Genomic DNA, 56020 nt, shown 5'->3' with positions numbered 1-56020 from the left:
GTTGGTGCTATGTGGACGGTTCGATCGTCTGACGCGTGGGTACGTCAACCCGGCGCCGGTAGTTTCCAATTGGACGCCGCAGACCCCTAGCCACTGTGCGTACTCATATGCTTACCATGAGTGACAGTCCCGGGTGGGGCCCGGGCGACAGGGCAGAATGGATCGCGATAGCGTCACCGGCGAACGACGTACCGCGTGGCTCCGGGGGGATGCTCCCTCCCGGTCCCCCGAAAGAGCTTGTGCCACCTTGGAGGTGAGGGTGTCCCAGATCGCAGGCGAGCCCGGGACCCAGGACTTCGTGGAAGTCCGGCTGCCCGCTGCAGGTGCCTACCTGTCCGTGCTGCGTACGGCCACGGCCGGACTCGCGGCGCGCTTGGACTTCACCCTCGACGAGATCGAGGATCTGCGCATCGCAGTCGACGAGGCCTGCGCGATCCTGCTCCAGCAGGCCGTGCCCGGTTCCGTCCTCAGCTGTGTCTTCCGGCTCGTCGAAGATGCACTCGACGTCACGGTCTCGGCCCCCACCACCGACGGACGCGCACCGGAGCGCGACACCTTCGCCTGGACGGTGCTCTCGGCACTCGCGGGCAAGGTCGACTCCACGGTCGCCGAGGACCGTACGGTCACCATCAGCCTGTACAAACAGCGCGGCGCGGGACCCGGGCCGGCGTGAGGAACGGGGACGGGCCGGTGCGTAACGAGGAGCTCAGCCCACAGACGCCCTCGGGAGGGCGCGCGGTCCCGGCCGAGCCGGCGACGCCCGCCCCCTCGGGCATCCCGGAGCAGCAGGCCCGACCCCACCCGGTCGATGAACCTGTCGACGGGCCGGCGGAGGTGGGGGGCCTGGTAGGCACGGCGGAGGCGGCGGCGGAGCAGGCAGAGCGGGCGGGCCATATGAGCGAGCACGGGCAGCACTCCATGGAGCACGCGGAGCACGGACGCCACGATCCGCGCGACCGCAGTCATGCGCGCTCGATGTTCATCGAGCTGCGCAAGCTGCCGGACGGATCGGCCGAGAAGGCGGAGCTGCGCAACCGGCTGGTGCGCATGCACCTGCCGCTGGTCGAGCACCTGGCGCGCCGCTTCCGCAACCGTGGCGAGCCGCTCGACGACCTCACCCAGGTCGCCACGATCGGTCTCATCAAGTCGGTGGACCGGTTCGACCCGGAGCGCGGCGTCGAGTTCTCGACGTACGCCACCCCGACGGTCGTCGGTGAGATCAAGCGGCACTTCCGCGACAAAGGGTGGGCGGTCCGGGTGCCCCGGCGCCTCCAGGAGCTGCGGCTGTCGCTGACGACGGCCACCGCCGAGCTTTCCCAGCAGCACGGCCGGTCCCCGACCGTGCACGAGCTGGCGGAGCGCCTGGCCATCTCGGAGGAAGAGGTCCTGGAGGGCCTGGAGTCCGCCAACGCGTACAGCACGCTGTCGCTGGACGTGCCGGACACCGACGACGAGTCGCCGGCGGTCGCGGACACGCTCGGCTCCGAGGACGAGGCGCTGGAGGGCGTGGAGTACCGGGAGTCGCTGAAGCCGCTCCTGGAAGACCTTCCGCCGCGCGAGAAGCGGATCCTGCTGCTGCGCTTCTTCGGGAACATGACGCAGTCGCAGATCGCGCAGGAGGTCGGCATCTCCCAGATGCACGTCTCGCGGCTGCTGGCGCGCACGCTGGCTCAGCTCCGCGAAAAGCTTCTGGTCGAGGAGTAGCCCCTACGCTCCGTACTGTCCCTGCGGCGTTACGCGTCGCGGGGACCGCGGATGCCCAGCGCCCGGTTCGTCTCGGGGTTGACCAGCAGGACCAGCGCCGTCACCGCCACCGCCGCGAGCGCGATGCCGGCCGGGATCAGCAGCGAGCCCTCGGAGTTCAGGAGGGTCCAGGCCACCGGCAGCGCCATGATCTGCGTGATGATCGCGGGCCCGCGGCTCCACGCGCGGCGCTTGAGCAGCCCGCGCGCGGCCAGCAGCGGCAGCAGCGCCAGGGCGATCAGGGTCACGCCGCCCATCTCCGCCTGCTCGGGCTTGTCGGGGCTGCCGAGCAGCCCCATGACGAGCATGTACGCGCCACCTGCGACCAGGGCCAGGCCCTCCAGCGCGGCGAGCCCGGCGGCGGTGGTCAGCCGGCTGGGGCGGGGGCCGGCGGCGGATTCGGGAGTCTGCTCATTGCTCACCCCTGCAGCGTAACGGCCTGCCTCCGCGGACCAGGTCTGGGCCGCGTACTCCCTACTGGGTAGTCTGGCGCTCATGCGTGCACTCCTCGTGGTCAATCCGGCAGCTACCACCACCAGCGCACGCACCCGCGATGTCCTGATTCATGCGCTCGCCAGCGAGATGAAGCTGGAGGTCGTGATCACCGAGTACCGCGGTCACGCCCGCGACCTGGGCCGGCGGGCCGCGGAGAGCGACGACATAGAGCTCGTCGTGGCGCTCGGCGGCGACGGGACCGTGAACGAGGTCGTCAACGGTCTCCTGCACGAGGGCCCGGATCCGGACAGGCTTCCGCGCCTCGCCGTCGTGCCGGGCGGCTCCACGAACGTCTTCGCGCGCGCGCTGGGCATCCCGAACGACGCGGTCGAGGCGACCGGCGCCATCCTGGACGCGCTGCGCACCCGCAGTGAGCGCACCGTCGGTCTCGGCCTGGCGGCGGGTACCCCGGGCACGGAGGACGAATCAGTTCCGGCCCGCTGGTTCACGTTCTGCGCGGGATTCGGCTTCGACGCCGGAGTGATCGGAAGAGTCGAACAGCACCGGGAGCGCGGAAAGCGTTCGACGCACGCCCTTTACGTGCGCCAGGTGGTACGCCAATTCCTGACCGAACCGCACCGCCGCCAGGGATTGATCACCTTGGAGCGCCCCGGTCACGACCCGGTCGAAGATCTTGTGCTGTCCATAGTCTGCAACACGTCCCCCTGGACCTACCTGGGCAATCGTCCGATGTACGCGTCCCCCGAGGCCTCTTTCGACAAGGCCCTGGACGTGCTGGGGCTGAGTAAGTTGTCCACCCCCGCCGTAGCCCGTTACGCGACCCAGTTGCTGACCTCGACGCCCGAGCGCGGGCCGCGCGGTAAACATGCGGTGACATTGCACGACCTGACCGACTTCACCTTGCATTCGAAGGCCCCGCTCCCCTTCCAGATGGACGGTGACCACCTAGGACTGCGTACGAGCGTGACGTTCACAGGCGTTCGCCGTGCACTGCGTGTGATTGTGTGAGCGGAACGCGCAAAAGTCCTTTAACTCGAACGTACGGGCTGGGTTACACCCCATAGAAGTACGGCTGTGACCTACCCGACACCGAGGAATCAAAAAAAACTTTCCGGAAGGGGTTGTATCCGGTGCCGAGGTTTGCGAATCTCTACATGGCGATCGGGACGGCCCGCAACACCAGCCTCCGCTGAAAGCCAGAACCCCTCCTCATACACAGGACCCACACCAGGCGACTGGCAGTCGGCCCTTCACTTGCGGGGGGATTCGTGAAAGCGTTCACATTCACAAGCAACGTGCTTGTAATACCAAGGAGAGGTAGCAGCCATGGACTGGCGTCACAACGCCGTTTGTCGTGAGGAAGACCCGGAGCTGTTCTTCCCCATCGGCAACACCGGTCCTGCGCTGCTGCAGATCGAGGAAGCCAAGGCCGTCTGCCGCCGCTGCCCCGTCATGGAGCAGTGCCTGCAGTGGGCGCTCGAGTCCGGCCAGGACTCCGGCGTCTGGGGTGGCCTCAGCGAGGACGAGCGCCGCGCGATGAAGCGCCGCGCCGCCCGCAACCGGGCGCGAAACGCGACCGCCTGAACCACCACCCCGCACGAGCCTGAGCTTGGCGGCGCGTACAGCGTGTACGCACCACCCGCCCCCGAGCCGCAGCGCGCAGTACCCCCGATGCGCATAGCAACGTGAGCTTTGAGCCCCGGACCGTACCCTCGGTCCGGGGCTCGCCGCTTTTCCCGGCCCGGTGCGGCGTTAGTTGTCGTTACTCGGCGTTACTTGTCGGCGCGTACGGGAACGTCGAGAACGACCCGGGTGCCGCCCTCGGGACCGGGGACCATGTCGAAGGTCCCGCCCAACTCGCCTTCCACCAGCGTCCGTACGATCTGCAGTCCCAGATTGCCGGTGCGCTTCGGGTCGAATCCCTCGGGCAGTCCGCGGCCGTCGTCCTGGACGGTGATCAGCAGCCGGGCGTCCTTGCGGTCGCCGCCGCGCACGGCGGCCACCTCGACCGAGCCGTGATCCCCCGGCGCGAAAGCGTGCTCCAGTGCGTTCTGCATCACTTCGGTGAGGACCATCGCCAGCGGCGTCGCGACCTCGGCGTCGAGTATGCCGAAGCGGCCCGTACGGCGGCAGTTGACCTTGCCCGGCGAAATCTCGGCGACCATCGCGATCACGCGGTCGGCGATCTCGTCGAACTCCACACGCTCGTCGAGGTTCTGCGAGAGCGTCTCGTGGACGATCGCGATCGACCCGACCCGGCGCACCGCCTCGTTGAGCGCCTCGCGGCCCTGCTCCGAATCCATCCGGCGGGCCTGGAGGCGCAACAGCGCCGCCACCGTCTGGAGGTTGTTCTTCACCCGGTGGTGGATTTCCCGGATGGTCGCGTCCTTGGTGATCAACTCCCGCTCGCGGCGGCGCAGTTCCGTGACGTCCCGGCACAGTACGAGCGAGCCGATCCGGGTGCCCTTCGGCTTCAGCGGGATCGCGCGCAGCTGGATGACCCCGCTGTTTCCCTCCACCTCGGTCTCGCGCGGGGCGTAGCCGCTGGCCAGTTTGACCAGGGCTTCGTCCACCGGGCCGCGGGACGGGGCGAGTTCAGCGGTGGCCTGGCCGAGGTGGTGGCCGACGAGGTCGGAGGCGAGGCCGAGCCGGTGGTACGCGGAGAGGGCGTTCGGCGACGCGTACTGGACGATGCCGTCCGCGTCGAGCCGGATCAGCCCGTCGCCGGCGCGCGGCGAGGCATCCATGTCGACCTGCTGGGCGGGGAAGGGGAAGGACCCGGCGGCGATCATCTGGGCCAGGTCCGAGGCGCTCTGGAGGTACGTCAGCTCCAGGCGGCTGGGCGTGCGTACGGTCAGCAGGTTCGTATTGCGGGCGATCACCCCCAGGACGCGGCCTTCGCGGCGTACGGGAATCGACTCGACCCGGACCGGGACCTCCTCCCGCCATTCCGGGTCGCCCTCGCGCACGATCCGGCCCTCGTCGAGGGCGGCGTCGAGGAGGGGGCGGCGGCCGCGCGGGACGAGGTGGCCGACCATGTCGTCCTGGTAGGAGGTGGGGCCGGTGTTCGGCCGCATCTGCGCGACGGAGACATAGCGCGTCCCGTCGAGCGTGGGGACCCACAGGACGAGGTCGGCGAAGGAGAGATCGGAGAGCAGCTGCCACTCCGAGACCAGCAGGTGAAGCCACTCGAGGTCGGTTTCACTCAGAGCGGTGTGCTGGCGGACGAGGTCGTTCATGGAGGGCACATGTGCGAGCGTACCCGCGCTCTGTGACAACCCCATGGCCGCGGCGCCTGGGAGGGACCCTCAGCCCTCCTGGCACCGCAGCCCGGAGCTGCTCCGGCCGTGCGCGGGTGTGCGGTCCCGCGCGGCCGTCAGAGGCCACGACGCAGTCAGGGCAGAGAGCGCCGGTGCCTCGTTCCACCCTCCTGTGCGGGGAGGGAGGAGTCTTTACCTGTTCATTGTGGACTAGACCATTACCTTGTGTCTATGGCCGTACCCAGTCAGATTAACGCTCGGTTGCCGCCACGGCCGACCAGGCACGCATGGCATGCCCGGCGACCGCCTCCAGCTCCTCCCTCGTCGCGCCGTCGCGCGCCTGCTGCGACATCGAGGCGTGGGCCGGGGCGTCGACGCCGGGCCGGGTCGGGGAGCCCTCCGACATCGCGGACGTCGTGGCGTTCCTGGCCTCCGACGACGCCCGCTGGATCACGGGCCAGTGGCTGGACACGACGGGCGGCTCACTGGCCTGAGAGTGAGGAGAGGGGAGGAGGGGCCGGTAAGCAAAAGGTGACGATCGGCGGGGCTCGGCCGACCATGGAAATACGGGCATCCGCTTGACGAAGACCACCGGGCACACGGCCCAGCCTCTGCTAGATTGGTCTATACCACAATACGGTCCCCCTCTCAGATCGGCAGGCTCAGCGTGGAAGTTGTCATCGTTCCGGACGCCAAGACGGGCGGCGAGCTCATCGCGGCGGCCATCGGCCGACTGCTGAGCCACAAGCCCGACGCGCTGCTCGGCGTGGCTACCGGCTCTTCCCCGCTGCCCATCTACGAGGCCCTGACGGCCAAGGTGCGCGCGGGCGCCGTCGACGCGTCGCGGGCCCGGATCTGCCAGCTCGACGAGTACGTCGGCCTGCCCCCGGGGCACCCCGAGTCGTACCGCTCCGTCGTGCTGCGCGAGGTGGTCGAGCCGCTCGGTCTGACCGAGGCGTCCTTCATGGGCCCCGACGGGTCCGCCGAGGACATCGAGGGCGCGTGCGCGGCGTACGACCGCGCGCTGGGCGAGGCCGGCGGTGTGGACCTCCAGCTGCTCGGCATCGGCACCGACGGGCACATAGGCTTCAACGAGCCGTGCTCCTCGCTCGCTTCCCGCACCCGGATCAAGACGCTGACCGAACAGACCCGTGTCGACAACGCGCGTTTCTTCGACAACGACATCGACCAGGTGCCCCACCACGTCATCACCCAGGGCATCGGCACCATCCTGGAGGCCCGCCACCTGGTGCTGCTGGCCACCGGTGAGGGCAAGGCGGAGGCCGTGGCGCAGACCGTCGAGGGGCCGGTCGCCGCGCTGGTTCCGGCCTCCGCGCTCCAGCTGCACCCGCACGCGACGGTGGTCATCGACGAGGCGGCGGCGTCCAAGCTGAAGCTCGCCGACTACTTCCGCGCCACGTACGCGGCCAAGCCGGCCTGGCAGGGTCTGTAGAAGGCGACGGCAGACGAAAGTGCCGGGGTCCCCCCAGTGGACCCCGGCACTTTCCGTATCTCCGTAGGTTCAGACGCCCGCGACGACCTCGGCGGCGGCCAGACCGCACACCCGCGCGGCGCCGTGCGTCGCGATGTAGAGGCCGCCGCGCGGCTGCGCCTGCGGCACGCCCATCTCCACCACGACCGTGTCGGGCCTGGCGGCGGTGAGCGCCTCCAGCGCGACCGCCATCCACGGGTGGCGGTGGGCATCGCGTACGACCGCGACGATCCGGCGCTCCCCGGCGGCCCGGACCACCTGCTCCGGCGTGAAGCCGCCGCTGGTGTACGTGTCCGTCGCGGTGCCCGGCAGCAGGCGCGCCAGCTCGGCGGCCACTCCCCACGGCGTCTCGTCGCCGACGGCGATGTTCGGGACCGGCCTGAAGGCCGCGACGTACGGGGCACAAGTGACGGGCTCGAACGCGGCGTTCCGCGTGATCCGCAGCGCCCGCCGCGCGGCCACCAGGCCGACGTCGGCGCGAAGGCCCGTGCCGGCGCCGGGCGCGGTCCCCTCCTGTGAAGCCGCGCCCGGCCCCGGCGCCCCCCGGGCCCCCCTGGTCTCCCGCGTCCAGCTCGCGAGCGCGCGCACACGCGCGGCCGCGTCGGCCAGTCGCTCCTCCGGCAGTACGCCGTCCCGCACGGCCGCGACGAGCGCGTCGCGCAGCCGCAGCACGGTCTCGTCGTCCGCCAGGCCGCCGCCGACACAGATCGCGTCGGCGCCGGCGGCGATCGCCATGACGCTGCCGAGCTCGATTCCGTACGTCCCGGAGATCGCCTGCATCTCCATGCCGTCCGTGATGATCAGCCCGTCGTAGCCGAGCTCCTCGCGCAGCAGACCGGTGAGGATCCGCGGGCTCAGAGTGGCCGGACGGGCCAGATCGAGCGCAGGCAGCAGGATATGCGCGCTCATGACAGATTTGGAGCCCGCCGCGATCGCCGCCCGGAAAGGCACCAGCTCACGGGCGTGCAGTGTGTCCAAGTCCACGTCGATGGCGGGCAGTGCGTGGTGCGAATCGACGGCGGTGTCGCCGTGGCCCGGGAAGTGCTTGGTGCAGGCGGCGACACCGGAGGCCTGGAGTCCTTCGACGTACGCCGCGGTGTGCCGGGCCACGAGCTGCGGGTCGGCGCCGAAGGAGCGTACGCCGATGACCGGATTGCCCGGATTGGAGTTGACGTCGGCGGACGGCGCCCAGTTGAGGTTGACGCCGCATTCGGCCAGTCTGCGGCCGAGTTCGCGGGCGACGTCCCGGGTGAGGCCGGTGTCGTCGACGGCGCCGAGCGCGAGGTTGCCGGGGAACGAGGAGCCGTGCTGGACCTCCAGGCGGGTGACGTCACCGCCCTCCTCGTCGATCGCGACGAGCACGTCGTCCCGCTCGGCGCGCAACTGGGCCGTGAGCGCCGCCAATTGCGCGGGGGAGGCGATGTTGCGGCCGAAGAGACCGACCGAGGTCAGGCCCTCGCCCACGCGGCGCAGCAGCCAGTCGGGGGCGGCTGTGCCCTGGAAGCCGGGCTGGAGGACGGCGAGCGCGTCGCGCGTCAGCGTGTCAGTGCCAGGTGCGAAGGTCGTCATGGGAGGCGTTAACCCTTCACTGCGCCGGAGGTGAGACCCGAGGCCATCTTCTTCTGGACGATCATGAAGAAGACGACGACCGGGATGGCGATGAGCGTCGAGGCGGCCATCAGGGCGCCGTAGTCCACACCGCGGGAGGTGGTGAAGTTCATCAGCCACACGTTGAGGGTGTATTTGTCGTTGTCCTGGAGGACGACGTAAGCGAGGAGGTACTCGTTCCAGGCGTTGATCAGCGAGAAGATCGAGGCGGCGGCGAGGCCGGGGGCGAGCAGCGGGAAGATGACGCGCCAGAAGGCGCCCATCCTGCTGCAGCCGTCCACCATCGCGGACTCCTCCAGCTCCTTGGGGATGTTGATGACGAAGCCGCGGATCATCCAGGTCGCGAACGGCAGCGTGGAGACGAGGTAGATGATCGTCACGCCCCAGTACTCGTTCAGCCCGCCCAGGTCGTTGAGCTGGATGTAGATGGGGATGAGCATCGCGGTCGGCGGGAGCAGCTGTACGACCAGCAGCACCATCATGAAGGCCCTGCGGCCGAAGAAGTGAAAGCGGCCGATCGCGAAGGCGGCGATGGTGGAGAGCACCATGGCGCCGACGACGGCGGTGACGCAGATGATGAGGCTGGACTGGATCGCCGTGCCGAAGTTCGGCATGTTGACGGCCCGTTGGAAGTTGTCGAAGGTGATCGACGAGGGCCACAGGGTCTGGTCGTAACTGCGGATCTCGGCGTTGGGCCGCAGTGCGCTGATGACCAGCCAGTACACCGGGAAGGCCATGGCGACGAAGGCCAGCAGCCCCACGACGTTGAAGACCGTCCGGTGCTTCTTGCGGTCGGGTCGCAGGACTTGGGGCGTCACCTGGGGCGTCACCTTGGCCGTCACCTGGGTGGTGGAGACGCTCACTCGACCTCTCCGATCTTGAGCAGCTGGCGCAGGTAGTACACGGCGACTCCGGACAGCAGCAGGACCGTGATGAGGGAGATCGCCGCGCCCTGGCTGAAGGAGTTGGACTCGAAGGCCTTCTCGAAGGAGTAGAGGCCGAGGAGCGCGTACTCCGGTTCCGGCTTGTTGCCGCGGATCAGGAAGACCTGGCCGAAGACGTTGAAGTCCCAGATCACCGACAGGGTCGCGACCATCTGGAAGACCGGCTTGATGACCGGCCAGGTGACGTAGCGGAATACGCCGCCGGTGCCGGCGCCGTCGAGGGACGCGGCCTCTTCGAGCTCCTGCGGGACCTGGGTGAGCGCGGCGTACAACGTGATGGTGACGAAGGGGACGGCGCCCCAGACCACGACGGCGCCGATGATGGTGAAGCCCTGGGTGGAGTCGAGGAACCAGTTGTGGCCCTGGAAGTCCAGGCCGAGGTACTTGCTCAGGACCATGTTCAGTACGCCGTAGTCGGAGTCGGCGAACCAGCGGAAGATCGAGGTCGCCACGAGCAGCGGCATCGACCAGGCCGCGATGAGCGCCGCCGTCAGCATCAGCCGCGCCCAGGTGGACATGCGCTGCATGACCATGGCGAGACCGAGGCCGATCACCATGGTGGAGACCACGCAGGCGGCCATGAAGACGATCGTGCGTACGACGACGGCCCAGAACTCGCCGTCGCCGAGGATTTCGGTGAACTGGTCGAATCCCACCCACGGGGCGGCTTCCCCGGTCCACAGCTCGCGGCGGCCCACGTCCTGGAAGGACATGATCACCGTCTTGGCGAGCGGCCAGAGGAAGACGGCGGCGATCGCGACGAACGCGGGGGCTATGAGGAGGTACGGCAGCAGGGCGCCGGCCTTCCGCGGCCTGCGTCCCGGGGCCTGCTTCACGGTTGCCGGGGGGTCTGCTGCCCGCTTGTCCGGCCGGGGGTCCGGGGGTGGCGCCCCGGGAGATTGCAGCATGTCGGCGGCACTCAATGTGCTGGCCTTCCGTTCGGACCGGGTACCGGAGTACGGGGGCGGCGGATCCCGGAGGAACAGGAACCGCCACCCCCGTCAGCGATCAAGGAACTCTGAGACCCTGGGTCGCTGGCTCAGGACTCTTCGTTGATCAGCTTGTCGATCTCCGCGTCGGCCTTCTTGGTGGCCTCCTCGACCGACTTGCCCTTGATGATGTCGAGCAGCATGACCTCGAGAATTTCCTTCTTCTCGATGGCGGTCCAGTTCGGAGCGATCGGCGTGAACCAGGCGTCGGGGACGGCGTTGGCGATCGGAGCGGTCTCCGGCTTAGCCTTCAGCGGCTCAAGCTGCTTGGTGTTGTTGGGCAGGATGTTCTTGGCGGCGAGGACCTCCTGCGACTTCGCGCTCGTGAACATCGAGATCCACTCCTCGCCGAGGTCCTGGACCTTGGACTTGGAGATGGTGGCGAGGTCGGAGCCGCCGATGAAGGACGGCAGTGCCTTGCCGTCCGGGCCCGGCATACCGGCGACGACGATCTTGTCCTTCAGCTTGGCGTTGCCCTGGGCCTTGGGGTCGATCACGCTGCCGGCTTCCCAGCCGTTGCCGTAGAGAAGAGCGGTCTTCTCGTTGGCCATGACGTTGGCGTGGTCCTGCTCGTCCTTGGTCTTGTCGCCGTTGTTGTACTTCTCGACCAGGTCCGTGAAGTGCTTGATGCCCTTCTGCGCCTCGGGGGTGGAGAGCGTGGACTTCCACTCCTTCGCGCTCTCGTCGTACTTGGCTATCTGGCCGCCGTACGCGGCGACGTACGACATGGCGGCGTACCAGTAGCGGCCCGGCAGGTAGAGCGGCGAGAACGCCTTGTCCTTGCCGTACTTCTTGCCGACCTTGTCCAGGGCCTTGGTCAGCTCCGCCTCGGTCTCGGGGAGCTTGTCCGAGCCGGTGCCGGCCTTGAACATGTCCTTGTTGTAGAGCGCGACGCGCGCACCCGCGTAGTACGGGACGCAGTACTGCTTGCCCTCGAAGGAACAGGTGTCCTTGAGGCCCTTGATCCAGGTGTCCGAGTTCTCGTACTTCTTCGGGTCGATCTCGCCGAGAGCGCCGTTGAGGATGTACGTCATCGTCTCGGTGTTGCCGAGCTCGACCACGTCCGGGAACTTGTCACCGGCGAGCGCGGCGTCCAGCTTCTTGGCCTTGTCGCCCCACTGCTGGTACTGGACGTTGACCTTTGCCTTCGGGTACTTCGCCGTGAACTGGGCGTTGACGTCCTTGACGAGCTCCGGCCAGGTGCTCTGAGCGTCGACCATCAGCCAGACGGTGAGCGTCTCGTTGCGCTCCTTGGGGTCCTTGGAAGCGTTGGAGTCTCCGGAACCACACGCCGCGACCGAAGCCATCATGGCCGTCGCACCAATTGCCGCGATGAGCTTGCGCTTCACGCCACCCTCCTCAGGGATGCAAGAGAATCCCCACACCGCCCGGGAGTTGCGTCGGATCGCGGCTCGGAAATCCGTCTCGGAAACCAAGTCGCTGCGCAGGGATCGCCCGTGGGGCTGGGACCTGGCCTTAAATGGTTTAGACCAGTACCGGGAGCTTGGCCTAGACCTTTAGGGGTGTCAAGGGTGTATAAGAAGGGCTCTCGCGTCCGTTATCGGACCGACACCTGAGCAAGACTTGGACAGGGACAACGGCCGACGGCGAGGCCGTGCCACCATGTGAGCCGCGACAGTCGGAGGAGCCGGTGACGGCAGCAGCACAGAAGTCGGGAAGGCGGGTCATGGCCACGGACGGGGGCGGTACGGAGACCGAGGGCGGGGCGGCGGCAAGCCGTACCGCGCGCGTGCCCAAGTACTACCGGCTCAAGCGGCATTTGCTGGACATGACGGAGACCATGCCGCCCGGGACCCCGGTCCCGCCGGAGCGGACCCTGGCCGCCGAGTTCGACACCTCTCGTACGACGGTGCGCCAGGCGCTCCAGGAGCTGGTCGTCGAGGGCCGGCTGGAGCGCATCCAGGGCAAGGGCACCTTCGTGGCCAAGCCGAAGGTCTCGCAGGCGCTGCAACTGACGTCGTACACCGAGGACATGCGGGCACAGGGCCTGGAGCCCACCTCCCAGCTCCTGGACATCGGTTACGTCACGGCCGACGACACCCTGGCCGGCCTGCTCGACATCTCGCCGGGCGGGCGGGTCCTGCGGATCGAGCGGCTGCGGCTCGCGAGCGGCGAGCCGATGGCCATCGAGACGACGCACCTGTCGGCGAAGCGCTTCCCGGCGCTGCGCCGCTCGCTCGTCAAGTACACCTCGCTCTACACGGCGCTGGCGGAGGTGTACGACGTACGCCTGGCGGAGGCCGAGGAGACGATCGAGACGTCGCTGGCCACCCCGCGCGAGGCGGGACTGCTCGGTACGGACGTGGGCCTGCCGATGCTGATGCTGTCCCGGCACTCGATCGACGGGAACGGCGAGCCGGTGGAGTGGGTGCGTTCGGTGTACCGGGGCGACCGCTACAAGTTCGTGGCGAACCTGAAGCGGCCGGCGACGGACTGACGCGGCGGCCGGCCCCGAGCGGCCGGGGGTCCGGGGGTTGCCCCCCGGGACAGCACAGCGTGGCGAACCTGAAGCGGCCGGCGACGGACTGACGGACTGACGTACGACTCTGGTACGGCCCTGACCTGCGGTGGTCGGGCCGTGTCCGTACCGATATGCGGACAGGGGGTTACGGACGGCGGTCACAGGACCTAGATTTCGCGCACGTTACGAGAAAGATCGCGCGAGGGGACGGATCGTCATGCCGGAGTCGCAGTCGACAACGCCAGCCCAGAGACAACGGGCCCTGTCCCCGAAGTCCATAGCCATATGGGCCTCGGTGGCCCTCGTCGGCGCCATAGCGTGGGCCGTACTCGCCCTCTCGCGCGGTGAAGAGGTCTCCGCCGCGTGGATGCTGGCGGCGGCCCTCGGCTCGTACGCCATCGCGTACCGCTTCTACTCGCGGTTCATCGCCAACCGGGTCCTGAAAGTCGACAAGAACCGGGCCACACCCGCCGAGCGGCTCGACAACGGTGTCGACTTCCACCCCACCGACCGCCGCGTCCTGTTCGGCCACCACTTCGCCGCCATCGCGGGCGCGGGCCCGCTGGTCGGTCCCGTACTCGCCGCGCAGATGGGCTACCTGCCCGGCACGATCTGGATCATCGTCGGCGTCATCCTCGCCGGCGCGGTCCAGGACATGGTGACGCTCTTCTTCTCCACCCGCCGCGACGGCCGTTCGCTCGGCCAGATGGCGCGTGACGAGATCGGGCCTTTCGGCGGCGCGGCGGCGCTCGTCGCCGTCTTCGCCATCATGATCATCCTGCTCGCGGTGCTCGCACTCGTCATCGTGAACGCGCTCGCGCACTCACCGTGGGGCGTCTTCTCCATCGGCATGACGATCCCGATCGCCCTCTTCATGGGCGTCTACCTGCGCACGCTGCGCCCCGGCCGCGTCAGCGAGGTCTCGATCATCGGCGTCGCGCTGCTGCTGCTCGCGATCGTCTCGGGCGGCTGGGTCGCGGAGTCGTCGTGGGCGGACACGTTCACGCTGGAGCCGGGCACGCTCGTCATCTGGATGATCGTGTACGGCTTCCTGGCGTCCGTCCTCCCGGTGTGGCTGCTCCTCGCCCCGCGCGACTACCTCTCCACTTTCATGAAGGTCGGCACGATCGGCCTGCTCGCGCTGGGCGTCTTCATCGCCCTCCCGACGATGAAGATGCCCGCGGTGACGGAATTCGCGACCAGCGGCACCGGGCCGGTCTTCGCGGGCTCGATGTTCCCGTTCGTCTTCATCACCATCGCGTGCGGCGCGCTCTCCGGCTTCCACTCCCTGGTCTCTTCGGGCACCACGCCGAAGATGGTCCAGAAGGAGACGCAGATCCGGATGATCGGTTACGGCGCGATGCTGACCGAGTCGTTCGTCGCGGTGATGGCGATGATCACGGCATCGATCATCGACCCCGGCCTGTACTTCGCCATCAACTCGCCGCTGGGCGTGATCGGGGACAACGTCCAGGCGGCGTCCCAGGCGGTCACCAACCTCGGTTTCTCCATCTCGCCCGAGGCACTGGCCCAGGCGGCGAAGGACGTCGAGGAGCAAAGCCTGCTGTCGCGCACCGGTGGCGCGCCGACGTTCGCGCTCGGCATGGCGGAGATCTTCTCGGCGGTCGTCGGCGGCACGGCCATGAAGGCGTTCTGGTACCACTTCGCGATCATGTTCGAGGCGCTGTTCATCCTCACCACGGTGGACGCCGGAACCCGCGTCGGGCGCTTCATGCTCCAGGACACGCTCGGCAACGTCTACAAGCCGTTCCGCCAGGTCAGCTGGAAGCCTGGCGTCTGGTTCGCCAGCGCGGTCGTCGTGGGCGGCTGGGGCTACTTCCTGTGGGTCGGCGTGCACGACCCGCTGGGCGGCATCAACCAGCTCTTCCCGCTGTTCGGCATCGCGAACCAGCTGCTGGCCGCGGTCGCACTGGCCGTCTGCACGACCCTCCTGGTCAAGTCCGGCCGCCTGAAGTGGGCGTGGGTCACGGCGGTCCCGCTCGCCTGGGACGTGGCGGTCACGCTCACCGCGAGCTGGCAGAAGATCTTCTCGGACGACGTGAAGGTCGGCTTCTTCGCGCAGCGCGACAAGTACCAGGCGGGCATCGACTCGGGCCAGGTGCTGCCGCCCGCCAAGAACATGGACCAGATGCACACCGTCGTCACCAACTCGACGGTCGACGGCGTGCTGTGCGCGCTCTTCGCGACCCTCATCGTGGTGGTGCTCGCGGACGCCGGCCGGGTCTGCTTCAAGGCGATCCGCGACCCGGAGAGCGTGAAGCTGCACGAAGCGCCGTACGTCGAGTCCAAGCTGGTCGCCCCCGCGTCGATCATCGCGACGAAGGAGGAGAAGGCCGAGCTGGTCGCGGCGGGTGTCCGACCGGAGGGCGGCAACAGCAAGGAGACGGCGCCGACCGGGACGGGGACGTCCGCATGACCCTGACGGACGTACGGCGCGCGGCGGGCCGGATCCGCTGGTACGTCCGCGAGTTGACCGGCGAGTCGGCGTACGACCGGTACGTCGCCCACACGAGGTCCTGCGACCCCGGGGCGCCGGTCATGACCCGGCGCGAGTTCGAACGCAGCCGCACGGACGCCCGCGAGGCAGACCCCCGCGAGGGCTTCCGCTGCTGCTGAACGGTTCGTACGGGCCGCCGCGCCCCCTTCGGGGGATGCGGCGGCCCGTCGCCGTCAGCGCACCCACTCCTTCAGGGCTTCGGTCTCCAGGGTGATTTCCACCGGGCCGGGCAGCGCCACGGGCTTCCCGAACGGGACGGTGTGCGCGTTCTCGTACCGGACGCCGTCGGGCTCGCTGTAGACGGTCACCTCGCAGGTGTCCCGGTCGATCAGCAGGTAGACCGGAATGCCGGTCTGGGCGTAGGCACGCGGCTTTTCCACCCGGTCGCGCTGGTCGGTGTCGGTGTCGTACGACGTGACCTCGACGACCATCAGCACGTCATCGGGATCGGCGTACTCGCCCTGGCCGACAAAGGCGCCGCTGGGCGCCAGCGAACCGTCGGGCCGGGCACGGCCCTTCCGGTATGCCTGCACCTTCAGTCCCTGGTCCGGATAGAGCCACAGCTCGGGCCGCGACTGCAGGCAGATGCGCGTCAGCCACTGAATGGTCCGTCCGTGGTCTCGTCCGGCCAACCCCTGCTCTTCAGCCTCCCGTCGATGAGCTCCAGCCGCACGCCCTCGGTCGTGCGGGCCAGTATGCGCGTGGCCTCGTCGAACTCTTCGGGGAGCAGGTGGGGCCGGTCGGCGATGGCTGCCATATGGCGTACCTCCTTGTGTTCACGACGATATCGGCACGCTGTGACAGCGCCTTACCTCTTCTCGTGGGACACAACATGTGGGGGCTGCATCATCCAACCGCCCCCACATGTATGCTCATGCTCGCTGTCGCCGCAGGGGAATCCGGTGCGAATCCGGAACTGTCCCGCAACGGTGTGACTGGTGCGCTTTTGCGCACCCAGGAGTCCGAACACCTGCCGACGGCGTATCCGGCTCGACCGAACCGGATACCGACACGTCCGGGCCTCGCGGTTGGGCCGGTGGACGCTACGCGGTGTGCCGCCCTTCAGGGGTGACGTGTGCCCGTACGCCCCCCTCTCCCCCCGCCGGCCCCGAGCCGAGCGAGGGAGAGCACCCCGTGACCATCGCGCCAGCCGATCCGGCAACTGCCACGGAATCGACGGAGTCGGTCCAGTCGCCAGAGGGAGCCGGGACCGCACTCCTGCGGACCCTGACCGACCTCACCGCCGACCTCCCCGACACCGACCCGGGCAGAGTCGCCGCAGCCGCCCTCCGCGGCCGCAACGCGGCGTCGGACGCGGCGGAGCTCCGGGGTCTCGCCACCGACGCCGCCGCCGGGCTCATCTCCGAGGACCCGGCGTACTCCCGCCTCGCGGCCCGCCTCCTGACCCGCACGATCCGGGACGAGGCGGCGACCCAGGGCGTCCGTACCTTCTCCGATTCGGTCTCCGTCGGGCACCGCGAGGGCCTGATCGCCGACCGTACGGCCGACTTCGTGACCGCCCACGCGGCCCGCCTCGACGCCCTCGTCGATACCGCCGCCGACGACCGCTTCGGCTACTTCGGCCTGCGTACGGTGTACAGCCGCTACCTCCTGCGCCACCCGATCACCCGTCAGGTGATCGAGACCCCGCAGCACTTCATGCTGCGCGTCGCGTCCGGCCTGGCGAAGGACAACTCCCCCGCCGCCGCCGACGAGGTCGCCGCGCTGTACCGCCTGATGAGCCACCTCGACTACCTGCCGTCGTCGCCGACGCTCTTCAACTCCGGTACGCGACACCCGCAGATGTCCTCCTGCTACCTGCTGGACTCCCCGCTCGACGAGCTCGACTCGATCTACGGCCGCTACCACGAGGTCGCCCGGCTCTCGAAGCACGCCGGCGGCATCGGTCTCTCGTACTCCCGCATCCGCGCCCGCGGCTCCCTGATCCGCGGCACGAACGGCCACTCCAACGGCATCGTGCCCTTCCTGCGCACCCTCGACTCGTCGGTCGCCGCCGTAAACCAGGGCGGCCGCCGCAAGGGCGCGGCCTGCGTCTACCTGGAGACGTGGCACGCGGACATCGAGGAGTTCCTGGAGCTGCGCGACAACACGGGTGAGGAGGCGCGGCGTACGCACAACCTGAACCTCGCGCACTGGATCCCCGACGAGTTCATGCGCCGCGTCGACGCGGACGCCGACTGGTCGCTGTTCTCGCCCTCCGACGTTCCCGAGCTCGTCGACCTGTGGGGCGACGCGTTCGACGCGGCGTACCGCAAGGCGGAGGCGGACGGCCTGGCCCGTACGACCATTCCCGCGCGCCAGCTGTACGGCCGGATGATGCGCACCCTGGCGCAGACCGGGAACGGCTGGATGACGTTCAAGGACGCGTCGAACCGTACGGCGAACCAGACGGCCGAACCCGGCTCCGTGGTCCACTCCTCGAACCTCTGCACCGAGATCCTCGAAGTGACGGACGACGGCGAAACAGCCGTCTGCAACCTCGGTTCCGTCAACCTCGGTTCGTTCGTTCTCGGGAACGGCGAAATCGACTGGGAGCGGCTGGACGAGACCGTCCGTACGGCCGTCACCTTCCTCGACCGCGTGGTCGACATCAACTTCTACCCGACCGAGCAGGCCGGCCGCTCCAACGCCAAGTGGCGCCCGGTGGGCCTGGGCGCGATGGGTCTCCAGGACGTCTTCTTCAAGCTGCGCCTGCCCTTCGACTCCCCCGAGGCACTGGCCCTCTCCACGAAGATCGCCGAGCGCATCATGCTCGCCGCGTACGAGGCGTCCTGCGACCTCGCCGAGGTCAGCGGCCCGCTCCCGGCCTGGGAGAAGACCCGCACGGCCCGCGGTGTCCTGCACCCCGACCACTACGGCGTCGAGGTCACCTGGCCGGAGCGGTGGGACGCGCTGCGCGCCCGTATCGCCAAGACCGGAATGCGCAACTCCCTCCTGCTCGCGATCGCGCCGACCGCGACCATCGCGTCGATCGCGGGCGTGTACGAGTGCATCGAGCCGCAGGTCTCCAACCTCTTCAAGCGCGAGACGCTCAGCGGTGAATTCCTCCAGGTCAACGCCTACTTGGTGGAGGACCTGAAGAAGCTCGGCGTGTGGGACGCCCAGTCCCGCGAGGCGCTGCGCGAGTCCAGCGGCTCCGTCCAGGGCTTCAGCTGGATCCCGGAAGAGGTACGAGCCCTCTACCGCACCGCGTGGGAGATCCCGCAGCGCGGCCTGATCGACATGGCGGCGGCCCGTACGCCGTACCTCGACCAGTCGCAGTCGCTGAACCTCTTCCTGGAGACGCCGACGATCGGGAAGCTCTCCTCGATGTACGCGTACGCGTGGAAGAAGGGGCTGAAGACGACGTACTACCTGCGCTCACGCCCCGCGACGCGCATCGCCCGCGCGGCCGGCTCCGGCGCGACCGCTGCCGCCGCTCCCTCAGCCCCCATCCCCGTGCAGCAGGCCGCCGCTCCCGACGCGGACGCGATCGCCTGCTCCCTTGAGAACCCCGAGTCCTGCGAGGCGTGCCAGTAATCATGAGCGAAAAGAACCTTCTCGACCCGGGCTTCGAGCTGACCCTGCGCCCCATGCGCTACCCGGACTTCTACGAGCGCTACCGGGACGCGATCAAGAACACCTGGACGGTGGAGGAGGTGGACCTCCACTCGGACGTCACCGACCTCGCCAAGCTCTCACCCGGTGAGCAGCACATGATCGGCCGGCTGGTCGCGTTCTTCGCGACGGGCGACTCGATCGTCTCCAACAACCTGGTGCTGACGCTCTACAAGCACATCAACTCCCCCGAGGCGCGTCTCTACCTCTCGCGCCAGCTCTTCGAAGAAGCGGTACACGTCCAGTTCTACTTGACCCTTCTGGACACCTACCTCCCCGACCCGGACGACCGCGCGGCGGCGTTCGACGCGGTGGAGGAGATCCCGTCGATCCGCGAGAAGGCGCAGTTCTGCTTCAAGTGGATGGACTCGGTCGAGAAGATCGACCGGCTGGAGACGAAGGCCGACCGCCGCCGCTTCCTGCTGAACCTGATCTGCTTCGCGGCGTGCATCGAGGGGCTGTTCTTCTACGGTGCGTTCGCGTACGTGTACTGGTTCCGCTCCCGCGGCCTGCTGCACGGCCTGGCGACGGGCACCAACTGGGTGTTCCGGGACGAGACCATGCACATGAACTTCGCGTTCGAGGTCGTGGACACCGTCCGCAAGGAGGAGCCGGAGCTCTTCGACGACGCCCTCCAGCAGCAGGTCACGGACATGCTGAAGGAGGCCGTCGAGGCGGAGCTGCAGTTCGGCCGCGATCTGTGCGGTGAGGGCCTGCCCGGCATGAACACCGAGTCGATGCGCGAGTACCTCCAGTGCGTCGCCGACCAGCGCCTGGAGCGCCTCGGTTTCGCCCCGGTGTACGGCTCGCAGAACCCGTTCTCCTTCATGGAGCTCCAGGGCGTCCAGGAGCTGACAAACTTCTTCGAGCGCCGCCCGTCGGCGTACCAGGTCGCGGTCGAGGGCTCGGTCGCCTTCGACGACGACTTCTAAGCCGCGAGCGGGCGGTCGCGCCTGGCGTCGTGGAGGATCGTGCCCCACCAGAGAAGCTGGTCGAGCATGACCTTCGCGGCGCCGTTCGGCTCCTCGGGGTTCTTCAAGGTCCCGTCGGGGCTGAAGAGCTCGTAGTACCGGGGGAACGAGACGTAGTCGCGGACCGTGTGGGCGTGCAGCTCGTTGAAGACCTGGCGGAGTTGCTCGATGGCCAGGAGACCGCCGCTGCCGCCGCTGTAGCCCACGAAGCCGATCGGCTTGGCCTGCCACTCCGTGTAATGCCAGTCGATAGCGGCCTTCAGCGAGGCCGGGAAGCTGCGGTTGTAGTCCGGCGTCAGTACGACGACCGCGTCGGCGGCGGCGAGCCGGCGGGTGAGCGGCTCCATGCTCGCGGGGCGGGGCAGGTCGGGCTCCATCGCCGGCGGTACGGCCGGCAGCTCCAGCGGGAGCGGTGTGTCCGCCAGGTCGATGAGGTCTACGTTGAACCGCCCGTGCCGCTGGGCCTGTTCGACGAACCAATCGGCTACGACCGGGGCGAACCGGCCCTCCCTGACGCTTCCGACGATCACCGCGAGGTTGAGGGGGGTCTCGGTGTGAGTGGGCATGGCTGTGCTCCTTGTCCGGCGTACGAAGAGTGGGAGCGACCCGTCGGGGTCACGTCCATCAATCTGCCGGGCGGAGCCATGACCAGGAAGGCCGGGCCGGGACTGGTAGTGGCAGGGCCACGATCCGTGTCGTACCCCGGTGTTACGTTCGGCGGGTGAGCGACAACGAGCTGGGCCTCTTCCTGCGCATCCGCCGCGAAGCCGTCACACCTGCCGAGGTGGGACTGCCCACCGGAGCCCGCCGCCGCACACCGGGCCTGCGCCGCTCCGAGCTGGCCACGCTCGCGGGCGTCAGTGTCGAATACGTGACGCGTCTGGAGCAGGGGCGCGACCGCCGGCCCTCCCCGCAGGTGCTGTCCGCGCTGGCTGACGCGCTGCGGCTGGCCCCCAGCGAGCGCATCCACCTGCACCGCCTCACCAAGGGGGCGGACGCGGGGTTCAACTGCATGGGCGGTGCGTCACCCGTCCGTACGGTGCGCCCCACCGTGCGGGCCCTGCTCGACCGCCTCGAACCCGCTCCGGCCGTACTGATCAACCGGATGAGCGAGATCCTGGCCTGGACCGAGGGTTACGAGCGGCTGGCGGGCCCGGTCGGCCTGCTGGACGGCAGCCCGCCGAACCTCGCCCGCTTCGTGTTCACCGACCCCCGGGCGCGCACGGCGTACCCCGACTGGGACCACGCCGCCGACGAGCAGGTCGCGGCCCTCAAACAGGGACCGTTCCGGGCGGACCGCCATGTGGCCCTGCTCGCCGACGAGTTGAGCGTGACCGTCGGCCCGGAGTTCACCGGGCGCGTGGGCACCGTGCCCGGCCTCCCGAAGTCCAGCGGCGTCACGCGGTTCGCACACCCCGATGCCGGTGAGCTGAGGCTGGCGTACGAGACGCTCGAACTGCCCGCGGACGACGACCTGCGGCTGATCGTTCACCTGCCGGCCGACGACAGCACGGCGGCCGCGCTGGACCGCCTCGCCGGCCGCCGGCCGGGCGCGCTGCGGGCGGTTTCGAGCTGAGGTGACCGGCGGGGGTTTTCGGCATCGCGCAGTTGCCGGTCGATCCGGCGCTCCCTGGCGTGGCCGATGAACGACGGGAGGGTGAGGAGGACGAAGAGGGACAGGACGGTCAGGTAGTTCAAGAAGGTCTCCATGGCCTCCACTCTGGTCTTCCCGGCCAAGAAAAGTCAGTGGCAGGACTGTCATGAAACATCGAATTACTGCCACACTGGCCGCATGCTGAAAAACGTGGCCGTAGCGCTCGTCGACGGAGTCAACCCCTTCGAACTCGGCGTGGTCTGCGAGGTGTTCGGGATGGACCGGAGCGATCAGGGGCTGCCGGTCTACGACTTCGCGGTCTGCGCCGCCGAACCGGGCCCGATCGCCGCCCGTTCCGGCGCCTTCTCCATCTCCGTACCGCACGGACTCGACCGGCTGGACAGCGCCGATCTCATCGCCATCCCCGCCGACCAGCACTGCGAGGCCCGTACCTACCCCGAGCCGCTGCTCGACGCCCTGCGCCGGGCCGTCGACCGCGGGGCCCGCGTGCTCAGCGTCTGCTCGGGCGCGTTCGTGCTCGGCGCGGCGGGGCTGCTGGACGGCCGCCGCTGCACGACCCACTGGCGGCACTCCGCGGAGCTGGCCCGCCGCCATCCGCGGGCCAAGGTCGAGCCCGATGTGCTGTACGTCGACGAGGGCTCGGTCATCACGTCGGCCGGGACCGCCGCCGGCATCGACGCCTGCCTGCATCTCATCCGCCAGGAGCACGGGTCCGAGGTCGCCAACACCATCGCCCGCCGCATGGTCGTCCCGCCGCACCGCGACGGCGGCCAGGCGCAGTACATCGAGCGTCCGCTGACGCACGTGCGCTGCGACACGGTGGGCGGGGTGCTGGCCTGGATGGAGCGGCACCTGGACCAGGAGATGACCGTGGAGCAGCTGGCGGACCGGGCGCACATGGCGCCCCGCACGTTCGCGCGGCGCTTTCTCCAGGAGACGGGCACGACGCCGTACCGCTGGCTGCTGCGTCAGCGGGTGCTGCTGGCGCAGGAGTTGCTGGAGGCGACGGACGACACGGTGGACGCGATCGCGGGGCGCGCGGGGTTCGGGAACGCGGCCGCGCTGCGTCATCAGTTCGTACGGTCACTGGGGACGACGCCGAACGCGTACCGGCGTACGTTCCGGGGGCCGGCGCTGGCCGCGTAGGGCCGTGGCCGGACCCCCGGAAGCCGGCTCAGGAGACGCCGCAGCTGGACGCCGACCAGAAGCGGCTCGCGCGGTGGTCCACGTGGGTGTGGTCGCTGTGTCCCGGGTAGCCCGGGCCGAGGATGCCGTTGAAGCCGTGGTTACGGGCCTGCTTGGCCAGGGTGCACAGGGAGTGCGGGCCGGCTCCGAGGTCGGCGGCGTCGCCGTACAGGTGGCGGCTGCTCGACGCCCCGCCGACCGCGTCGTTGCACGCGTGCGAGCGGAAGCCGCTGGTGACGGTGATCGGCTGGTCACCCAGCGCGTGCCGCAGCGCCTCCAGCTTCCACATGGTGCGCAGGGCGTTGGACTTGGCGGTGGCGGCGCTCACCGCGCCGCCCTCCCAGGTGCTGTTGCAGTCGTTGAGTTCGGCGTAGGTGAAGTGGACGGGCGTGCAGTCGTCGTCCTGGAGGGCGTAGAGCTTGCTGAAGGTGGCCGATCCCGCGACGCCGTCCGCCGGGAGCCCGTACGCGGACTGGAAGCGCTTGACGGCGGCGGTGGTCGCGGGGCCGTAGTCGCCGTCGATGGCGAGCACCGCACCGTATCCGGGGTAGCCGCCCAGCCGGATCTGGAGCTGGGTGACGTCGCCTCCGGTGGCGCCCTGGGACAGGGTGCGGGACCACGTGTAGCAGCCGTCGGCCTGCGCGGTGCCGGCGGTGGCGACCGTACCGGCCAAGGCGGCAACCATGAGCATGACAAGACAGAGGATGGATCTCGCCGTACGTCGGAGCATTGGACCTCCATGCCGAGGAGCGGAGGAGCGGGGGCAAGCCCGAGACTGACGCGCCGCTGGACGCGCGTCAACAGGGCGGCTGCCAGGGTCATTTGTCGGACCAATGGCAGTCGCCCTGTTGACGACGGCGGAAAGATCAGTCGTTCGGGACGGTCTCGTAGCGGGGAGTGCCCTCGGCCATCTGCTTCAGCGCGTCCTTGCGGTCGCGCTTCGAGAGGCGGTCGATGTACAGGTAGCCGTACAGGTGGTCCGTCTCGTGCTGGAGGCACCGCGCGAAGTAACCGGTGCCGCGCACCTTGATCGGGTTGCCCTGGGCGTCCTGGCCGCGCACCACCGCGTAGTCGGGGCGGGCCAGTTCGGCGTACGCCGTCGGAACGGACAGGCAGCCCTCGTTGGCCTCGTCGAGCTGGCGCTGCTCCTGCGGAAGCTCTTCCAGGACCGGGTTGCAGACCACGCCGACGTGGCGCACGCCGTCGTCGTCCGGGCAGTCGTACACGAAGACCTTGAGGTCGACACCGATCTGGTTGGCGGCCAGGCCGACGCCCTCGGCCGCGCGCTGGCTGGCGAACATGTCGTCGATCAGCGCGGCGAGCTTGTCGTCGAACTCCGTGACGTCCTTGCACTCCTTGTGGAGGACCGGGTTCCCGACGACGGTGATGGGGCGGGCGGTGCCGCGCTCGCGGTACGCCTGCTCGCGCTCCTCGGTGTTCTCCGTGTCCACGACGAACCCGTCGTTGATGACCTGCTGGTCCGTCTGGTCCGTCTCCTGCTGCGACATGTCCGCCGTACGCCTTCCTCAAAAACCCCGAAAACTTCATCCAATGCCCGTACAGCCTACGGCCAGGCTTCAGCAGACTTCTTCGAGATCCCGCCACTCACGGCTGTCGGGGCTGTCGGCGACCCACCCGTCGAGCAGCCCCCGCACCAGCCCCGCCGGCGCCGCGATGCCGCACTCGCGCTCCGGCAGCCACAGCTCACCGGCGGTGCGGTGGCCGAGCGGCCCCGGATGGCCGGGCTCGCTGTGGTCGTGCGGGTCGAGGTGCTCGCCGTCGCCCTCGTCGCTGGGCATCTGCGACTCGGAGCAGGACCGGCACAGCAGCCGTACGGACGAGGACCAGTCCTCGGCGGCGAACCCCGCGTCGGCGGCCAGCCGCTCAAGGGCGTCCCGGTCGGACTCGGTGGCGGCCTCCAGCAGCACCACCCACGTCGGCACCGGCGAGGGAGCCCACAGCTCGATCTCGTCGAATACGGGGAACGACGGACCGGCGGCGGTGACGCGCTCGCCGTGCGGTACGCCGTCGTGCAGGACGACCTCACCCCAGCGCCGCCCGGAAGACGGCAGCGGAATAGACAGCACCTCTATCCGGGCCGGGTCGAGCCTGCGGCCCCACACCACCTCGGCCTCACCCTCCGGCGAGAGACGGACGGCGGCGCTGCCCAGCTCCATGCCGTGCGGCTCGCCGCTCTCGGTGGGCTCGCCGGGCACCTTGAGGCCGTACGCCTGCCAGGCGCGGCGCGCCAGCGGCCAGTCCTGGAGGGCGGTGGCCGCGATGCCGACGTTCCACCAGTCCGGGGCGCCGGTCTCCCGGTCGAGGAGGGCGACGGCGCGCAGCCCGGCGGAGCGTGCCTGCTCCCAGTCGTGCCGGAACTTGTGCAGCAGCGCGAGATTGAACCAGGACTCGGACAACCACGGCTCCAGGTCCGCCGCGCGTGTCAGCAGCGCTCCCGCATCCTCGTACCGACCGTCACCGATCAGCGTGAACGCGCGGTCGGTGGCCTGCCGCCACGAGGCGGATGGCCGATGCCGTACCTTCCCGAAGATCTTCACGATTCCCGCCTGTCCCGCCTGCCGGTCGCTGAAGGTCAGTCCCCCCGGACGCCCTCTTCTTCCTCTTCTTCGCATCCAACCATGCCGGGTCACAGGGCCGCTCATTACCCATGGGTTACCCAGGTGGGGACGGGGTCAGACCGCCCCGGGACAGGACACGCGCCAGGGATTCCACGACCTCGGGCTGATAGTCGCGGCCGGTGCCGAGGCGCAACTGCTCCAGGGCGCTGAGCGGCCCGCCCAGTCCACCCCCGCTTTCCCCCGACAGATCGTCGTATGCATTGACGGCGCGGACGATCCTGGCGGAAAGCGGCTGCTCCCGGTACGGGTCCGCCTGCCGCTCCACGACCACGGCAACCTCGGCGGGGACTCCGGTCTGGCGTACGACCGCTCCCCCGAGGAGTGCGATACGCCGCTGCTCGGCGGCCGGGAGGGAGGCGGTGGCTCCTCCCTGCACCGGGTCGAGGAGGGAGAGCTGGCCGATGTCGTGCATGAGGGCGGCGTACTCCAGGACAGTGAGGTCCGGCTCGGAAAGCCCCAGCTCACGCCCCACGGCGCGGCTGAGCAGGGCGACGCGGCGGGCGTGCCCGTGGGGCGTGTGTCCGGCGATCTCGGTGGCGCGGGCGAGCGAGGTGATGGTCTGGCGGTACGTCGTACGGACGGCGGCGTACCGGCCGAAGGACAGCTGGGTGAGCAGCAGCGGCACGCAGAAGACGGGCAGCGCCCAGAGCCCGGCGACGGCCACACCGAGCGCCATGACGGCCCCCGTCGCGCAGACGGCCGACCCGATCCCGAGCAGCGCCCGCAGCCCGTCGCGCAGAAGCGGCCCGTACGGGTAGCCGGTGCGGGCGCGGGCCATGGTGGCGGCGAGGACGGCGTCGCAGAGAGCGGTGAGCACAAGGAGGAGCAGGAGAAGGAGTGCGTGGTACGGGCCGTGGCCGACCCACTTTCCCCACAGCCCGGAGTTGTACAGCGGCTGGAAACAGACGGCGGCGAAGGCGACGGTGAGGACACGCCGGGCCACGTGATCGAGGACCGGCCCGTGCCCGGCGGCGATGTGCGGCACCGCGCCGGCGAGGGCGGCCGCGACGACGACGGCGACGACTTGGAGGGCGCCGTGGGTGGTGGGGTGCCCGGCGATCTGGCCGAGCAGGGCGTACGCGAGGGCGCCGGCGGCGCCGAGCGGCGCGGGCTCCCGCTCGGCGGGCAGCGCGGCGGGACTCCCCCGTACGCCCCACCGGGAGAGCTCTCCGACGGTGATGAGTGCACCGAAGGCGAGGGCGATGCCGGGTTCGTCGATCCCGTACCAGAGGGTGTCGCCGAGGGCGTAGACGGCGAGCGCGACGGCGGCGCCGTACACGAGCCACAGGGCAAGCGCAGGCCTCATGCGGCACGCTCCGCGACCGGGGCGCTGCCCCAGACCCCGCTCCTCAAACGCCGGAGGGGCTGGACAGTGCGGCCGCATCCAGCCCGTCCTGCGCTCACCCGGGCCCGCCCGGGTGAGCGTGCCGGGACGCAGCCACGGTGGGCGTCGGATCGTCGCCCGTGCGCGTCGGCGGGACGTTTCCTCTCGGGCCGGACTGTTCGTCCGAAGTGACCTGGGGATGCCAGCCCTGCCGGGCCAGCGCCCGCGCCAACGCCGCCACCATCAGCGGATCGAACTGCGTTCCCGCGCACCGCTCCAGCTCCCGCAGAGCCGTCCCCACCGGCCGCGCCCGCCGGTACGACCGCGTGGACGTCATCGCGTCGAACGCGTCCGCGACAGCGACCACCCTGGCGAACTCCGGGATCTGGCCACCCGCCAGCCCGTACGGATAGCCGCTCCCGTCGAGCCGCTCGTGATGGTGCAGGATCGCCGCCCTCGCCTCCCCGAGGAAACCGATCCCCCGGACCATCTCGTGCCCGTACTCAGGATGCAGCTCGATGACCCGGCGCTCCTCGGGCGTCAGCGGCCCGTCCTTGCGCAGCAACCGTGTCGGGACGCCCAGCTTGCCGACGTCGTGCAGGATCCCGGCGAAGCGCAGCACCTCGATGCGGTCCTCCTCCATGCCGAGCTCGCGCGCGATCATGACCGACGCGCGGCCGACGCGTTCGCTGTGCCCGCGCGTGTACCGGTCCTTGATGTCGACGGCCTGCACGAGGGCGCGGATGGTGGCCTGGTGGGCGGCGCGCTCACGGTGGTACTGCGCGAAGACCCAGCAGGAGATGTACATCGGCAGCAGCACGAAGAGCGCGGCGAGCGGCCCGTACGGACTCCTCCACAGCACGGCCATCATCAGCCCGGCCAGCCCCTGCACACAGTGCGGCGGAACGGACCGCAGCAGCAGCCCACGCCAGGCGGTACGCACGGGCAGCCGTTCGGCGGTGGCGAGGATGCCCCCGTCGAGGGCGGTCAGCACCAGGCAGAAGGCGAGGACGGCGGCCCCGGCGGGCAGCAGGACGTACGGAAAATGGGGCGCGGCCGACGGACCGGCCGCTCCCCCGCCCAGCGACGCACCGCCGTCCAGGAACACGCAGACATGCGCCGCGCACCACGCCGCAAGCGCGAGCTGAGCCGCCCGCCACGCCCGCCGCACCGCGCGCGGCCGCCGCTCGACGTGGCCGACGAGCGCCCCCGGTACGGCGACGAGCGCGGCGGCCGGCGGCGGCAGCAACAGCACAGCGGCGAGCAGCACCGGAAAGAACGAGCCCGCCCCCACCCGCACCGCGCTCACGAGAAACGGCCGGCGCCCGAGCAGCTCGCAGGCGGCGTAGAGCGCGGCAAGCAGCGCGGCTGTCCCCCACGGGGTGCCGGCGCCCGGCAGCAGGGCGGGGAGCGTGCAGCAGGCGGCCGCGAGCAGCGCACACAGGATGTACGCGCGCGCCGCCACCGAAAGGGCTCTCACCAGCTGGCTCCTGTTGTCCCGCGTACACCCGCCACAATTCGTGCGCCAGGCTAGCGAGTGGAGCGGAGCCGGAGACGACGAAGCGGCCGATTAGCACCTTCGAGTGATAATCAGCTGACTTCGCGACAAGCGGTGAGAAGAGGGAACGGCGGGGAGGCTACGCCTCGTTGGCGGCGGCCGGCAGATCGGCGGCGGCCGGGGCCGTGGTCGGCGCGGTGGCCGCAGTCGGCGCGGTCGCCGTAACGTCCTGCTCGGGCACGGCCTGCCCGGACCGGATCAGGTCGATCCGCCCCATGACCTTGGACCGCAGGTCGGCCGGTACGTCGTCACTCCCGCAGCAGCGCTTCACCAGCTTCTTCACGGCCTGTTCGAGACCGTACTTCTCCAGGCACGGGGAGCACTCCTCGAAGTGCTCCTCGAACTTGGTGCAGTCACTGTCGGGCATCTCGTGGTCGAGGAACTCGTAAAGATGATCCAGGACCTCTGAGCAGTCAGTCTCGTGCGGCTCTCCGCAGCTCATGAGCCCGAACCTTTCCCGTCGTTCGACTCTCCGGCACCCGCCGGAACCAGCCCGCGGTCACGCGCGTAGTCCTCGAGCATGCCGCGCAGTTGACGGCGGCCCCGGTGCAGCCGGGACATCACCGTGCCGATGGGTGTTCCCATGATGTCCGCGATCTCCTTGTACGCAAAGCCCTCTACATCCGCGAGGTAGACCGCGATGCGGAACTCCTCGGGAATCGCCTGCAGCGCGGACTTGACGTCCGAGTCGGGCAGGTGGTCGAGCGCCTGCGACTCGGCGGAGCGCAGGCCGGTCGACATGTGCGACTCGGCGCGCGCGAGCTGCCAGTCCTCGATCTCCTCGGCGCCACTGCGCTGAGGCTCCCGCTGCTTCTTCCGGTACGTGTTGATGAAGGTGTTCGTCAGAATGCGGTAGAGCCACGCCTTCAGATTCGTACCTTCACGGAACTGGTGGAAGGACCCGTATGCCTTGGCATACGTCTCCTGCACCAGGTCCTCCGCATCGGCCGGATTGCGCGTCATGCGCAGTGCGGCCGAGTACATCTGGTCGAGGAAGCCCAGGGCGTCGCGCTCGAAACGCGCGTTGCGCTCGACGGTGCTCTCCTCCGCCGCCTGGCCACCGTCGTCGGTCCCTGTGTCGGTCCCAGTGACCGGACCCACCTCCTCCAACGCCGTGGCGGGGCCGAATGCGGACCCGCTCGAATCGGAGGATAGACGACGATCCTGCCCGGCCGCCGCCCGGCGAGGGGCGGTCTTGGCCGCGCTGAGCACCGTCCACTCCAGGTCAGCGGTGTTCGAGCGGCTCGGGCAGATGGTCGATCCCATGCGACGGACTCCCTCTCCACGTACGTGCGGTGTATGTCGACGCACGCAATAACAGAGGTGTCGCGCGCATCATTCCCGCAACCGGTCGATCCAGTTCCCCACGGCGTCCGTGATCGTCTCCACCACCTGGTCCGGGCTGACCCCGGCCTTCTTCGGTACGGCGAATCCGTGATCCCCGTACGGGACCTCCACGAGGTCGTACGCCCCGTCCGGGAACTCCTCGGGCTTCCCGAAGGGATCGTTACCGCCCTGTACGACCAGGGTGGGGACCCCGGCGCCCAGCAGCTCGTCCGCCCTGGACTTCTCGGGCCGCCCCGGCGGGTGCAGGGGGAAGCTCAGCGCGAGTACGGCGTGCGCGCCCAGCTCGACGGCGGTACGGCAGGCGACGCGCGCCCCGGCGCTGCGTCCGCCGGCGATGACGGGCAGCCCGGGCTTGACCAGAGCGGGCCACAGCCCACGCCACCCGGCGTCCAGGGTCTTGGGCGCGGGCGCCACCTTCTTCCCTGCCACCCGCCAGGGCTGCTCCACGAGCGCGACGGTCACTCCGCGCGCGGGCAGCGTGGCCGCCAGCCCCTGAAGATCGCGTGCCTCGATGCCCCCACCGGCCCCATGACTGACGGCCAGCACGACCCACGGTGCGCCGGGCTCGAACCAGGTGATCCGCGCCGCCCCAACCTCGGTATCAACCATCTCACTCTGCGTCACGCCCCCATCCTGCCGGACGGGATCAACCGGCGCCTGCGGCGCTTCGGGAAGGGGCGGGTGGAGGAACAGCGCCGCAGGCACCGCAGCCGCACCGCACCCGCACGCCCCCCAGGGTCAGAACAACGTCTCCACCTCCGGCGCCGCCAGTTCCTCCACCAGCTCCGGCCCGTTGTTGCGGACGTTGCTCACCGCCGTGGTCACCGGATACGCCCGCATCAGCCCACCCGGCGGCGGCGCCAGCAGCGACCGTACGTCCTCGACGTCCGTACGGCCCGGATCCAGCCACGCGTCCCACCGGTCCGGCGTCAGCATCAGCGGCATCCGGGGATGAATATCGGCCAACGATCCCGGCCCGGAGGCCGGCGCCACCGCGAGCGGCGACTTCTCCGCCTCGGTCGTGATGACGGAGCACGTCACCCACCACGCCTGCGGATGCCCCTCCGGCAGCGTCGGGTCGCGCCAGAAGTCGTACAGCCCGGCCATCGCCATGACCGACCCGTCCGTCGGCGTCACGAAGTACGGCTGCTTTCGCGGCCGCTTCTTCTTCCCCTGCTCCTCCAGCTGCCGCTCGCCGGCGCCCGTGACCCACTCGTAGTAACCGTCGGCCGGAACGAGACAGCGCCGCGAGACCAGCAGCTGCCGGAACGACGGCTTCTCGTGCACCGTCTCCGCCCGCGCGTTGATCATCCGCGCCGCGCCCTCGGGTGATTTCGACCACGAGGGTACGAGCCCCCACTTCAGCGTCCTCAGCTGCCGAACCGGACCCTCGTCCCGCGCGTCCTTCACAGGACGCTCCAGAACCACGTGGACTTCCTTCGTGGGAGCCACGTTCCAGTCCGGAGCGAGCGCCTCCTTGGGGTCCCACTTCCGCACACCGAACAGCCCGACGAGATCCTCGGGCCTCCGGCTCGCTGCATACCGTCCGCACATAAGTGCCAGACTGCCACGACTGCCCAGACCTCAAGGAGCCGCCAGGAAAATGGACAGCACCCATCTCGGCGACCTGTGGGACCGCGTGTTCGGTACGCAGCCCGATCCCGGCCAGTGGCTCGTGATCACGACCGCCCTCGTCGCACTCACCGTCGTCGTCCCGCGCGTCATATGGCGGGTGGCGCGCAACGCCATCACCATCGCCCACGAGGGCGGCCACGGCCTGGTCGCCCTGCTCACGGGCCGCAGCCTGGACGGCATACGTCTTCACTCCGACACCAGCGGCCTGACCGTCAGCCGGGGCAAGCCGACCGGCATCGGCATGATCCTCACGGCCGCCACCGGCTACACCGCGCCCTCGCTCCTGGGCGTCGGCGGCGCCTGGCTGCTCGCCGCGAACCACATCACGCTCTTCCTCTGGATCGCGACGGCCCTGCTGCTCGCGATGCTGCTGATGATCCGCAACGCGTACGGCGCCCTGACGGTGATCGTCACCGGCGCGGCCTTCCTCCTTGTCTCCTGGCTGACGACCGCCGAGGTCCAGGCCGCCTTCGCGTACACCGCCGTCTGGTTCATGCTCATCGGCGGTGTCCGTCCCGCCTTCGAGCTCCAGGCCAAGCGCCGTCACGGCGGCGCCCCCGACTCGGACGCCGACCAGCTGTCGCGGCTCACACACGTACCGGCCGTGCTGTGGCTGTTCTTCTTCCACACGGTGTCGGTCTGTGCACTGCTGGGCGGCGGACGCTGGCTGCTCAGGCTGTAATGGCCGTAAGGGCCGAAACGGCTGTCACCACTCGTCAGGCGTCGTCAACAATCAGTTACGACCGGGTTTCGCCACATTTGATCAAGATCCGGGTTCGCCGCGAGCCACTAAAGTGATGGCCATGACCGAAAGCCCCGTGCACCCCGCCCTCTGGCCCGCCCCGCGCGCGGGCGAAGCCGTCGACGCGACCGTCACCGTGCCCGGATCGAAATCGGTCACCAATCGCGCTCTCGTCCTGGCCGCCCTCGCCGCCGAGCCCGGATGGCTTCGCCACCCGCTGCGCTCCCGCGACACGCTGCTGATGGCGGACGCGCTGCGCGCGATGGGCGTCGGCATCGAGGAGACCGTGTCGTCCAGCTCGTCCGCCACGGGCGAGCTCGACGGCTCCGGCGAGGCCTGGCGCGTCATCCCGGCGGGGCTGCACGGCCCGGCCACCGTCGACGTCGGCAACGCCGGCACCGTGATGCGCTTCCTGCCGCCCGTCGCGGCGCTCGCCGACGGCGACATCCGTTTCGACGGCGACCCCCGTTCCTACGAACGCCCGCTCGGCGCCGTCATCGAAGCGCTGCGCACGCTCGGCGCCCGTATCGACGACGACAGCCGCGGCGCGCTCCCCCTGACCGTGCACGGCAGCGGCGCCCTGGACGGTGGAGCGGTCGACATCGACGCGTCCTCGTCCTCGCAGTTCGTGAGCGCGCTCCTGCTGTCCGCCCCGCGCTTCAACCAGGGCGTGGAGGTACGTCACACCGGCGCCACCCTCCCGTCCATGCCGCACATCCTGATGACCGTCGACATGCTGCGCGCGGTCGGCGCCCAGGTGGACACCCCCGAGTCCGGCGGTGAGCCCAACGTCTGGCGGGTCTCCCCCGGCGCCCTGCTCGGCCGCGACCTGACCATCGAGCCCGACCTGTCCAACGCGCAGCCGTTCCTCGCCGCCGCGCTGATCACCGGCGGCCGCGTCACCATCCCCGACTGGCCGGAGCGCACCACCCAGCCGGGCGACGCGCTGCGCGAGATCTTCACCGAGATGGGCGGTTCCTGCGAGCTCACCGAGCAGGGCCTGACGTTCACCGGTACGGGCACGATCCACGGCATCGACGTGGACCTCGGCGACGTCGGCGAGCTGACCCCGGGCATCGCGGCCGTCGCCGCGCTGGCCGACTCCGAGTCCGTACTGCGCGGTGTCGCGCACCTGCGCATGCACGAGACCGACCGGCTGGCCGCTCTCACCCGGGAGATCAACGCGCTCGGCGGCGACGTCACCGAGACCGAGGACGGCCTGCGCATCCGGCCGCGCCGCCTGCACGGCGGGATCTTCCACACGTACCACGACCACCGCATGGCGACCGCGGGCGCGATCATCGGCCTCGCCGTCAAGGACGTACAGATCGAGAACGTGGCGACCACCGCCAAGACACTGCCCGACTTCCCGCAGATGTGGACCGGAATGCTCGACGGAAACTGACGGGGCCTGACGACATGCGCCGCTACGGCAAGAACCCCGACGAAGACGACATCCGGACCCGCCCGAATCCCAAGGGCAACCGGCCTCGTACCCATACCCGCCCCAAGCACGAGGACGCCGTCGAAGGCTTCGTCCTGACCGTCGACCGGGGCCGCATCACCTGCCTCGTCGACGACCGCACGGTCGTCGCGATGAAGGCCCGCGAGCTGGGCCGCAAGTCCGTCGTCGTGGGCGACCGGGTCGCCATCGTCGGCGACCTCACGGGCGACAAGGACACGCTGGCCCGCATCGTCCGCGTCGAGCCGCGCCGCTCGGTGCTGCGCCGCACCGCCGACGACGACGATCCGTTCGAGCGCGTGGTCGTCGCCAACGCCGACCAGCTCGCGATCGTCACGGCCCTGGCCGACCCCGAGCCGCGCCCCCGCATGATCGACCGCTGCCTGGTGGCGGCGTACGACGCCGGGCTCACGCCCCTTCTCGTGCTGACGAAGTCGGACCTGGCCTCGCCGGAGCCGCTGCTCCAGGCGTACCGCCCGCTGGGTGTCCCGTATCTCGTGACCAGTCGCGAGGAGCTGGAGAGCGGGGCGGCGACCGAGCTGGTCCGCGCGCAGCTCGACGACCACGTCACGGCGTTCGTCGGCCACTCGGGTGTCGGAAAGACGACCCTGGTCAACACGCTCGTACCGGAGGAGCGCCGGCGTACCACCGGCGTGGTCAACGCGGTCACGGGCCGCGGCCGGCACACCACCACATCGGCGCTCGCGCTGCCACTGTCGGAAGGGAAGGGCTGGGTGGTCGATACGCCCGGCGTGCGTTCCTTCGGGCTCAACCACGTGGATCCGTCGCGCGTCATCCTCGCCTTCCCCGACCTGGAACCGGGGACGGAGAACTGCCCGCGCGGCTGCAGCCACGACGAGGCGGAGTGCGCGCTGGACCAGTGGGTGGCCGACGGTCACGCCGATCCGGCCAGGCTCGACTCGCTGCGCCGGCTGCTCGCCACCCGGGAGCGACGCGAAGGCGACTGACCGCGTCACGTTTGCCGCCGCCCACTCCTGGTAAGTGCATAATCGCACCAAGTCAGACGAAGCAGTCACCGACACCGGAGGCAACCAACCATGGCGTGGCTGCTGGTGATCGTGGCAGGACTGCTGGAGACCGGTTTCGCGGTGTGCCTGAAGCTGTCCTACGGCTTCACCAGGCTCTGGCCGACGGTCGCCTTCGCCGCGTTCGCGCTGGGCAGCTTCGGCCTGCTGACGCTCGCGCTGCGGAGGCTCGATGTGGGTCCGGCGTACGCGGTGTGGACCGGCATCGGCGCCGCGGGCACCGCGATCTACGGGATGGTCTTCCTCGGCGACGTGGTCTCGACGCTGAAGCTGGTCTCGATCTCGCTGGTGATCATCGGCGTCATCGGGCTCCAGCTCTCGGGCTCGGCCCACTGAGACCCGGCCCCTTGAGACTCGGCCCGCTGAGGGCGGTCCGCAGCAGCCGTGCGAAGTCCTCCCCGGAAGCCGCGGGCGCGACGACGTACGAGAGCGCGAGCCGCACGGTCAGCTCGCAGCGGTACGCGATGTCCGCAACCTCCTCCTTCGTACGTCCTCTCCCGAGCGCGGCGAGCGCCCTGTCCCGTACCGCCGCGGCCAGCTCGGCGGGCCCCGGAGAGCCGGCGTCGGCGCGGCGCTGGGCGGGCACCGGGCACACCGAAACGGTGCGGAAGGTCCTGGCGGGGTGCGGTGCGGGCAGCTTTTCGCCCCAGCAGCCGGTGAGCAGGGCGCGTACGAGCGGATTGGCGCGGGCGGCGGCGACGGTCCACTCGGCGACGGCGACGAGCCGGTCCTGAACTCCCGCCGCCGGATCGGCCGTCCCGGTCGCACCGGCCGTCCCGCCGGCCAGCGCCCGCTCGACTCCCGCCAGATAGCCGTCGGCCTCACGGCGCACCAGCGCGCGGGCGAAGCCGTCCTTGCTGCCGAACTCGTTGTAGAGGCTCTGCCGCGAGACGCGGGCCGCGGCGGCCACGTCGACCATCCGCACTCCCGGCCACGGACGGCCCGCGAGCGCGGTGAAGGCGGCGTCCAACAAGGCTTCTCGCGCTGTGGGCATTGTGGCGTTGCCTCCCCGGCTGCTCCGGTTTCAGAGTTGACGCGGCGCCGGGCACTGTCAATGGCCCGTACGCCGCTGCGTAAGGCCAGGGGACCACGCCCGCACAGCGAGACCATGTGGTTTGTGCAGAACGCGGTCGATACTGTTCAGTCATGCCCGACTATCACGATGATCTGCGCTTTGCCCATGTCCTCGCGGACGCCGCGGACGCCACGACGATGGAGCGCTTCAAGGCGCTTGATCTCAAGGTCGAGACCAAACCCGACATGACACCGGTGACGGAGGCCGACAAGGCCGCCGAGGAGCTGATCCGCAGCCACCTGCACCGCGGCCGGCCGCGTGACGCCGTTCTGGGTGAGGAGTACGGGCTCCAGGGCACGGGCCCGCGCCGCTGGGTGGTCGACCCGATCGACGGCACCAAGAACTACGTGCGCGGTGTGCCGGTCTGGGCGACGCTGATCTCACTCATGGAGGCCGGCGAGCACGGCTTCCAGCCCGTGATGGGCGTCGTGTCGGCGCCCGCGCTGGGCCGCCGCTGGTGGGCGGCGAAGGGCGCCGGAGCGTACACCGGGCGCAGCCTCACCTCGGCGACGCGCATCCACGTGTCCAAGGTCGACGAGATCGCGAACGCGTCCTTCGCGTACTCCTCGCTCAGCGGCTGGGAGGAGCAGGGCCGGCTCGACGGCTTCCTGGACCTGACCCGCGACTGCTGGCGGACACGCGGATACGGCGACTTCTGGCCGTACATGATGGTCGCCGAGGGTTCGGTGGACATCTGCGCGGAGCCGGAACTGTCGCTGTGGGACATGGCCGCGAACGCGATCATCGTCCAGGAGGCGGGCGGCGTCTTCACCAGCCTCGAAGGAGTGACGGGACCCCACGGTGGCAATGCCGCCGCGTCCAACGGCCTGCTCCACGAGGAGATGCTGAGCTACCTCCGCGGCTGACGACCGCGTCGTACGCCGAGGGAAACCGGCGCGTGGAGGCGTGTGATCGCGAGACACACCTTCCCGCGCCCTCTTGTTGCCGTCGCGCCCGGCTGCCACTCTATGAGTCCCCCCACTTGTGAACTTGTGAATCGGTTCTCGTATCTCTCGATGCCCGCTTCACCAAGGAGGTGGCTCTGTCCATGCTCGTCCGTGACGCCATGAGCACGGTGGTCCTCACCATCGGCCCCGCCCACACGCTCCGCCAGGCAGCCCGTCTGATGTCGGAGCGCCGCGTCGGGGCGGCCGTCGTCCTCGACACCGACGCCGACGGACTCGGCATCCTGACCGAACGCGACATCCTCATCTCCGTCGGGTCGGGCCAGGACCCCGACCTCGAAACGGCAGGCACCCACACCACCACCGACGTCGTCTTCGCGGCGCCGTCCTGGACGCTCGAGGACGCCGCCGACGCCATGGCGCACGGCGGCTTCCGGCACCTAATCGTGCTGGACGACGACGGCCCCGTCGGGGTCGTCTCCGTACGCGACATCATCCGCTGCTGGGCACCGAGCCGCAGGCAGCAGACCGCCTCCCTCGTGGGCTGAGCGCGAAAGAGGGCCGGACTCCCCTCGGGGAATCCGGCCCTCCGCCTACGACAAGCGATCCGTACTAGCCGCGCAGGGCCTGGACCGCGGCTTCCAGCCGCTTGCCGAAGTCACCGTCGGCCTGACGGAAGTTGTTGACCGCGCGCTCCGCGATGTCGTCGCGCGACACCTTGGAGATGAACCCGGCGAGGTTCTCGATCAGGCGGCCCTTCTCGTCCTCCGACATCATCCGGTAGAGGTTGCCCGCCTGGACGAAGTCGTCGTCCTCGGCGTGGCTCGGGGCCTCGTGGTTGCCCGTGCCGCCCGTGACCGGGACGGACTGCCACAGCGGCCGGCCCGTCTGCTCGGGGCCGCCGAAGCTGTTGGGCTCGTAGTTCTTGGTGCCCTTGTGGCGGCCGTCGTACAGGTAGCCGTCACGGGAGTTCGTCCGCGCCTCGGTGGCGTGCGGGCGGTTCACCGGCAGGTGGTCGGCGTTGATGCCGACGCGGTAGCGGTGGGCGTCGCCGTACGCGAAGAGACGGCCCTGGAGCATCTTGTCGGGCGACGGGCCGATGCCCGGCACGAAGTGCGCGGGGCTGAAGATCGACTGCTCGACCTCGGCGAAGATGTTCTCCGGGTTGCGGTTGAGCTCCAGCTTGCCGATCTCGATCGGCGGGTAGTCCGCGTGCGGCCAGACCTTGGTCAGGTCGAACGGGTTGAAGCGGTACGTCGCCGCCTCGGCCGCCGGCATGATCTGCACCTGCACCGTCCAGGACGGGAAGTCACCGCGCTCGATGGACTCGCGCAGGTCGCGCTGGTGCGAGTCGGGGTCGACGCCGGAGAGGCGGTTGGCCTCGTCGGTGGTGAGGTTCTTGATGCCCTGGTCGGTCTTGAAGTGGTACTTGACCCAGAAGACCTCGCCGGCCTCGTTGTTCCACTGGTACGTGTGCGAGCCGTACCCGTTCATGTGGCGCAGCGTGGCGGGGATGCCGCGGTCACCGAACAGCCAGGTCACCTGGTGCGTCGACTCGGGGCTCAGGCCCCAGAAGTCCCACACGTTGTCGGCTTCCTGCGAGCCGGTGTACGGGTCGCGCTTCTGGGTGTGGATGAAGTCGGGGAACTTGATGGCGTCCTTGATGAAGAAGACGGGCGTGTTGTTCCCGACGAGGTCGTAGTTCCCCTCCTCCGTGTAGAACTTCAGCGCGAAGCCGCGGGGGTCGCGCACGGCGTCCGCGGAGCCGAGGTTGCCCGCGACGGTGGAGAAGCGCAGGAAGGTCTCGGTCTTCTTGCCGACCTCGGAGAGGAACTTCGCCCGCGTCCACTGCGAGACGTCACGGGTCACCGTGAAGGTGCCGTACGCACCGGCGCCGCGGGCGTGGACTATGCGCTCCGGGATGCGCTCGCGGTTGAAGTGGGCGAGCTTCTCGAGCAGCGCCTGGTCCTGGACCAGAACGGGGCCGCCTACGCCAGCGGTCTCGCTGTTCTGGTTGTCGGCGACCGGCGCGCCGGCCTCCGTGGTAAGCGGTCCCTGCGTCACGTGCGCCTCCTGCGTCATACCTGCAAGTCCTGTCCCTTGGCGTTTGCCGCTCCCGATCCTACAATGGACATTGTCTAAGTCAAGCAAACATCCAAAGTCGCACCCGTTCGGGACCTGGGTCCCCCACTGTTAGGCTGGTCCCATGAGTGACCTGTTGGAACGACTGCGCGGACGCGGCTGGCGTATGACCGCTCAGCGGCGCGTCGTGGCCGAAGTCCTTGACGGGGACCACATCCACCTGACCGCCGACGAGGTGCACGCGCGCGCCGTGGCCAAGCTGCCGGAGATCTCCCGGGCGACCGTCTACAACACGCTGGGCGAGATGGTGTCCCTCGGCGAGGTGCTGGAGGTCTCCACGGACCGCCGGGCGAAGCGGTACGACCCGAACGCGCACACCCCGCACCAGCACCTGGTCTGCGCGCGGTGCGGCGCCATCCGCGACGTACACCCGGTGGGCAATCCGCTCACGGACCTGCCGGACTCCGAGCGCTTCGGCTTCACGATCTCGGACGTAGAGGTGACCTACCGGGGCACGTGCCCCAACTGCGCCTCCGCCTGACGCCGACACGACCTGCACGACCTGCACGACGAAGGGCCTGGCACCAGAATCTGGTGCCAGGCCCTTTTGGTGATCCGCCCGTACGCCCGTATGTCCCGTATACGACGAAGGCCCGGATCTCTTTCGAGATCCGGGCCTTCGGGCTACCTCTTCAGTAGCGGGGACAGGATTTGAACCTGCGACCTCTGGGTTATGAGCCCAGCGAGCTACCGAGCTGCTCCACCCCGCGTCGGTAAACACGACTGTACGTCCCCGATGCCGACCAGCGCAAATCCGTTCCGTGCGGACTGGAGAAACGATCCTCCGGTAACTCCGACTACGCGGTGAGCTCCTGGTGCAGCGCCTCGCGCAGTCTCGCCGCACGCTCGGCGACCTCGGCGGGCCCGAGCTCCACGGCCCGCGCGCACCACCGCTCGCCCTCGTCCAGCTCGCCGTGCCGGGCGGCGAGCAGCGCGAGGCGCAGCGCCGCGCGGCCGTGGCCGGCGTGCGCGGCGCGGGACCACCACAGGGCGGCCTCCGGCTCGCTGCCCTCGCGGGCCAGCAGCAGCCCCAGGTTGAAGGCGCCGTTACGGCTGCCCGCCTCGGCGGCCTCCCGGTACCAGCGCGCGGCGCCCTCCAGGTCGCCCCGGCCCGCGGCGAGCATGCCGACGCGCACCTGGGCGCGGCGGTGACCCTGCTCGGCGGCGCGCTCGTACCACTCCTCGCACTCGGTCTTCTCGTTCAGCGTCTCGCCGAGCCCGGGCGCGCTCGGCGGGGGCTGCCTGCGGTCGAGCAGCGTGGCGAGGCGGAAGGCAGCCTCGGCGTTGCCGCTGCCCGCGGCGCAGCGCAGGTGCCGCTCGGCGTCCTGCTCCTCGCCGTCGCGCAGCAGGGCGATGCCGACCTGGAGTGCGGCCTCGGTGTGCCCGGCGGCGGCGGCGCGCTCGTACCAGACGAAGGCCGTACGGTCGTCGTCGCGACCCGCGTAGAGGATGCCGAGGTTGAAGGCGGCGTCGACGCTGCCGGCCTCGGCGGCCTTGGAGAACCAGGGCTCGGCGCCGGCCGCGTCGCCGCCCTGGAGCAGCAGGATGGCGAGCGCGTTGGCGGCCTCGCGGTGGCCTGCGTAGGCGGCGCGGCGGTACCACTGGTCGGCCTGGGCGTTACGCCCCTGGGCGGCGCAGAGCAGTCCGAGGTTGTACGCCCCGTTCACGTCACCGGCGTCCAAGGCGGCGCGGTACCACCGCTCGGCGGTCTGCTGCTCACCGCGGGCGGCGTGCAGGGCGCCCAGCGCGTTGGCGGCATTGCCGTCGCCGTCCTGGGCGGCGCGCAGCCACCACACGGCGGCGCTCTCCTCGTCACCGGCGTCGCGCAGCAGGAAGCCCAGCGCGCACGCGGCCCGTGCCTCGCCGTCCTTTGCGGAGGTCAGGTACCAGCGCCCGGCCTCTTTGAGCTCGCCGCGCTCCTCCAGGATGGCGCCGAGGTGCAGGGCTGCACGCCGGTGCCCGCGCGCGGCGGCCTGCCGGTACCACTGCTCGGCCTCCACGGCGGGGGGCAGCTCCCCGGCACCGATCCCGGCGTGCCGCGTACCGGTACTGAACTGCCCGCCCCCGGTACGACGACCGGCGGCCGGCGCCACACCGGGCTCCCCCGACTTCTCGGCCTCACCGCCCACCTCAGCGGTCCCGACGTACCCGTAACCGGGGTAGCGGGTGCCCGAATGGCCGAGATCGAGGACGGAGCCCAGACCGGTGCCGGTGTCCCAGTCGCCGTCGCTGTCGCCGTCGGGGCCGCTGCCGAGCACCCTGTCGGCACGGCCGCCGGCGCCGCCGCGGCCGGTTCCCGTACGCGGGCCCGCACCGCGCCTCGCGCGCGCGTTTGTGCCCCCCTGCGTGACGCCGGAAGCGGCCACGTCGGCGTGCGCCTCCGCGGCGGCGCGGCGGTCCAGCGTGCGGGCGAGGCGGTACGCCGCTTCACGGTGCCCCTGCTCGGCGGCGGCGCGCAGCCAGCGCTCGGCGCCCACGTCACTACGGTGTTCCAGCAGGTCGGCGAGGGCGTACGCCCCCAGCGCGTGCCCCTGCTCGGCGGACTGGCGCAGCCAGTACTCCGCGGCGGGCTCGTCGCCGCGCTCCCGGTAGTGGCGGCCGAGTGCGTGCGCGGCGGCCGCGGACCCGGCCACGGCGGCGATGCGCCACCAGTCGGCCGCCTCGTCGGCGTACCCGCGCTGATGGAGAAGTACGCCCAGATTGTTCGCGGCGGCGCGGTCGCCGTCGGCGGTCGCGGCGCGCAGGTGCGGTTCGGCGCCGTCGAGGTCACCGCGGCGCAGCAGCAGCGAACCGAGCACGCTCATGGCCTCCGTGTCGCCACTCTCGGCGGCGCGCCGGTGCCGCGCCTCGGACTCGGCCTCGGCGGTATCAACGGTGTCAACAGCGTGCTCTTGATGTCGCTGCACAAACCGCCCTGTCTCCAACAGAGTTGTCCTGTCCCCCATAAAAGCCATCGTCGCACCACCCGCAACCCGCGTACACCTGGTATACCGCAGCCAGTGAGGTCACTTCAGCGTTTTGTCGACATGCCCACAGAGAGACACTTCAAACGCTTCGGCCCCAACTCCCCCCGTCAGGACGACGCTTCGCACGGGCACACGGATATCCGGACACAACGAAGGCCCGGATCTCTTTCGAGATCCGGGCCCTCGTCTTCTTCTTCAGTAGCGGGGACAGGATTTGAACCTGCGACCTCTGGGTTATGAGCCCAGCGAGCTACCGAGCTGCTCCACCCCGCGCCGTTGTGTTCAAACAGTACCACGGCGCGGGGATGTCCCAGCTCAGCTGCCCTTCTGGTCGCCTTCCCCGTCCTGCTCGGCGGCCTTCTCGGGCTTGTCGGCCTCGGCACCCGGCTTGGCCGGCGCCTCGGTCTTCGCCTCGGCGTCGGCGGCCCGCTGAAGCGCGTCCTGGAGCTTCTCCTGCGCCGCGCCGTACGCGGTCCAGTCCTGCTTCTTCAGCGCCTCCTCGCCCTCCTCGTACGCCTTCTGGGCGTCCTCGATGGCCTTCTGGAGCGACTCTTCACCCTCGGCCGGAGGCCTGGTGGTGTCACCGTCACCCGGCGGCGGTGGCGTTTCGCCCTCCTCGCCGAAGACCGCGTTCAGCGCCTCACCCAGCGTGTTCTTGAAGACGGTCTCCCTGCCGTACGAGACGGCGACCTTCTTCAGGAGCGGATAGGCGTTGTTGCCCTGGGCGTACACCGGCTCGACGTACAGGAAGCCGTCGTTCAGCGGGATCGTCAGCAGGTTGCCGTACTCGATGTCCGAGTTGGCGCCCTTCATGTTCCTGACGAACTCGGCAACCTCCGCATTGCTGTTGAGCCGGTTCTGCACCTGCTGCGGCCCCGGTACGTCGCCCGTGACTCTCAGGAGCCTTATCGTGCCGTAGTCCTTGCTCGACGCGTCGGCATCGACCGCCATGAACGCACCGAGGTTGGGGCGCCCGTTGGGGGTGAACGTCGTCGTCAGCGAGAACCTCCGGTCCTGCTCCTTCGGCATCTTCAGGCTCAGGTAGTACGGCGGTACGGAGCTCTTCTCGCCGGTCGTCGGGTCGTCCGGCACCTGCCACGCGTCACTGCCGCTGTAGAACTGCGACGGGCTCTCGACGTGGTAGCGGGTGAGCAGCTCACGCTGCACCTTGAAGAGGTCCTGCGGGTAGCGCAGGTGCTCCATCAGTGCCGGCGCGATGTCGCCCTTCGACTTCACCGTGCCCGGGAACGCCTTCATCCAGGTCTTGAGGACCGGGTCCTCGGTGTCCCACTGGTACAGCTTGACCGAGCCGTCGTACGCGTCGACGGTGGCCTTCACCGAGTTGCGGATGTAGTTGACCTGGTTCTGCTGGGCGACCACCGCGCGCTGGCTGTCGGTCTGCGACAGCGAGTCGGCCGTCGTGTCCCCCAGCGTCGTACGCGAGGCGTAGGGGTAACCGTTGGTGGTGGTGTACGCGTCGACGATCCACTGGACACGTCCGTTGACGACCGCCGGGTAGGCGTCGCCGTCGAGGGACAGCCAGGGCGCGACCGCCTCGACGCGCTCCTTGGGCGTGCGGTTGTACAGGACCCGCGAGCCCTCGCCGATGGCTCCCGAGTAGAGGATCTGCGGCTCGCTGAAGGCCACGGCGTACGCGGCGCGGTTCAGCGGGTTCGACAGATTGACCCCGCTCTTGCCCTCGTAGCTCGTGGTCTTGGTGGGCTCGCCGTTCTTCTCGTAGTCGAGCTCCTGCTGCGGCCCGCCCACGATCGAGTACTGCTGCGTCTCCTCGCCGTAGTAGATCCGCTGCTCGTACTCGCCGAGCATGCCCTGCGACGGCAGGCCGGACTCGATGAAGTCCGGGGCGCCCTCGGTGTCCGGCTTGACCGCCGTGCCCTTGGCCGCGACCACGCCGTATCCGTGGGTGTACGTGAAGTGGTCGTTGATCCAGTTGCGCTTGGGGATGCCCTTGAGGTCGAGCTCGCGCAGACCGACGACCGTGTCCTGGCCCTTGTACCGGTCCACGTCCAGCGTCGTCGGGAACTGGTAGTACTTGCGCTCCTGCTGGAGCTGGTCGAAGGTCGGCGGGACGACGTTCGGGTCGATCAGCCGGTAGCTGGCCGCCGAGTCGGCGTCCTTGCGCAGCTGGGAATTGTCCTTGCTGTCGCCGACGCCCTGGTAGTCGTCCACCTTCGCGTCATCGATGCCGTACGCCTTGCGCGTCGCGTCGATGTTCTTCTTGATGTACGGCGCTTCCTTGGCCTGCTCGTTCGGCTGGACCTGGAACTTCTGCACGATCGCCGGGTAGAGCCCGCCGATCAGGATCGCCGAGAGCACCATGAGGCCGAAGCCGATGACGGGCAGCTGCCAGGTGCGGCGCCACAGCGTCGCGAAGAACAGCAGCGCGCAGATGACGGCGATGCAGAACAGGATCGTCTTCGCCGGGAGGTAGGCGTTGGCGTCGACGTACCGCAGACCCGCCCAGTTGCCCGTGGCCTTGAAGTCACTGGACTTCACCGCGAGGCCGTACCGGTCGAGCCAGTACGCGACGGCCTTGAGCGTCACGAAGATGCCGAGCAGCACCGACAGGTGTCCGGTCGCCGCGGCGGTGGCCCTGGCGCCCGGGCTGGTGATGCGCAGGCCGCCGTACAGGTAGTGCACGAGGGCTGCGGCGATCAGGGACAGCACGGTGGCCGCGAAGCCGAAGCCGAGCAGGAAGCGGTACCAGGGCAGGTCGAACGCGTAGAACGCCACGTCCATCTGGAACTGCGGGTCCTTCTGGCCGAAGGACACGCCGTTGACCCACATGAGCCACGTACGCCACTGACCGGACGCGGAGGCTCCGGCGATCAGCCCGACCAGAGAGGTGACCGCGAGGAGCACCCACTTCTTGTACGGGGCGACGCCCATCCGGTAGCGGTCCAGGTTCTGCTGTTCGAGCGACATCGCGCTCAGCGGCGGCCTGAGCCGGTGCGCGAGCCAGATGTTCACACCGACGGCCAGGGCCATCAGCAGCCCGAACACGGCGAAGAGCCCGATCTTGGTCCACAGGGTGGTGGTGAAAACGGAGGAGTATTGGACCGAGCGGTACCAGAGCCAGTCCGTCCAGAACCCGGCGAACATGACAAACGCCATGGCCAGGACGGCCAAGACGCCCAATGTCATGAGCAGGGTCCGGACACGCCGGGACGGGCGGCCGACTCTGATCCGTGGCCCTGTCGGGCCTCCGCCGCGGTCCGGCATCTGGAAAGCCAAGGTGCGCACCTCGAAAGTTCGCTGTCGTAGAAGCAGGCTCCGCGATCGTAGAGCCCACTCATGCAACTTACTGAAGCTTTACTCAGTTCCCGCTTTGGGGTCCGAAGGAGGCAGGATGTCGAGCATGTCCAACGATTCCCCCTCCGGGCCCCCCATGGCCACGAGCCCGCTCACCCGCGCCGTGCTCGAAATCGACGAATACACCTCCGGACTCGGCTGGGACCAGCCCGCCAGGCTGTTCGCTCTGGTGGACACCGCCCAGCTGCGTGCGCAGGAGCCGGGTCTCGCCGCCCAGCTCGGTCTCACCGAGGGCGAGTCGACGGCGACGCTCACCCCTGTCGAGCAGGAAGAGATCCCGGCGGGCACCGCGCTCGACGAGTTCCTCGCCACGATCGCCTGGCCCGACGCGGTGGCCGGCTGCGCGCTGACGGTGGAGCGGCTGATGCTCCCGCCGTCCGCCGAGGCGTCCGTACCCGAGGGCCTGAACGAGGCCCAGCTGGCGAAGTGGGTCGCGAAGCACCCCGACCGCCAGGAGGTCCGCATGACGGTGGCCGTGCTGCGCAACGGCGTACGCGAGTCCGCGCTGCGGCTGCGCGAGAAGGACTCACCGACCGAGGTGCTGACCGGGGCCATGCTCGTTCCCGGTCTCGCCGAGGCCCTGGCGGCGACCTTCGAGGCGTAGCCGCCGTAAGCCCTGTGGGGGCACGGTCGCCGGTCGCCGGCGATCAGCCGTTGCCGGTGGTCAGCCCGTCGTGCACTGCGGCAGGCCGGCCGTGTCCCCCTTGCGGATCTTCTCCAGCGACTTCTTCGCGTCGTCGATCGTCTTGACCTTCACCAGGGTGAGGCCGTCGGGGATGTCCGAGGCCGCGGACGCGCAGTTCTCGCTGGGCGTCAGGAAGTACTCGGCGCCCGCGTTGCGCGCGCCGACGGTCTTCATCTCGATGCCGCCGATCGGGCCGACCTTGCCGTTCTCGTCGATCGTGCCGGTGCCGGCCACGAACTTGCCGCCGGTCAGGTCCCCGGGCGTGATCTTGTCGACGATGCCGAGGGAGAACATCAGGCCCGCGCTGGGGCCACCGACGTCCGCCAGCTTGATGTCGATGGTGAACGGGAAGGTGTGGTCGGGCCCCGCCTGGATGCCCACGATCGCCCGATCGTCGTCGCCGGCCTTCTTCGTGGTGATGGTGATGTCCTCGCTGCCCACCGGCTCCCTGCCCGCCTTCTCCGCCGCGGCCGCTTCCTTGGCGGGGACGATCGTGAAGACGACCTTCTCCGTCGGCTCGTGCTTGGTGACGAGTTCGGCGACGTCCTTGGGGTCCTTGACGGGCGTACCGTCCACGGCCTTGATGACGTCGCCCGCGTGCAGCTTGCCCTCGGCGGGGCTGTTCTTGAGAACGGTCGAAACCACGACCCGGGTCTGCACGGGAATGCCCAGTTCCCGCAGGGCGGCCGTTTTGGCGGTCTCCTGGGACTGGCTGAATTCCTCGGCGTTCTCCTGTGTCGACTGCTCTTCCGTCTTGCCGTCCGGATAGAGCGTGTCGTGCGGGACCACCACGCTGTCGTGCGCGAGCCAGCCGTAGACCGCCTCGACGAGGTTCATCCTGTAGTCCGCGCCGGTGACTCTGACCGTCGTCATATTGAGATGGCCGCTGGTGGGGTAGGTCTTGCGACCGGAGATCTGCAGTACCGGCTCGCCACTTGCCTCGCCGAGGGTGTTCACCGTCGGGCCGGGAGACATCTCGGAGTACGGCACTTTGATGAATACGCCCGCGCACAGCAGCGCGATGAGGAGGAGGGTGGAGGCGAGCATCGTCGCTGTGCGGCGTGGCATGGAACGACAGTACGGGACGGGTATGTCAGTACACCGCTGGGGCCGGTCCGTACGAGGCCAGAGGGCTCGGGCGTACGGTCGGGGCCGCTTCACTTGTCGTCAGGCGGCGTCGGAACCGGAGTGCGACTTCTCCATCGCCGCCCGGAACCGCGCGTAGCCGGCGAGTTCGGAGACATCGCCGGCCGTTCGGTTTCTGGCTGCCCAGCTTCCCCATATCGCAGCACCAAGTACAGCGAAAAGCGGAATCAGCAACCACGCGAGTGCCGCCATTCCGACCTCCCGACCCCTAGGACCGACCACTATTGGCCGATCAGCAGATTAGCCACCGGTGCGTCCAACGCTCACGGCAGGGGCCGGGTTACGCAAATCGGGGCGCTTGCGCGGCGCGCAGGTTTCAGCGGGAGTTCCGGCGCACAAGCGCGTCAGCAGGCTCCGACCCACTCCTCCGTACCGTCGGAGAAGGTCTGGTGCTTCCAGATCGGCACTTCGTGCTTGAGGTCGTCGATCAACTTGCGGCAGGCCTCGAACGCCTCGCCCCGGTGGGGACAGGAGACCGCGACGACGACCGCGAGGTCGCCGACTTGGAGGTCACCCACACGGTGGACCGCGGCGAGTGCGCGTACGGGGAAATCCGCCACGACCTTTTCGGCCACCCGGCGTAGCTCGTCCTGGGCCGAGGGGTGACAGGAATAGCCGAGCTTGTCGACGTCGGCGCCCCCGTCGTGGTTGCGCACGGTGCCGACGAACAGCGCCGTTCCGCCCGCGGCGTCGTCCCCCACGGCTCTGAAGATCTCGTCGACGGAGAGCGGGGTGTCGCGAATCGCCAGCAGCCGGATGGGGTCCTGTGCCGCCTGCTCGCCCGGGTGGGAGTACGTGCCTTCCATGGTCCCCATCGTGCCGTACCGCACCGACATTGCGGAATAGCGCTTTCGACCGGCTGTACGGGCCAGGTATGGAGGGTTCTACAGGCGGCCGGGTTCTTGACGAGCGAGTCGGCGGGCGAGGCCGGCGGGCGGGGCCTAGCGGCCCCTGGCCTTGCGTACGCGGCGTACCAGCGCGGCCGTGCCCAGCAGTGCGACCGTGGCGCCGGCGGCGCCAGCAGCCGTGGCGTCCTTGCGGCCGAGGCGGCGGCCCGCGACGGTGTGCCGGCCCGCGACCTCCTCCAGCAGTTCGGCGAGTACCTCCTCGTTGGTCCACCGAGGCCGCCAGCCCGCCGCGTGGAGCCTGCTGACGCTCACCACCCAGGGATGCATCGTGTAGGCGAGGTCACCGGCCGGAGACGGCGTGAGGCCGATCCGGTGCAGCCTTGCCGCGGCCCCCAGGGCGACCGCGGACGGCAGCTCCATGCGGCGGATGCCGCTCAGCTCCTCGACCTCCTCCTGCTCCAGCCAGCCGTCGCAGCCGACCGCCAGCTCGCCGTCGACCTTCTCCAGCGCGGCGTACTCCAGCGCGCTGACCAGGTCCTCCACGTGGCAGAACTGCCAGGTGGGGCGGGAGCCGGTGACGACCAGGAGGCGGGGCGACTCGAAGTAGCGGGTGAGCGAGGTGTCCGTACCGCCCACCAGGACGGCGGGCCGCACCACCGTGACATTGAGACCGGGGTGCGCGCGGGGCGCACGGCGGCCGAGGCGTTCGATCTCCAGAAGGTCACCGACACCGGCCGCTTCCGCGGTCGCGCGCAGTTCCGCGTCCTCGGAGAGCGGGATGTCGTTGTCGGGCAGTGCGCCGTAGACCATCGCCGACGTGCACAGCACGACACGGTGTACGCCCGCGGCCGCGGCGGCGGTGAGCACCGTCTGGGTGCCCCGCACGTTGTACGCCGTACGGGCGGCGGGGTCCGACTCCAGGTCGAGGTCGAGCGCGAGGTGCACCACGACGTCGGCGCCGCGCAGCTTCTCCGCGATCGCCGGATCTCGTACGTCGAGGATGTGCCACTGCGCCTCGGCCACGTCGCCGCGGCGCTCGTCGATCGCGACGACCTGTTTGATCTCCTCGGACGCGGCAAGGCGCTGAGTGAGCAGCGCGCCGATGCCCGAGGCGGCACCCGTGACCGCGACGACGGGACCGCGGGCTGTCGGACTTGGATCGTTTCGCCTCTGGCGAACTTCAGCGCTCTGCGATGCGCGAACCTGCGGATCTGGGGAACTCACCGGGCGTCTCCAGCGGTTGTCTTCAGTACGTACACGCGGTGGCGCGTACGTACCAGGTGGCGTCCATCCTGCCGCAGGCAGAGACCCGGCGGAGCACCGAGCCCATCTCGGCTTCCGGTGTCTACGCTGGGTGGTGATGTCGGGCAGCTGCCGCCGGCCGGAGCCGGCGGCCTTACGAGCCGAGGAAACCCGTGAGTGACACCCCATTCGGATTCGGCCTTCCGCCGGAGGAGCCGGAGGACGGCGACGATGGCAAGAAGAAGGGCAGCGAGGGCGGTGGCCAGGGTGGCCAGGGTCCGGCGAACCCGTTCGGCGGGTTCGGCGGTCTGCCGGGCGGCTCGGGCGGCCCCGGCGGCGGAGACAATCCGTTCGCCGCGATGTTCGGTTCGCTGAACCCCAACGATCTGGGCGCGGCCTTCCAGCAGCTCGGGCAGATGCTGAGCTACGAGGGCGGTCCCGTGAACTGGGACATGGCCAAGGACATCGCGCGCCAGACCGTCTCGCAGGGCACTGCCGACGGCACCAAGGACTCCAGCGTGAGCCCCGGTGAGCGGTCCGCGGTCGAGGAGGCGGTTCGTCTCGCCGATCTGTGGCTGGACGGCGTGACCTCGATGCCCTCGGGCGCGGCCACGTCGGTGGCGTGGAGCCGTGCGGAGTGGGTCGAGGCGACCCTGCCCGCGTGGAAGCAGCTGGTGGACCCGGTCGCGGAGCGTGTCGGCGCGGCCATGGGCGACGTACTGCCCGAGGAGATGCAGGCCATGGCGGGCCCGCTGCTCGGGATGATGCGGTCCATGGGCGGTGCGATGTTCGGCCAGCAGATCGGGCAGGCCGTGGGCGTACTGGCGGGCGAGGTGGTCGGCTCGACCGACATCGGGCTGCCGCTGGGCCCGGCCGGCAAGGCCGCGCTGCTGCCGCTGAACGTCGAGGCCTTCGGCAAGGACCTGGGCATCGAGAAGAACGAGGTGCGGCTGTACCTGGCGCTGCGCGAGGCCGCCCACCAGCGCCTCTTCGCTCATGTGCCGTGGCTGCGCTCGCACCTGTTCGGCGCGGTGGAGGGGTACGCGCGCGGTATCGAGGTCGACACCTCGAAGCTGGAGGACGTGGTCGGCCAGCTCGACCCGTCGCACCCGGAGCAGCTTCAGGAGGCGCTCCAGCAGGGCATGTTCCAGCCGGAGGACACGCCGGCGCAGAAGGCCGCGCTGGCCCGTCTGGAGACGGCGCTCGCGCTCGTCGAGGGCTGGGTGGACGCCGTGGTGCACGAGGCGGCCAAGCCGCGGCTCACGTCGGCTGACGCGCTGCGCGAGACGCTGCGCAGGCGCCGGGCGTCCGGTGGTCCGGCCGAGCAGACGTTCGCGACGCTCATCGGTCTTGAGCTGCGTCCGCGGCGGCTGCGGGACGCGGCGCGGCTGTGGGCCTCGCTCACCGACGCGCGCGGCGTGGACGGGCGCGACGCGCTGTGGGAGCACCCGGACATGCTGCCGACGGCCGACGACCTGGACGACCCGGACGGGTTCGTGCACCGCGAGCACCTGGACTTCTCCGAGCTCGACAAGATGCTCGGCGAGGCGGCCGGCGGGGGCGCCGACAAGCCGGACCTGAAGAAGGACACGGACGGCGAAGAGGGCGACGGCGACAAGTGAGCCTGCACGACGACGCGGTCCTCGTACTGAAGAGCCTCAACAGTTGCGAGGACCAGGACGAGCTGCGCCAGACCTACCTGGACCACCTGTCGGCGCACCCGGACGGGATGTGGAAGGCCTGTGAGGCCGGGCATCTCACGGCGAGTGCGCTCGTCGTCGATCCGGAGCGCGGGCGGGTCCTGCTGACGCTGCACAAGAAGCTGAACATGTGGCTTCAGATGGGCGGTCACTGCGAGCCGGGTGACGCGACGCTCAGGGACGCGGCGCTGCGCGAGGCCACGGAGGAGTCAGGCATTCCGGGGCTGACACTGCTGCCCGTCGGCCCCGTGCGGCTGGACCGGCACCCGATCCCGGCGCCCTGCAACTGGCACCTGGACGTGCAGTACGCGGCGCTGGCGCCGGGTGGTGCGGTGGAGGCGATCAGCGAGGAGTCGCTGGACCTGCGCTGGTTCGCGTACGACGAAGTGGCGGGCGTGGCCGACGAGTCGGTCGTACGACTGATGGAGCGTACGCGCGCGGCACTGTAGACGTCCGGCAGGCAGGAACTGGTAAGGGGCGGGCTCCCAGGAGCCAGCCCCTTACTTATGCCGTCGGGCCCATGCCCTCAAGGTGGTCAGTTCCAGGCGTTGTTCTGGTTCTGACCGCGGGCGCCCTGCTGGCCCATGCCGAACTGCGCGGCGACGCCCTGCCCCAGCTGCGCGTTCTGCGGCGGCATCACCTCGCTGGGCTGCACGAGCGCGAAACCCTGCCCGAGGAAGCTGAGTTCCCAGCCCTCACCGGTGGTGCCGCGCCGCCGGCGGATGTTCGACGAGTGCGTCTGGGCCTGCATCTGGACGCGCAGGGAGCTGGACCAGGCGACGATCGCGTCGGCGTCGGCGTTGACGTACTTCTCCGGCGTGACCTGAAGCATCAGGGGCTGGCCAGAGGTCATCAGGGCGACCTTGCCCTGGCCCGTGATGTTGAGCTGGTACTTGCCCGTGCCGGAGATGCCGTACTGGCTGTCCACGGCGATCACTTCGGCGTTGAGCGAGGAGTCCAGCGCCAGGACGTAGGCGCTGTCCACGGTCAGGCCCTCGCGGTCGATGTCCACAAGATGGACGTACTGCGCGAGGTTGGCGAGGTAGACGGTGCCCTGCCCGGAGCAGCGCATCAAGTCGAGGCCCTCGCCGGTGTTGGCGCGGGCGCGCCGCTGGCTGCTCGACTGGTACTCGCCGTCGAAGTCGATCAGCCCCTGGTACGCGACCATGGCGCCCTTGCGGGCGAGGACGTCGTCGTGGCCGGTCAGCGAGACCCGCAGGAGCTGCGGGTTCTGCACGGTGTACCGGTCCTGGGACTGCTGTTCGGTGTGACTGAAAAGCGGGCTCTGCATGGTGTGTTCTCGCTCCCCCTCAGCCCCGGACCCGCAGGCGGTCGGTGCTGTCCTCGCTCGGCTGTACGACGACGATTCCCTCGCCGGAGAAGGCCATCTGGTACGCCTCTCCGCTGCCCCGCCCGACGAGGGCGGACGCCTTGAAGCTGCGCTTGCCCTTCACCTTGAGGTTCGGGGACCAGGCGACGAGCGCGTCGGGGTCGACGTACGTCTCGTCCTCGCCGCGGCCGCACTCGACGACGATGGGCGTGCCACGCGAGGTCAGGGCGACCCAGCCGGTGCCCGCGATCTCGACGTTCCACAGACCCTGACCGGCGAACTTCGCCATGCCCTTGACCTTCTCCACGCCCCACTGGAGGTGCGCGTCGAAGGCGAGCACATTGCAGCCGTTGACCGAGAGCGAGTCGTTGTTGAGATTGATGACGACGACGTCCGCGCCGTAGTCGGCGAGGTAGAGCAGGCCGTCACCGGCGCACTTCATGACCGGCGCACCTTCGCCGGTGACCCACTGCGAGGCGACCTGACGTGCCGCCGGCGGGTTCGGCTCGTACTGGATGAAGCCCTCGTACGCCACCATGGAGCCGGTACGCGCGTAGAGGTCCTGGCCCGTGGCCATGGCGACCTTGAGCATCGAGCGCCCGTGGTTCTCCATCCGGGCCGCGATCGGGGTCGGGGCGAAGCCCGCGAGTTGCTGATTCATGACGGGCTCCCTCAGACCTCGTAGGGCTGGACGACGATGAAGTTTCCGGGCGCTCCCCGGAACTGCAGGTTGACGGTCTCTCCGCTGTGGCCCGGGTAGGCGTTGCGGCGCAGCCGCACCTGGCTGGAGAGGATCACCTGGGACGCCGAGGACCAGGCGACGACGGCGTTGGCGTCGGCGAAGGTGGTCGGCGTGACCGGCAGGACGACCGGGATGCCGTTCGTCTTCACGACGACCGTGCCCGTCCCCTGGAACTGCATGGTGAACAGGGCGCCGCCGGGGATGCCGTGGCCCTCGATGCGGCGGACCTCGTACTGCAGCGACTCGTCGAACGCGAGAACGTTCTCCGCGGAGACGCAGATGCCGTCACCCTGGAGCTCGACGGGGTGCAGGTTCGCGCCGTTCTCGGCGAGGAAGACCTGGCCGCGTCCGGAGCAGCGCATCAACTGCATTTCCTGGCCGGTCGCGTTGCCCACGATGCGGCCGGTGAAGCCGGCGCCCTTGTGGCTGAAGTCGACCTTGCCCTGGTACATCACCATGCTGCCCTGGCGGGCGAGGATCGGCGTACCGCCCATGCCGAGCTCGACGCGCATGAGCTGCTGGTTCTGCGGGGTCCAGCGCTGCCCGGTGGCGGCCTCGCGGTACGGCTGGAGGGCCGCCTTCAGGCCGCCCCCGGCCTGCGGGGCGCCTTGGGGAACGCCTTGGGGAACGCCTGGGGGCATGCCTTGCGGCTGTCCGTACGGGGCGGGCTGGCCGTAGGGAGCCGGCGCGCCCGGAGGCTGCTGGACGTGGCCGGGAACCTGACCCGGGACCTGGCCGAACTGCGGCTGCTGGGGCGGCTGTCCGTACGGCGACGGAGGGGCCGGCGGTACGGCGCCACCCTGCGGCGGCATCGGCAGCGGCGCCGCGACCGTCGGCGCCGCGTGCATCTGCGGGGCGGGCTGCTGGGGAGGGGCGAAGCCCTGCGCCGGGGCCGGGGCCGGTGCCGGAGCGGGAACGGGTGCGGGGGCCGGCGGGGCGGTGGGGGCGCCGAAGGACGGTGCGGGCTGCGCCGCCTGGGGCGGCGGGGCGAAGGAGGGTGCCGCTGCCTGCGGTTGCGCGGCCGGTTCCTCCTCGGCCACCTCACCGCCGAAATTCTTCAGCAGCGCGTCGAGTCCACCGTCGAAGCCCTGGCCGACGGCGGCGAACCGCCACACGTCCTTCAGGTAGAAGTCGCCCAGCATCACCGCGCGCTCGGTCGTGAACTCCGAGCCCGTGAAGGCATACCTGACGACCTCTTCGCCGCCCGCGACGATCCGGATGTAACCGGGCCCCACCTGCGACATCTGCCCCGCGCCGTCGATCGTCGCGGTGAAGGAGAGCCGGTGGATGTTCGCCGGGATGCGGTCCAGCGTGACGCGGAACGACTCGGTGTCACCCGACTGCGCGCCGAGTTGCTGAATCGACTCCTCGGGCGACTTCGGCTGGTTGAAGAAGATGAAGTACCGGTCGTCCGAGAGCTGCTCATTCGCGTCGAGCCCGAAACAGCTGATGTCGAAGGTCAGTCCGGGTCCAGCGATCTGCACGCCTACGTACAGATCCGTACCCGCTGTGAGGTCACTGATTTTGGCCTTGTGGCCGCGTTGGAATTCCCTGGCCATGCGTAACGACCGTCCCCCATCCCGAGGTGAATGCGTCGCGTCAGGCTAACCCGCGAAGGGCGGCATCCGGCCATGCCGGTACAGACTCGGTACAAATCACCGAGTGTCACTCGGTGCGTGCGCCCGGCAGGTGCGGCAACCGCTCGGCTGCGACGACTCCTTCGAGATAACCGCGGGCCCGCTCGGTGCGCGGATACGCCTCCAGGAGCCGCCAGAAGCGCGGGCCGTGACCCGGTACGAGCAGGTGGGCGAGCTCGTGGACGAGCACGTAGTCGACGACGTACTCCGGCATGCCCTGCAGGCGGTGCGAAAGGCGGATGCTGCCCTCGGCCGGGGTGCACGATCCCCAGCGGGTGTTCTGGTTCGTCACCCAGCGCACGGAGGCGGGGCGCGCCCTGCCGTCGAAGCACTGGGCGGACAGCCGGCGGGCGCGCTCGGCGAGTTCGGCGTCGCCGAAGACGCGCTTGTTCTCCTGGGCGGCGAGCTTGTCGAGCATCACGGTCACCCAGCGCTCCTCCTCGGCCTCCGACATCCGGGCGGGGATGAGAACAATGGTGCGGTCGCCCTCCCGGTACGCCGATACCGTCCTGCTGCGGCGGGCGCTCCTGCGGACCTCGACCGCGCTCGACCGCGAGCCGCTGGGCGGCTGGTTTGTCGCGCTGTGGAGTGGGTCGACGGGCACGCCACGACGTTACCCGCTGTCGGTGGCGGAAGTCCCGGCTCCGGATGGTTCGAACGCGATCCACTCCCAGGTGTGCAGCGTTTGAACGACTGGGACGACTCGTACGACTATTCCGCACCGCCTGTGGACAACTTTCAGCCGTCTTTGGCCGATGCGTGCATTCTGAGACCCGAGAGCGGATCTTGCGACAGACCGACGGGGGACGGCGATATGCATCCGATGGTGAAGCCCGCGCTGCGGCGCGCATGGCGCGACCGGCAGACCGTGCAATTCGGCATGACGTCCGCCCACGCGGTGACGGTGGGCCCGGTGGATACGGCGACGGGAAGTTTCCTAGGGCTGCTCGACGGGACACGCGGCCTGCCGCTGCTGCGGGAGGAGGCACGGGCCATGGGGCTGCCCGACGGGCGGGTGGACGACCTGGTGGCCCGGCTGACCGCGGCGGGCCTGATCGACGACGCGACGGCGGGCGGCGCGGGGGCGAAGGCACTGCGGGAGCGCGCCGACGTGTTCGACCGGCTCCGCCCCGATCTGGCGTCCCTCTCCGTGGTCCACCCCGAACCGGGCGGCGGGACCCGGCGCCTGGCGGCGCGCCGGGCGATGCGGGTTCAGGTGCGGGGCGCGGGACGGGTCGGCGCGACGATCGCGTCGGTGCTGGCCGCCGGGGGCGTGGGGCGGGTCGAGGTGCTGGACGGCGGGTGCACGGAGCTCTGGGACGTCGCGCCGGGCGGGCTGGGCGCGGAGTCGGTGGGCGGCCGACGGGACGTGGCAGCACGGCAGTTGGTGCGGCGGGCCGCACCCGGCCGGCTTCCGCGTGCGGCGGAGGTCGCGGAATCGGCGGGGCCGGCGGCCGGGGGTGGGCCGGGGCTTTCGCTGGTGATCGTGGCACCCCGGGACGGATCCGCGGCGTACGCGCCCGATCCCGTCGCCGCCGAGTCCTGGCTGCGTTCGGGGACTCCCCATCTCTACGCGGGCGTCACCGAGGCGACGGGCGTAGTCGGTCCGCTGGTGCTGCCGGGCGGTAGTGCGTG

General features: G+C 69.8%; 52 protein-coding genes, 2 tRNA genes, 1 pseudogene and 1 riboswitch (2 of these 56 only partly in view). Of the genes and pseudogenes, 25 read left to right on the top strand and 30 right to left on the bottom strand.

From position 1 onward, the window contains the following. The 3 genes from J7E96_RS12695 to J7E96_RS12685 form a co-directional block, all read left to right on the top strand. A protein-coding gene (locus J7E96_RS12695) for a UBP-type zinc finger domain-containing protein (RefSeq protein ID WP_215130579.1) crosses the window boundary here: on the top strand, window positions 1-32 show its 3' portion. 229 nt of this gene lie to the left of the window's left edge; 32 of the gene's 261 nt are visible here — the last part of the coding sequence; the start codon falls outside the window, past its left edge; its stop codon occupies window positions 30-32. 227 nt (window positions 33-259) lie between these two features. Next, the gene (locus J7E96_RS12690; RefSeq protein ID WP_214977859.1) at window positions 260-673 is read left to right on the top strand and encodes an anti-sigma regulatory factor; all 414 of its coding nucleotides are present in this window, start codon (window positions 260-262) and stop codon (window positions 671-673) included. Continuing rightward, on the top strand, window positions 562-1704 hold the full coding sequence (locus J7E96_RS12685; protein WP_251069821.1) for an RNA polymerase sigma factor SigF: 1143 nt from the start codon (window positions 562-564) through the stop codon (window positions 1702-1704). The genes J7E96_RS12690 and J7E96_RS12685 overlap by 112 nt, the downstream gene beginning before the upstream one ends. A gap of 29 nt (window positions 1705-1733) precedes the next feature. Here J7E96_RS12685 and J7E96_RS12680 read toward each other — a convergent pair whose 3' ends face one another. Continuing rightward, complete coding sequence (locus tag J7E96_RS12680) at window positions 1734-2165, bottom strand: hypothetical protein (protein WP_215130575.1); 432 nt, start codon at window positions 2163-2165, stop codon at window positions 1734-1736. Window positions 2166-2238: 73 nt separating this feature from the next. Here J7E96_RS12680 and J7E96_RS12675 point away from each other — a divergent pair, with 73 nt between their 5' ends. Continuing rightward, window positions 2239-3207 carry a diacylglycerol kinase family protein gene (locus tag J7E96_RS12675; protein WP_215130573.1) on the top strand — a complete coding sequence of 323 codons (969 nt, stop codon included), beginning with the start codon at window positions 2239-2241 and terminating at the stop codon, window positions 3205-3207. A 318-nt stretch (window positions 3208-3525) separates the two neighbouring features. Continuing rightward, window positions 3526-3783, top strand: a complete 258-nt coding sequence (locus tag J7E96_RS12670) for a WhiB family transcriptional regulator (RefSeq protein ID WP_004937597.1) — start codon at window positions 3526-3528, stop codon at window positions 3781-3783. Window positions 3784-3971: 188 nt separating this feature from the next. Here J7E96_RS12670 and J7E96_RS12665 read toward each other — a convergent pair whose 3' ends face one another. Next, on the bottom strand, window positions 3972-5438 hold the full coding sequence (locus tag J7E96_RS12665; RefSeq protein WP_215130645.1) for a sensor histidine kinase: 1467 nt from the start codon (window positions 5436-5438) through the stop codon (window positions 3972-3974). A gap of 308 nt (window positions 5439-5746) precedes the next feature. On the opposite strand from J7E96_RS12665, the gene J7E96_RS38145 reads away from it, so the two are divergent. Next, window positions 5747-5953: an SDR family oxidoreductase gene (locus J7E96_RS38145; protein WP_285439444.1), complete on the top strand. Its 207-nt coding sequence runs from the start codon at window positions 5747-5749 to the stop codon at window positions 5951-5953. A gap of 173 nt (window positions 5954-6126) precedes the next feature. Continuing rightward, the gene (nagB, locus tag J7E96_RS12655) at window positions 6127-6912 is read left to right on the top strand and encodes a glucosamine-6-phosphate deaminase (protein WP_215130571.1); all 786 of its coding nucleotides are present in this window, start codon (window positions 6127-6129) and stop codon (window positions 6910-6912) included. A gap of 69 nt (window positions 6913-6981) precedes the next feature. Here the strand turns inward: nagB and J7E96_RS12650 are convergent, their stop codons facing one another. The 4 genes from J7E96_RS12650 to J7E96_RS12635 all read right to left on the bottom strand — a co-directional run bounded on the left by J7E96_RS12650 (window position 6982) and on the right by J7E96_RS12635 (window position 11841). Beyond that, window positions 6982-8520: a glycoside hydrolase family 3 protein gene (locus J7E96_RS12650; protein ID WP_215130569.1), complete on the bottom strand. Its 1539-nt coding sequence runs from the start codon at window positions 8518-8520 to the stop codon at window positions 6982-6984. An 8-nt stretch (window positions 8521-8528) separates the two neighbouring features. Next, the gene (locus tag J7E96_RS12645; RefSeq protein WP_374196662.1) at window positions 8529-9377 is read right to left on the bottom strand and encodes a carbohydrate ABC transporter permease; all 849 of its coding nucleotides are present in this window, start codon (window positions 9375-9377) and stop codon (window positions 8529-8531) included. A gap of 41 nt (window positions 9378-9418) precedes the next feature. Further along, a complete protein-coding gene (locus J7E96_RS12640) occupies window positions 9419-10426 on the bottom strand; it encodes a carbohydrate ABC transporter permease (protein ID WP_215130568.1) in 1008 nt (335 codons plus the stop codon). A gap of 116 nt (window positions 10427-10542) precedes the next feature. Then, window positions 10543-11841, bottom strand: a complete 1299-nt coding sequence (locus J7E96_RS12635; RefSeq protein WP_215130566.1) for a sugar ABC transporter substrate-binding protein — start codon at window positions 11839-11841, stop codon at window positions 10543-10545. A gap of 338 nt (window positions 11842-12179) precedes the next feature. Between J7E96_RS12635 and J7E96_RS12630 the strand changes: the two genes are divergently transcribed. From J7E96_RS12630 to J7E96_RS12620, 3 genes are all read left to right on the top strand, one after another. After that, window positions 12180-12950: a GntR family transcriptional regulator gene (locus J7E96_RS12630; protein ID WP_215130641.1), complete on the top strand. Its 771-nt coding sequence runs from the start codon at window positions 12180-12182 to the stop codon at window positions 12948-12950. Between the two features lie 241 nt (window positions 12951-13191). After that, entirely contained in the window at window positions 13192-15411 is a 2220-nt protein-coding gene (locus J7E96_RS12625; RefSeq protein WP_215130564.1) for a carbon starvation CstA family protein, read from the top strand. Further along, window positions 15408-15611: a YbdD/YjiX family protein gene (locus J7E96_RS12620; protein ID WP_215130562.1), complete on the top strand. Its 204-nt coding sequence runs from the start codon at window positions 15408-15410 to the stop codon at window positions 15609-15611. Before J7E96_RS12625 ends, J7E96_RS12620 begins: the two co-directional genes overlap by 4 nt. Before the next feature lie 54 nt (window positions 15612-15665). Here the strand turns inward: J7E96_RS12620 and J7E96_RS12615 are convergent. Continuing rightward, window positions 15666-16249 (bottom strand): annotated as a pseudogene (locus tag J7E96_RS12615) (Uma2 family endonuclease). Window positions 16250-16353: 104 nt separating this feature from the next. Next, window positions 16354-16485, top strand: a riboswitch (cobalamin riboswitch). Window positions 16486-16626: 141 nt separating this feature from the next. Between J7E96_RS12615 and J7E96_RS12610 the strand changes: the two are divergent. Next, window positions 16627-19032, top strand: a complete 2406-nt coding sequence (locus J7E96_RS12610) for a ribonucleoside-diphosphate reductase subunit alpha (protein ID WP_215130560.1) — start codon at window positions 16627-16629, stop codon at window positions 19030-19032. Between the two features lie 2 nt (window positions 19033-19034). Beyond that, entirely contained in the window at window positions 19035-20042 is a 1008-nt protein-coding gene (locus J7E96_RS12605; protein WP_215130557.1) for a ribonucleotide-diphosphate reductase subunit beta, read from the top strand. Here J7E96_RS12605 and J7E96_RS12600 read toward each other — a convergent pair. Then, a complete protein-coding gene (locus J7E96_RS12600; RefSeq protein WP_215130555.1) occupies window positions 20039-20647 on the bottom strand; it encodes an NADPH-dependent FMN reductase in 609 nt (202 codons plus the stop codon). The genes J7E96_RS12605 and J7E96_RS12600 overlap by 4 nt on opposite strands. Before the next feature lie 155 nt (window positions 20648-20802). Between J7E96_RS12600 and J7E96_RS12595 the strand changes: the two genes are divergently transcribed. Both J7E96_RS12595 and J7E96_RS12590 read left to right on the top strand, forming a co-directional pair. Then, window positions 20803-21657 (top strand): helix-turn-helix domain-containing protein, encoded by an 855-nt coding sequence (locus J7E96_RS12595; protein ID WP_215130553.1) that lies wholly within the window; start codon window positions 20803-20805, stop codon window positions 21655-21657. Window positions 21658-21873: 216 nt separating this feature from the next. Further along, a complete protein-coding gene (locus J7E96_RS12590; protein WP_215130551.1) occupies window positions 21874-22842 on the top strand; it encodes a helix-turn-helix domain-containing protein in 969 nt (322 codons plus the stop codon). Window positions 22843-22870: 28 nt separating this feature from the next. Here J7E96_RS12590 and J7E96_RS12585 read toward each other — a convergent pair whose 3' ends face one another. The 9 genes from J7E96_RS12585 to J7E96_RS12545 form a co-directional block, all read right to left on the bottom strand. Continuing rightward, a complete protein-coding gene (locus tag J7E96_RS12585; RefSeq protein WP_215130549.1) occupies window positions 22871-23611 on the bottom strand; it encodes a D-Ala-D-Ala carboxypeptidase family metallohydrolase in 741 nt (246 codons plus the stop codon). Between the two features lie 136 nt (window positions 23612-23747). Further along, window positions 23748-24389: a peptide deformylase gene (gene def, locus J7E96_RS12580; RefSeq protein ID WP_215130547.1), complete on the bottom strand. Its 642-nt coding sequence runs from the start codon at window positions 24387-24389 to the stop codon at window positions 23748-23750. Between the two features lie 69 nt (window positions 24390-24458). Then, window positions 24459-25439, bottom strand: coding sequence for a hypothetical protein (locus J7E96_RS12575; protein WP_215130545.1), 981 nt, complete (start codon window positions 25437-25439; stop codon window positions 24459-24461). 115 nt (window positions 25440-25554) lie between these two features. Then, window positions 25555-26826: an HD-GYP domain-containing protein gene (locus tag J7E96_RS12570; RefSeq protein WP_215130543.1), complete on the bottom strand. Its 1272-nt coding sequence runs from the start codon at window positions 26824-26826 to the stop codon at window positions 25555-25557. Window positions 26827-26920: 94 nt separating this feature from the next. Beyond that, entirely contained in the window at window positions 26921-28324 is a 1404-nt protein-coding gene (locus tag J7E96_RS12565) for an HD-GYP domain-containing protein (protein ID WP_215130541.1), read from the bottom strand. Between the two features lie 157 nt (window positions 28325-28481). Then, entirely contained in the window at window positions 28482-28844 is a 363-nt protein-coding gene (rsrA, locus tag J7E96_RS12560; RefSeq protein ID WP_251069771.1) for a mycothiol system anti-sigma-R factor, read from the bottom strand. Continuing rightward, window positions 28841-29503 carry a sigma-70 family RNA polymerase sigma factor gene (locus tag J7E96_RS12555; RefSeq protein ID WP_069927024.1) on the bottom strand — a complete coding sequence of 221 codons (663 nt, stop codon included), beginning with the start codon at window positions 29501-29503 and terminating at the stop codon, window positions 28841-28843. Before J7E96_RS12555 ends, rsrA begins: the two co-directional genes overlap by 4 nt. A 234-nt stretch (window positions 29504-29737) precedes the next feature. After that, window positions 29738-30358: an alpha/beta family hydrolase gene (locus tag J7E96_RS12550; protein WP_215130639.1), complete on the bottom strand. Its 621-nt coding sequence runs from the start codon at window positions 30356-30358 to the stop codon at window positions 29738-29740. A gap of 129 nt (window positions 30359-30487) precedes the next feature. Continuing rightward, window positions 30488-31303, bottom strand: a complete 816-nt coding sequence (locus tag J7E96_RS12545; protein ID WP_215130539.1) for an SOS response-associated peptidase — start codon at window positions 31301-31303, stop codon at window positions 30488-30490. A 49-nt stretch (window positions 31304-31352) separates the two neighbouring features. Here J7E96_RS12545 and J7E96_RS12540 point away from each other — a divergent pair, with 49 nt between their 5' ends. From J7E96_RS12540 to J7E96_RS12525, 4 genes are all read left to right on the top strand, one after another. Beyond that, window positions 31353-32066: a M50 family metallopeptidase gene (locus J7E96_RS12540; protein WP_215130537.1), complete on the top strand. Its 714-nt coding sequence runs from the start codon at window positions 31353-31355 to the stop codon at window positions 32064-32066. A gap of 121 nt (window positions 32067-32187) precedes the next feature. Then, window positions 32188-33531: a 3-phosphoshikimate 1-carboxyvinyltransferase gene (aroA, locus tag J7E96_RS12535; RefSeq protein WP_215130534.1), complete on the top strand. Its 1344-nt coding sequence runs from the start codon at window positions 32188-32190 to the stop codon at window positions 33529-33531. Between the two features lie 14 nt (window positions 33532-33545). Further along, entirely contained in the window at window positions 33546-34556 is a 1011-nt protein-coding gene (gene rsgA, locus J7E96_RS12530; RefSeq protein WP_215130532.1) for a ribosome small subunit-dependent GTPase A, read from the top strand. Window positions 34557-34646: 90 nt separating this feature from the next. Beyond that, window positions 34647-34970, top strand: coding sequence for a multidrug efflux SMR transporter (locus tag J7E96_RS12525; protein WP_215130530.1), 324 nt, complete (start codon window positions 34647-34649; stop codon window positions 34968-34970). On the opposite strand, the gene J7E96_RS12520 is transcribed toward J7E96_RS12525, so the two are convergent. Continuing rightward, window positions 34936-35628 carry a TetR/AcrR family transcriptional regulator gene (locus tag J7E96_RS12520; RefSeq protein ID WP_215130528.1) on the bottom strand — a complete coding sequence of 231 codons (693 nt, stop codon included), beginning with the start codon at window positions 35626-35628 and terminating at the stop codon, window positions 34936-34938. The genes J7E96_RS12525 and J7E96_RS12520 overlap by 35 nt on opposite strands. Window positions 35629-35780: 152 nt before the next feature. Between J7E96_RS12520 and hisN the strand changes: the two genes are divergently transcribed. Both hisN and J7E96_RS12510 read left to right on the top strand, forming a co-directional pair. Further along, on the top strand, window positions 35781-36575 hold the full coding sequence (gene hisN, locus J7E96_RS12515) for a histidinol-phosphatase (RefSeq protein WP_215130526.1): 795 nt from the start codon (window positions 35781-35783) through the stop codon (window positions 36573-36575). 182 nt (window positions 36576-36757) lie between these two features. Continuing rightward, window positions 36758-37162, top strand: coding sequence for a cyclic nucleotide-binding/CBS domain-containing protein (locus J7E96_RS12510; RefSeq protein WP_215130524.1), 405 nt, complete (start codon window positions 36758-36760; stop codon window positions 37160-37162). A 64-nt stretch (window positions 37163-37226) separates the two neighbouring features. Here J7E96_RS12510 and J7E96_RS12505 read toward each other — a convergent pair whose 3' ends face one another. Next, window positions 37227-38696, bottom strand: coding sequence for a catalase (locus tag J7E96_RS12505; RefSeq protein WP_251069769.1), 1470 nt, complete (start codon window positions 38694-38696; stop codon window positions 37227-37229). A gap of 124 nt (window positions 38697-38820) precedes the next feature. On the opposite strand from J7E96_RS12505, the gene J7E96_RS12500 reads away from it, so the two are divergent. After that, window positions 38821-39237 carry a Fur family transcriptional regulator gene (locus J7E96_RS12500; protein WP_215130520.1) on the top strand — a complete coding sequence of 139 codons (417 nt, stop codon included), beginning with the start codon at window positions 38821-38823 and terminating at the stop codon, window positions 39235-39237. Between the two features lie 155 nt (window positions 39238-39392). On the opposite strand, the gene J7E96_RS12495 is transcribed toward J7E96_RS12500, so the two are convergent. The 4 genes from J7E96_RS12495 to J7E96_RS12480 all read right to left on the bottom strand — a co-directional run bounded on the left by J7E96_RS12495 (window position 39393) and on the right by J7E96_RS12480 (window position 44965). Further along, window positions 39393-39466 (bottom strand) — tRNA-Met (locus J7E96_RS12495). Between the two features lie 87 nt (window positions 39467-39553). Then, on the bottom strand, window positions 39554-41710 hold the full coding sequence (locus J7E96_RS12490) for a tetratricopeptide repeat protein (protein ID WP_215130518.1): 2157 nt from the start codon (window positions 41708-41710) through the stop codon (window positions 39554-39556). A 211-nt stretch (window positions 41711-41921) separates the two neighbouring features. After that, window positions 41922-41995 (bottom strand) — tRNA-Met (locus tag J7E96_RS12485). Window positions 41996-42037: 42 nt separating this feature from the next. Beyond that, window positions 42038-44965, bottom strand: coding sequence for a UPF0182 family protein (locus J7E96_RS12480; protein WP_215130637.1), 2928 nt, complete (start codon window positions 44963-44965; stop codon window positions 42038-42040). 136 nt (window positions 44966-45101) lie between these two features. Between J7E96_RS12480 and J7E96_RS12475 the strand changes: the two genes are divergently transcribed. After that, a complete protein-coding gene (locus J7E96_RS12475) occupies window positions 45102-45659 on the top strand; it encodes a PPA1309 family protein (RefSeq protein ID WP_215130515.1) in 558 nt (185 codons plus the stop codon). A gap of 60 nt (window positions 45660-45719) precedes the next feature. Here J7E96_RS12475 and J7E96_RS12470 read toward each other — a convergent pair whose 3' ends face one another. The 3 genes from J7E96_RS12470 to J7E96_RS12460 all read right to left on the bottom strand — a co-directional run bounded on the left by J7E96_RS12470 (window position 45720) and on the right by J7E96_RS12460 (window position 48958). Further along, window positions 45720-46808 (bottom strand): PDZ domain-containing protein, encoded by a 1089-nt coding sequence (locus J7E96_RS12470; RefSeq protein WP_215130513.1) that lies wholly within the window; start codon window positions 46806-46808, stop codon window positions 45720-45722. 422 nt (window positions 46809-47230) lie between these two features. Beyond that, window positions 47231-47692, bottom strand: coding sequence for a molybdenum cofactor biosynthesis protein MoaE (locus tag J7E96_RS12465; protein WP_374196658.1), 462 nt, complete (start codon window positions 47690-47692; stop codon window positions 47231-47233). A gap of 135 nt (window positions 47693-47827) precedes the next feature. Beyond that, a complete protein-coding gene (locus J7E96_RS12460; RefSeq protein WP_215130509.1) occupies window positions 47828-48958 on the bottom strand; it encodes an SDR family oxidoreductase in 1131 nt (376 codons plus the stop codon). Between the two features lie 191 nt (window positions 48959-49149). Here J7E96_RS12460 and J7E96_RS12455 point away from each other — a divergent pair, with 191 nt between their 5' ends. Then, on the top strand, window positions 49150-50598 hold the full coding sequence (locus tag J7E96_RS12455; RefSeq protein WP_215130507.1) for a zinc-dependent metalloprotease: 1449 nt from the start codon (window positions 49150-49152) through the stop codon (window positions 50596-50598). Next, window positions 50595-51125 (top strand): NUDIX hydrolase, encoded by a 531-nt coding sequence (locus J7E96_RS12450; protein ID WP_215130505.1) that lies wholly within the window; start codon window positions 50595-50597, stop codon window positions 51123-51125. The genes J7E96_RS12455 and J7E96_RS12450 overlap by 4 nt, the downstream gene beginning before the upstream one ends. Window positions 51126-51211: 86 nt before the next feature. On the opposite strand, the gene J7E96_RS12445 is transcribed toward J7E96_RS12450, so the two are convergent. The 4 genes from J7E96_RS12445 to J7E96_RS12430 form a co-directional block, all read right to left on the bottom strand. Beyond that, window positions 51212-51967, bottom strand: coding sequence for an AIM24 family protein (locus tag J7E96_RS12445; protein WP_215130503.1), 756 nt, complete (start codon window positions 51965-51967; stop codon window positions 51212-51214). A 19-nt stretch (window positions 51968-51986) separates the two neighbouring features. After that, the gene (locus J7E96_RS12440) at window positions 51987-52667 is read right to left on the bottom strand and encodes an AIM24 family protein (protein ID WP_215130501.1); all 681 of its coding nucleotides are present in this window, start codon (window positions 52665-52667) and stop codon (window positions 51987-51989) included. Between the two features lie 11 nt (window positions 52668-52678). Next, window positions 52679-54307, bottom strand: a complete 1629-nt coding sequence (locus J7E96_RS12435) for a TerD family protein (RefSeq protein ID WP_215130499.1) — start codon at window positions 54305-54307, stop codon at window positions 52679-52681. A 106-nt stretch (window positions 54308-54413) separates the two neighbouring features. Then, window positions 54414-54989, bottom strand: a complete 576-nt coding sequence (locus J7E96_RS12430) for a M48 family metallopeptidase (protein WP_215130497.1) — start codon at window positions 54987-54989, stop codon at window positions 54414-54416. A gap of 210 nt (window positions 54990-55199) precedes the next feature. Here J7E96_RS12430 and J7E96_RS12425 point away from each other — a divergent pair, with 210 nt between their 5' ends. Beyond that, on the top strand, window positions 55200-56020 hold the 5' portion of the coding sequence (locus J7E96_RS12425) for a ThiF family adenylyltransferase (protein WP_215130495.1). 334 nt of this gene lie beyond the right edge of the window; the window shows 821 of its 1155 coding nt (coding positions 1-821); the start codon lies at window positions 55200-55202; its stop codon lies beyond the right edge, outside the window.

Origin of the sequence: Streptomyces sp. ISL-96, from assembly GCF_018614035.1 — a bacterium.
In the GTDB taxonomy this organism is placed as follows: Bacteria; Actinomycetota; Actinomycetes; order Streptomycetales; family Streptomycetaceae; genus Streptomyces.
This window is presented reverse-complemented; position numbering and strand designations above follow the sequence as displayed.

Excerpts from the sequence above, each read along its gene's own strand:
- J7E96_RS12675 (WP_215130573.1), top strand. The coding sequence starts at position 2,239 with ATGCGTGCACTCCTCGTGGTCAATCCGGCAGCTACCACCACCAGCGCA.
- J7E96_RS12670 (WP_004937597.1), top strand. The coding sequence starts at position 3,526 with ATGGACTGGCGTCACAACGCCGTTTGTCGTGAGGAAGACCCGGAGCTG.
- J7E96_RS12665 (WP_215130645.1), bottom strand. The coding sequence starts at position 5,438 with ATGAACGACCTCGTCCGCCAGCACACCGCTCTGAGTGAAACCGACCTC.
- J7E96_RS38145 (WP_285439444.1), top strand. The coding sequence starts at position 5,747 with ATGGCATGCCCGGCGACCGCCTCCAGCTCCTCCCTCGTCGCGCCGTCG.
- J7E96_RS12650 (WP_215130569.1), bottom strand. The coding sequence starts at position 8,520 with ATGACGACCTTCGCACCTGGCACTGACACGCTGACGCGCGACGCGCTC.
- J7E96_RS12630 (WP_215130641.1), top strand. The coding sequence starts at position 12,180 with ATGGCCACGGACGGGGGCGGTACGGAGACCGAGGGCGGGGCGGCGGCA.
- J7E96_RS12625 (WP_215130564.1), top strand. The coding sequence starts at position 13,192 with ATGCCGGAGTCGCAGTCGACAACGCCAGCCCAGAGACAACGGGCCCTG.
- J7E96_RS12620 (WP_215130562.1), top strand. The coding sequence starts at position 15,408 with ATGACCCTGACGGACGTACGGCGCGCGGCGGGCCGGATCCGCTGGTAC.
- J7E96_RS12605 (WP_215130557.1), top strand. The coding sequence starts at position 19,035 with ATGAGCGAAAAGAACCTTCTCGACCCGGGCTTCGAGCTGACCCTGCGC.
- J7E96_RS12600 (WP_215130555.1), bottom strand. The coding sequence starts at position 20,647 with ATGCCCACTCACACCGAGACCCCCCTCAACCTCGCGGTGATCGTCGGA.
- J7E96_RS12590 (WP_215130551.1), top strand. The coding sequence starts at position 21,874 with ATGCTGAAAAACGTGGCCGTAGCGCTCGTCGACGGAGTCAACCCCTTC.
- J7E96_RS12585 (WP_215130549.1), bottom strand. The coding sequence starts at position 23,611 with ATGCTCCGACGTACGGCGAGATCCATCCTCTGTCTTGTCATGCTCATG.
- def (WP_215130547.1), bottom strand. The coding sequence starts at position 24,389 with ATGTCGCAGCAGGAGACGGACCAGACGGACCAGCAGGTCATCAACGAC.
- J7E96_RS12570 (WP_215130543.1), bottom strand. The coding sequence starts at position 26,826 with ATGAGGCCTGCGCTTGCCCTGTGGCTCGTGTACGGCGCCGCCGTCGCG.
- rsrA (WP_251069771.1), bottom strand. The coding sequence starts at position 28,844 with ATGAGCTGCGGAGAGCCGCACGAGACTGACTGCTCAGAGGTCCTGGAT.
- J7E96_RS12550 (WP_215130639.1), bottom strand. The coding sequence starts at position 30,358 with ATGGTTGATACCGAGGTTGGGGCGGCGCGGATCACCTGGTTCGAGCCC.
- J7E96_RS12545 (WP_215130539.1), bottom strand. The coding sequence starts at position 31,303 with ATGTGCGGACGGTATGCAGCGAGCCGGAGGCCCGAGGATCTCGTCGGG.
- J7E96_RS12540 (WP_215130537.1), top strand. The coding sequence starts at position 31,353 with ATGGACAGCACCCATCTCGGCGACCTGTGGGACCGCGTGTTCGGTACG.
- aroA (WP_215130534.1), top strand. The coding sequence starts at position 32,188 with ATGACCGAAAGCCCCGTGCACCCCGCCCTCTGGCCCGCCCCGCGCGCG.
- rsgA (WP_215130532.1), top strand. The coding sequence starts at position 33,546 with ATGCGCCGCTACGGCAAGAACCCCGACGAAGACGACATCCGGACCCGC.
- J7E96_RS12525 (WP_215130530.1), top strand. The coding sequence starts at position 34,647 with ATGGCGTGGCTGCTGGTGATCGTGGCAGGACTGCTGGAGACCGGTTTC.
- J7E96_RS12520 (WP_215130528.1), bottom strand. The coding sequence starts at position 35,628 with ATGCCCACAGCGCGAGAAGCCTTGTTGGACGCCGCCTTCACCGCGCTC.
- hisN (WP_215130526.1), top strand. The coding sequence starts at position 35,781 with ATGCCCGACTATCACGATGATCTGCGCTTTGCCCATGTCCTCGCGGAC.
- J7E96_RS12510 (WP_215130524.1), top strand. The coding sequence starts at position 36,758 with ATGCTCGTCCGTGACGCCATGAGCACGGTGGTCCTCACCATCGGCCCC.
- J7E96_RS12505 (WP_251069769.1), bottom strand. The coding sequence starts at position 38,696 with ATGACGCAGGAGGCGCACGTGACGCAGGGACCGCTTACCACGGAGGCC.
- J7E96_RS12500 (WP_215130520.1), top strand. The coding sequence starts at position 38,821 with ATGAGTGACCTGTTGGAACGACTGCGCGGACGCGGCTGGCGTATGACC.
- J7E96_RS12490 (WP_215130518.1), bottom strand. The coding sequence starts at position 41,710 with ATGGCTTTTATGGGGGACAGGACAACTCTGTTGGAGACAGGGCGGTTT.
- J7E96_RS12480 (WP_215130637.1), bottom strand. The coding sequence starts at position 44,965 with ATGCCGGACCGCGGCGGAGGCCCGACAGGGCCACGGATCAGAGTCGGC.
- J7E96_RS12475 (WP_215130515.1), top strand. The coding sequence starts at position 45,102 with ATGTCCAACGATTCCCCCTCCGGGCCCCCCATGGCCACGAGCCCGCTC.
- J7E96_RS12470 (WP_215130513.1), bottom strand. The coding sequence starts at position 46,808 with ATGCCACGCCGCACAGCGACGATGCTCGCCTCCACCCTCCTCCTCATC.
- J7E96_RS12465 (WP_374196658.1), bottom strand. The coding sequence starts at position 47,692 with ATGGAAGGCACGTACTCCCACCCGGGCGAGCAGGCGGCACAGGACCCC.
- J7E96_RS12445 (WP_215130503.1), bottom strand. The coding sequence starts at position 51,967 with ATGCAGAGCCCGCTTTTCAGTCACACCGAACAGCAGTCCCAGGACCGG.
- J7E96_RS12440 (WP_215130501.1), bottom strand. The coding sequence starts at position 52,667 with ATGAATCAGCAACTCGCGGGCTTCGCCCCGACCCCGATCGCGGCCCGG.
- J7E96_RS12435 (WP_215130499.1), bottom strand. The coding sequence starts at position 54,307 with ATGGCCAGGGAATTCCAACGCGGCCACAAGGCCAAAATCAGTGACCTC.